Source organism: Streptomyces albipurpureus, from assembly GCF_023701525.1.
GTDB lineage: Bacteria > Actinomycetota > Actinomycetes > Streptomycetales > Streptomycetaceae > Streptomyces > Streptomyces albipurpureus.
This window is the reverse complement of the sequence record NZ_JAMQAW010000004.1, coordinates 5,193-55,191: the sequence shown is the minus strand read 5'-3', so window position 1 is coordinate 55,191 and position 49,999 is coordinate 5,193. Positions and strand designations below refer to the sequence as shown.

General features: G+C 68.9%; 37 protein-coding genes and 4 pseudogenes. 9 read left to right on the top strand and 32 right to left on the bottom strand.

The annotated features are described in order from the left end of the window. On the bottom strand, window positions 1–309 hold a 309-nt coding region (locus NBG84_RS04815; protein ID WP_250918002.1), incomplete at its 3' end, for an amidase family protein. Between the two features lie 129 nt (window positions 310–438). On the opposite strand from NBG84_RS04815, the gene NBG84_RS04810 reads away from it, so the two are divergent. Next, window positions 439–1,032, top strand: coding sequence for a TetR/AcrR family transcriptional regulator (locus NBG84_RS04810; RefSeq protein ID WP_250918001.1), 594 nt, complete (start codon window positions 439–441; stop codon window positions 1,030–1,032). 644 nt (window positions 1,033–1,676) lie between these two features. Here NBG84_RS04810 and NBG84_RS04805 read toward each other — a convergent pair. From NBG84_RS04805 to NBG84_RS04790, 4 genes are all read right to left on the bottom strand, one after another. Continuing rightward, complete coding sequence (locus NBG84_RS04805) at window positions 1,677–2,117, bottom strand: VOC family protein (RefSeq protein WP_250918000.1); 441 nt, start codon at window positions 2,115–2,117, stop codon at window positions 1,677–1,679. A gap of 428 nt (window positions 2,118–2,545) precedes the next feature. After that, window positions 2,546–3,052, bottom strand: coding sequence for a hypothetical protein (locus NBG84_RS04800; RefSeq protein ID WP_250918029.1), 507 nt, complete (start codon window positions 3,050–3,052; stop codon window positions 2,546–2,548). Window positions 3,053–3,092: 40 nt separating this feature from the next. Continuing rightward, complete coding sequence (locus NBG84_RS04795) at window positions 3,093–4,370, bottom strand: APC family permease (protein WP_250917999.1); 1,278 nt, start codon at window positions 4,368–4,370, stop codon at window positions 3,093–3,095. Window positions 4,371–4,768: 398 nt separating this feature from the next. Beyond that, window positions 4,769–6,019: a hypothetical protein gene (locus NBG84_RS04790; RefSeq protein ID WP_250917998.1), complete on the bottom strand. Its 1,251-nt coding sequence runs from the start codon at window positions 6,017–6,019 to the stop codon at window positions 4,769–4,771. A gap of 239 nt (window positions 6,020–6,258) precedes the next feature. Between NBG84_RS04790 and NBG84_RS04785 the strand changes: the two genes are divergently transcribed. Then, window positions 6,259–6,648, top strand: a complete 390-nt coding sequence (locus NBG84_RS04785) for a YybH family protein (RefSeq protein ID WP_250917997.1) — start codon at window positions 6,259–6,261, stop codon at window positions 6,646–6,648. A 373-nt stretch (window positions 6,649–7,021) separates the two neighbouring features. Here the strand turns inward: NBG84_RS04785 and NBG84_RS04780 are convergent. Further along, a pseudogene (locus NBG84_RS04780) lies at window positions 7,022–8,416 on the bottom strand (M4 family metallopeptidase); the annotation flags it as partial. A 168-nt stretch (window positions 8,417–8,584) separates the two neighbouring features. Further along, the gene (locus NBG84_RS04775; RefSeq protein ID WP_250917996.1) at window positions 8,585–9,766 is read right to left on the bottom strand and encodes a TetR/AcrR family transcriptional regulator; all 1,182 of its coding nucleotides are present in this window, start codon (window positions 9,764–9,766) and stop codon (window positions 8,585–8,587) included. 539 nt (window positions 9,767–10,305) lie between these two features. On the opposite strand from NBG84_RS04775, the gene NBG84_RS04770 reads away from it, so the two are divergent. Then, the gene (locus NBG84_RS04770) at window positions 10,306–11,631 is read left to right on the top strand and encodes an MFS transporter (protein WP_250917995.1); all 1,326 of its coding nucleotides are present in this window, start codon (window positions 10,306–10,308) and stop codon (window positions 11,629–11,631) included. Window positions 11,632–11,949: 318 nt separating this feature from the next. Beyond that, window positions 11,950–12,087: pseudogene (locus NBG84_RS04765) on the top strand (MaoC family dehydratase N-terminal domain-containing protein); the annotation flags it as partial. Window positions 12,088–12,180: 93 nt separating this feature from the next. On the opposite strand, the pseudogene NBG84_RS04760 reads toward NBG84_RS04765, so the two are convergent. Together NBG84_RS04760 and NBG84_RS04755 are read right to left on the bottom strand one after the other, a co-directional pair. Further along, a pseudogene (locus NBG84_RS04760) lies at window positions 12,181–12,501 on the bottom strand (thiolase family protein); the annotation flags it as partial. A gap of 38 nt (window positions 12,502–12,539) precedes the next feature. Continuing rightward, window positions 12,540–13,697 (bottom strand): acyl-CoA dehydrogenase family protein, encoded by a 1,158-nt coding sequence (locus NBG84_RS04755; protein ID WP_250917994.1) that lies wholly within the window; start codon window positions 13,695–13,697, stop codon window positions 12,540–12,542. Between the two features lie 325 nt (window positions 13,698–14,022). On the opposite strand from NBG84_RS04755, the gene NBG84_RS04750 reads away from it, so the two are divergent. The 4 genes and pseudogenes from NBG84_RS04750 (at window position 14,023) to NBG84_RS04735 (ending at window position 18,524) form a co-directional block, all read left to right on the top strand. Continuing rightward, the gene (locus NBG84_RS04750) at window positions 14,023–14,406 is read left to right on the top strand and encodes a zinc ribbon domain-containing protein (RefSeq protein WP_250917993.1); all 384 of its coding nucleotides are present in this window, start codon (window positions 14,023–14,025) and stop codon (window positions 14,404–14,406) included. A 54-nt stretch (window positions 14,407–14,460) separates the two neighbouring features. Further along, window positions 14,461–15,321, top strand: coding sequence for a 3-hydroxybutyryl-CoA dehydrogenase (locus NBG84_RS04745; RefSeq protein WP_250917992.1), 861 nt, complete (start codon window positions 14,461–14,463; stop codon window positions 15,319–15,321). Window positions 15,322–15,966: 645 nt separating this feature from the next. After that, window positions 15,967–17,424, top strand: coding sequence for an aldehyde dehydrogenase (locus NBG84_RS04740; RefSeq protein ID WP_250917991.1), 1,458 nt, complete (start codon window positions 15,967–15,969; stop codon window positions 17,422–17,424). Window positions 17,425–17,446: 22 nt separating this feature from the next. Next, window positions 17,447–18,524: pseudogene (locus NBG84_RS04735) on the top strand (alcohol dehydrogenase catalytic domain-containing protein). An 875-nt stretch (window positions 18,525–19,399) separates the two neighbouring features. On the opposite strand, the gene NBG84_RS04730 reads toward NBG84_RS04735, so the two are convergent. The 4 genes from NBG84_RS04730 to NBG84_RS04715 form a co-directional block, all read right to left on the bottom strand. Further along, the gene (locus NBG84_RS04730) at window positions 19,400–20,368 is read right to left on the bottom strand and encodes a TIGR01777 family oxidoreductase (RefSeq protein ID WP_250917990.1); all 969 of its coding nucleotides are present in this window, start codon (window positions 20,366–20,368) and stop codon (window positions 19,400–19,402) included. A gap of 304 nt (window positions 20,369–20,672) precedes the next feature. Further along, window positions 20,673–21,182, bottom strand: a complete 510-nt coding sequence (locus tag NBG84_RS04725; protein WP_308312005.1) for a cupin domain-containing protein — start codon at window positions 21,180–21,182, stop codon at window positions 20,673–20,675. 662 nt (window positions 21,183–21,844) lie between these two features. Next, on the bottom strand, window positions 21,845–24,127 hold the full coding sequence (locus tag NBG84_RS04720) for a N,N-dimethylformamidase beta subunit family domain-containing protein (RefSeq protein WP_250917988.1): 2,283 nt from the start codon (window positions 24,125–24,127) through the stop codon (window positions 21,845–21,847). Next, on the bottom strand, window positions 24,114–25,583 hold the full coding sequence (locus NBG84_RS04715; protein WP_250917987.1) for a sodium:solute symporter family protein: 1,470 nt from the start codon (window positions 25,581–25,583) through the stop codon (window positions 24,114–24,116). The genes NBG84_RS04720 and NBG84_RS04715 overlap by 14 nt, the downstream gene beginning before the upstream one ends. Before the next feature lie 380 nt (window positions 25,584–25,963). Between NBG84_RS04715 and NBG84_RS04710 the strand changes: the two genes are divergently transcribed. Further along, on the top strand, window positions 25,964–26,875 hold the full coding sequence (locus tag NBG84_RS04710) for a DeoR/GlpR family DNA-binding transcription regulator (protein ID WP_250917986.1): 912 nt from the start codon (window positions 25,964–25,966) through the stop codon (window positions 26,873–26,875). Between the two features lie 449 nt (window positions 26,876–27,324). On the opposite strand, the gene NBG84_RS04705 is transcribed toward NBG84_RS04710, so the two are convergent. The 19 genes from NBG84_RS04705 to NBG84_RS04615 all read right to left on the bottom strand — a co-directional run bounded on the left by NBG84_RS04705 (window position 27,325) and on the right by NBG84_RS04615 (window position 49,909). Beyond that, a complete protein-coding gene (locus NBG84_RS04705; RefSeq protein ID WP_250917985.1) occupies window positions 27,325–28,593 on the bottom strand; it encodes an NAD(P)/FAD-dependent oxidoreductase in 1,269 nt (422 codons plus the stop codon). Beyond that, entirely contained in the window at window positions 28,593–30,062 is a 1,470-nt protein-coding gene (locus NBG84_RS04700) for an NAD(P)/FAD-dependent oxidoreductase (protein ID WP_250917984.1), read from the bottom strand. Before NBG84_RS04700 ends, NBG84_RS04705 begins: the two co-directional genes overlap by 1 nt. Then, window positions 30,059–31,492, bottom strand: coding sequence for an FGGY family carbohydrate kinase (locus NBG84_RS04695; protein ID WP_250917983.1), 1,434 nt, complete (start codon window positions 31,490–31,492; stop codon window positions 30,059–30,061). Before NBG84_RS04695 ends, NBG84_RS04700 begins: the two co-directional genes overlap by 4 nt. Beyond that, entirely contained in the window at window positions 31,489–33,051 is a 1,563-nt protein-coding gene (locus NBG84_RS04690; protein ID WP_250917982.1) for an APC family permease, read from the bottom strand. The genes NBG84_RS04695 and NBG84_RS04690 overlap by 4 nt, the downstream gene beginning before the upstream one ends. Window positions 33,052–33,135: 84 nt before the next feature. Further along, complete coding sequence (locus tag NBG84_RS04685; RefSeq protein ID WP_250917981.1) at window positions 33,136–33,909, bottom strand: DeoR/GlpR family DNA-binding transcription regulator; 774 nt, start codon at window positions 33,907–33,909, stop codon at window positions 33,136–33,138. 341 nt (window positions 33,910–34,250) lie between these two features. Further along, window positions 34,251–34,556 (bottom strand): hypothetical protein, encoded by a 306-nt coding sequence (locus NBG84_RS04680; protein WP_250917980.1) that lies wholly within the window; start codon window positions 34,554–34,556, stop codon window positions 34,251–34,253. A gap of 463 nt (window positions 34,557–35,019) precedes the next feature. Continuing rightward, the gene (locus NBG84_RS04675) at window positions 35,020–35,808 is read right to left on the bottom strand and encodes a FadR/GntR family transcriptional regulator (RefSeq protein ID WP_250917979.1); all 789 of its coding nucleotides are present in this window, start codon (window positions 35,806–35,808) and stop codon (window positions 35,020–35,022) included. A 58-nt stretch (window positions 35,809–35,866) separates the two neighbouring features. After that, window positions 35,867–36,715 carry a dihydrodipicolinate synthase family protein gene (locus NBG84_RS04670; protein ID WP_250917978.1) on the bottom strand — a complete coding sequence of 283 codons (849 nt, stop codon included), beginning with the start codon at window positions 36,713–36,715 and terminating at the stop codon, window positions 35,867–35,869. Beyond that, window positions 36,715–38,460, bottom strand: a complete 1,746-nt coding sequence (locus NBG84_RS04665; RefSeq protein WP_250917977.1) for an IlvD/Edd family dehydratase — start codon at window positions 38,458–38,460, stop codon at window positions 36,715–36,717. The genes NBG84_RS04670 and NBG84_RS04665 overlap by 1 nt, the downstream gene beginning before the upstream one ends. Next, window positions 38,457–39,227 carry an aldose epimerase family protein gene (locus NBG84_RS04660; protein WP_250917976.1) on the bottom strand — a complete coding sequence of 257 codons (771 nt, stop codon included), beginning with the start codon at window positions 39,225–39,227 and terminating at the stop codon, window positions 38,457–38,459. The genes NBG84_RS04665 and NBG84_RS04660 overlap by 4 nt, the downstream gene beginning before the upstream one ends. 7 nt (window positions 39,228–39,234) lie before the next feature. After that, window positions 39,235–40,350: a zinc-dependent alcohol dehydrogenase gene (locus NBG84_RS04655; RefSeq protein WP_250917975.1), complete on the bottom strand. Its 1,116-nt coding sequence runs from the start codon at window positions 40,348–40,350 to the stop codon at window positions 39,235–39,237. Between the two features lie 483 nt (window positions 40,351–40,833). Further along, complete coding sequence (locus NBG84_RS04650) at window positions 40,834–41,658, bottom strand: SDR family NAD(P)-dependent oxidoreductase (RefSeq protein ID WP_250917974.1); 825 nt, start codon at window positions 41,656–41,658, stop codon at window positions 40,834–40,836. Beyond that, entirely contained in the window at window positions 41,655–42,788 is a 1,134-nt protein-coding gene (locus tag NBG84_RS04645; RefSeq protein ID WP_250917973.1) for a zinc-binding dehydrogenase, read from the bottom strand. The genes NBG84_RS04650 and NBG84_RS04645 overlap by 4 nt, the downstream gene beginning before the upstream one ends. Before the next feature lie 11 nt (window positions 42,789–42,799). Then, the gene (locus NBG84_RS04640) at window positions 42,800–43,831 is read right to left on the bottom strand and encodes an ABC transporter permease (RefSeq protein WP_250917972.1); all 1,032 of its coding nucleotides are present in this window, start codon (window positions 43,829–43,831) and stop codon (window positions 42,800–42,802) included. Beyond that, window positions 43,828–45,369 carry a sugar ABC transporter ATP-binding protein gene (locus tag NBG84_RS04635; protein WP_250917971.1) on the bottom strand — a complete coding sequence of 514 codons (1,542 nt, stop codon included), beginning with the start codon at window positions 45,367–45,369 and terminating at the stop codon, window positions 43,828–43,830. Before NBG84_RS04635 ends, NBG84_RS04640 begins: the two co-directional genes overlap by 4 nt. A 10-nt stretch (window positions 45,370–45,379) precedes the next feature. Continuing rightward, window positions 45,380–46,450 (bottom strand): sugar ABC transporter substrate-binding protein, encoded by a 1,071-nt coding sequence (locus NBG84_RS04630; protein ID WP_250917970.1) that lies wholly within the window; start codon window positions 46,448–46,450, stop codon window positions 45,380–45,382. Window positions 46,451–46,942: 492 nt separating this feature from the next. Then, on the bottom strand, window positions 46,943–47,110 hold the full coding sequence (locus NBG84_RS04625; RefSeq protein ID WP_250917969.1) for a hypothetical protein: 168 nt from the start codon (window positions 47,108–47,110) through the stop codon (window positions 46,943–46,945). 533 nt (window positions 47,111–47,643) lie between these two features. After that, on the bottom strand, window positions 47,644–48,321 hold the full coding sequence (locus NBG84_RS04620) for a TetR/AcrR family transcriptional regulator (protein ID WP_250917968.1): 678 nt from the start codon (window positions 48,319–48,321) through the stop codon (window positions 47,644–47,646). 508 nt (window positions 48,322–48,829) lie between these two features. After that, window positions 48,830–49,909 (bottom strand): ABC transporter substrate-binding protein, encoded by a 1,080-nt coding sequence (locus NBG84_RS04615; protein WP_250917967.1) that lies wholly within the window; start codon window positions 49,907–49,909, stop codon window positions 48,830–48,832. Between the last annotated feature and the right edge of the window lie 90 nt (window positions 49,910–49,999).

Sequence of the window (49,999 nt, the reverse complement as noted above, 5' to 3'; positions counted from 1 at the left end):
CGCCACCAGATCGCGGAAGCGCTCCGTACCGAACGTGGTCGGCACGCCTTCGATCGCGGTGCTCTCCTTCACGGTGAAAGGCACCCCCGCGAGAGGTCCCAGCATGTCACCGGCGGCCCGCCGACGGTCCATCTGTGCCGCGGCCTCACGTGCGCGCTCCGCCAGGAGTTGCGTGACCGCGTTCACCCGCGGGTTGACCTCGGCGATCCGGTCCAGGTGGCTGTCGACCAGTTCGGCAGCTGAGACTTCCGCGCCGCGCACAGCCTCCGCCTGCGCGGCGGCTGTCATCTTCCACAGGGCGTCCCGCATGACTCTTCCCTCCCCATCCCGTACCGATGCGCTTGCATCGGAACCGAACCGTACCCCTGGAACCGATACGAGCGCATCGCATAAAGTGCTGCGAAAGCGGAGCACTGTGAAACAAGGAGGGGACCGGGCATGCCCAGGCAGGTGGATCATGTGGGCCGACGCCGCCTTATCGCCGAGGCCGTCTGCCACCTCGCCGACGAACGCGGGCTGGAGGGTGTGACCCTTCGCGACGTAGCGGCCCGCGCGCAGGTGTCGATGGGTGCCGTTCAGCGGTGCTTCCGCACCAAGGAAGAGATGCTCGTGTTCGCTCTCGGGCACATCAGTGAGCGGATCATGGAGCGCGTACAGGCCCGCCTCGTCAGGAGCCCGGCCCAGTCGGCCGGCACCGCGCTGGGGCACGCGGCCACCGAGATCTCGCTGCTCCGGATGGAGCATCGCGCCGAGGCCAGGGTCTGGCTCGCCTTCGTCGCGCAGGCCGCTGTCAGCAAGGTGCTCGCCAGGACGCTGAAGGCGAACTACGCAACCTTGCAGGAGGCGTTGACCCGTCTTATCTCGGAGGCCGGCGAGGGCTCCGATCACACCCCGCCCCTCGATCCGCAACGTGAGGCCCGCGCTCTCCTGGCGCTCGCGGACGGCCTCACCACGCACGTCCTCATCGGCCACCTCACCCCGCAAGAGGCACACAACGTCCTCCACGCACACCTGGCCGGCCTCTGGGAGTAACCCGTCCGGCCTCCTCACACCACCGGGAACCTCCCGAACCGCTCGACCGCACCCTGACCCACCGTCAGGGTCGCCGACCGCACACGCCCTCCCTTCCCGGACTCGCCACAGTTCGATGATCCGTCGCGCCGGCACAGGCGTCAGCGCACCAAGGCGCAGCACGGCCTCACCCGCCGACAGCTCCTTCAGGCCCCTCCTGAGGCGGGCGACACTGCTGAACCCGGTAGCCGCCCCCTCTGGCCACCGGTGCTGGATTCCTCAAGTCGTGGGTGTGAAGCCCTTTGTCGGGGATGTCGTCGCTGGGGGTGGGTTGTGGCGGGATCGCTGCGGGCCCGCACTGCTTCGGGGCCGCAGAACTGACCCTCCCCGAGGAGGAAGGCACGCCGTGTGAGCCGTCGCGTGCGGTACTCCAGATGCCGTTGTTTCAGGGGCCTGTGCGCGAGGGTGGCGGTCGGGCGCGTTCTTCGTCGTCCACATGCCGATGCGCGACCCGTTCCAGGTGGAGGCGATCGGTACGCTGCGCGGGGTTCCGTCCCTGGCGGCGTAGGCCGGGCGGGTCACGTCATGGGCCAGCGGCTCCTGGCTGATCGGGCGGTTCAGGGCCTCGATGATCTCGTTCACCTGGCTGGTTCGGTTTCTCCTTCTCAACGCAGTTGCTCGGCCAGTCCGACGATGATGCCCTCCGGTCCGCGGAGGTAGCAGAGCAGATAGCTGTCCTCGAACCGGGCGATCTCGCCGACGAGTTCGGCGCCGTGAGGGCGCAGCCGGGCAACGGTGTCCTCGATGTCGTCGACGGCGAACATGACGCGGTGCGTGCCCAGTGTGTTGTGCGGCCGGTTGCGAGGCCCGGCGCTGATCACCGCGGGGCTGCGGTACTTCGCCAGCTCAAGCCGGCTGTGGCCGTCCGGGGTCCGCACCATGGCGATGTCACAGCGGACGCCGTCGAGTCCGGTGCACTGGTCGGCGAAGAGCCCCTCGACCTCCCCCCTGCCCTCCAGCTCCATACCGAGTTCCACGAAGAACGCGATGGCGGCATCCATGTCCTCGACGACGATGCCGACGTTGTCCATCCGCTGAATCGCCATGCTGGTCTCTCCTTCTTCCTCGTGCGGCCGGTGGCGGTCGATGATGTCCCTGGGACGGAGCCGGTGGCACGTTCTCGACATCCTCAGACCGCCGAACTCCGAACCATCCGGATCGCGCCTCAGCACCGCTACGGCGGACCCACGAGCCGGGCGCCACCACCGAGGGTGAGTGCGGCCCAGGCGGCCGCTCTCCTCAAGACGATCAGCCGCAGCAGGCGGTCCCCGCTTTCCATGCTTCCTCGACCATTCGCAGCGTGCGCTTGAGCATCGTGCCTCCCCGCGGTGGTTCCGGTCCTGTGATCGGTTCGAGTGGTTCCGACTGGGCGGGGGTGATCATCTGGTTGGCGGGCCCTGCTCGGCCACCCAGCGTCCCGGCGGGTTCCACCCGGTCCATGTGTCGCCGCCTCACCGGGTGCCACGCTGTCCACTCAGTCGTCGAAGTGGAGCTCAGGTCGGGTCCAGAGGGTGAGGTCGCTGCTGGTGGCGACCGCCAGGGTCAGGCCTGAGGGAGAGAACCCGGCTGCGCGGAGCTCCGAGTAGTCAGAGTGGAAGATGTGCCACCACCTCCCTCCCACCGGACCGTTGCGGGACCCGCCGTCGGCGGAGAGGACGACGCGTTCATGGGGCCACTCCGGGCTGACGATGTCCAGGGTCCAGCCGTCTGGTGTGGTGCTGTGCAGGCCCCCGCCGAAGAGCCCGGCAATGCGCACCGGGACGCCTGCAATCGGGCCGAGCCCGGGGCAGGCGAGGTCCGGGTGGGCGTCAGGGGTGCTCGTTTCGGGGTCAGGGTCCCGGTCGCGGGCGATCTTCTCGCCGGTGACCGCGTCGAAGAGTCCATGGCCGTCGCTGGACACCACCATGACGAGGTCGTGACCGCTGTCGGGATGGACGGCGAAGCCGATGCCGAGCAGACCCCCCACGGGTGTTGGGGTGATGGATCATGGCGCGGGCCGTTCACCCGTGGCCGGACCGCGGCTAGGACGCGGGGTGCTGGGTCAGGGCGCGGCGGAGGCCGTAGACGGCGGCTCCCAGAGCGATCACCGCGGTGCCGGTGAGGGCCGAGGACAGGGGCAGGGCGAAGGCCAGGACGAGGCATCCGGCCAGCCCGGCGGCGGGGATCAGACGGTGGGGGCGGCCCTCGCCGGGGGTGAGTGTCCAGGCGGAGGCGTTGGCTACGGCGTAGTAGACCAGGACCCCGAAGGAGGAGAACCCGATCGCTCCGCGCACGTCTGCGGTCGCGGCGACCACCGCCACCACGGCGCCGACGAGGACCTCGGCGCGATGGGGCACTGCGAAGCGGGGGTGTACGGCGGCGAGTACGTGCGGTAGGTGCCGGTCCCGGGCCATGGCCAGCGTGGTGCGGGAGACGCCCAGGATGAGAGCGAGTAGGGAGCCGAGAGCGGCTACCGCCGCGCCGACGCGGACTACGGGGACGAGCCAGTCGGCGTCCGATGCCCGGGCCGCGTCCGACAGTGGCGCAGCGGACTCCGCCAGCCCCTGCGGACCGAGGACGCTCAGCACGGAGATGGCGACGACGGCGTAGACGCCCAGGGTGATGCCCAGTGCGATCGGGATCGCCCGCGGGATCGTGCGGGCGGGGTCGAGGACTTCCTCGCCGAGCGTGGCGATGCGCGCGTACCCGGCGAAGGCGAAGAACAGCAGACCCGCGGCCTGGAGCACCCCACCGACGGTGGCGTCGGAGTCGATGTCCAGCCGAGCCGCGTCCCCTGTACCAGAGGCGAGCGCGGCGACCACCAGCGCGACGAGCACCGCCAGGACCACCGCGACGATCGCGCGGGTCAGCAGCGCGGACTTCTGCACCCCGGCGTAGTTCACGCATGTCAGCGCCACCACGGCGGCGACCGCGACCGCGTGGGCCTGTCCGGGCCACGCATAGGAGCCGACCGTGAGGGCCATGGCCGCGCAGGAGGCCGTCTTACCCACCACGAACGCCCACCCGGCGAGGTAGCCCCAGAAGTCGCCGAGCCGCTCGCGGCCGTAGACGTAGGTACCGCCCGATGCCGGGTACCGGGCGGCGAGCCGGGCGGAGGAGGTGGCGTTGCAGTAGGCGACCACGGCGGCCAGGGCCAGGCTGATCAAGAGCCCGGAGCCGGCCGCTCGCGCGGCCGGCGCGAGTGCGGCGAAGATCCCCGCGCCGATCATCGACCCCAGACCGATCACCACGGCGTCGGACACCCCGAGCCGTCGCCGCAACTCGTCCGGCATCCCGGTGGTTGTCGATGACCCGCTCATGGACTCACTCCTCGGCGGCCGGGATCGCGTCTTGCGGAATCCGATATCGGCTGACGATATACGCGCCCTCCGCACCCCCCGTCACCGGCACCTCAGGCCATGGCGGCACGCACGGCGGCGGCTCGCCTCCGTCGACGGCCCGCGCTTCGCCGTCCCCGTCAGAAGCATCGGCACCGGCCGCTCACCCCCGTACGACGCGGCCACCCGCCGGCCTTCGACCGCGACCGTCCGGCACGGGCCCGGTACGCGATCGTGCCCGGGATGAAGGGGATCGCGGTCAGGGTCGGGGCGACACGGCGTTCACCGCGTTCGGGATCGACGCTCAAGGCGGCGCTTGGACTTGACCGGCATGTCTGTTCACGGCGCCCCTCACTGTCGAGCTGTCGAGCAACGCGGCTTCAGTGCGGGCCGGTGGCGCGGGTGTGGATGCCTCCGGTGAGGGTGAACTCCCCGACGGTGCCGTGGATCTCGACGGCGGGTACGTCGTCGTTGTGGGTGGTGATGCCGCCGTCGATGCGGATGGCAGTGGCCCGGGTGCCTGGTTGGAGGCTCAGGGCGGTCGCGGCAAGGGTCTGGATCTTGCCTTTCACCAGGCTCTCGCCGGTTCCGCCGTGGGTCTCGATGCCGTGATGGACGGTCAGGGTACCGAAGGGCTTGCTGATCTGGACGCCGACGGCTGCGTCGGCGTGGGTGGTGATCCGGTCGAACTCGATGGTGTTGACGGTGCCGTCGTAGATGTTGAACCCGCGCGCTCCGGTTCCGAAGGTCTCGATCGGGGCGGTGATGGTGAGTCGGTCGATGGTGCCGAAGTTGACGAACCCGATACCGCTGGGGCCGTGTGAGGTGATCGGGGCTTTGGCGGTCCAGGTCTCGACGGCGCCCCATAGGTCGAGGACCATGTCGTTGGGGCCGTAGGTGGTGACCGGGCCGTGGTTGACGACTTCGGTGACGGTCGCGCGGACGACGAAAACGCCACCGCTGATCTGTCCCGGTGTGCCGGGCGGGATGCGACCGTCCGAGTGGACCGTGCCGGTGTGCAGACGGGTGCCGGTGACCCGTCCGCCGCCGTCGGTCCCGGAGACGAAGATCCCGCCGCCGCGTACGGGCGCGTCTTTTCTCCCGGCCGACAGCCCCGTCAGGTCGCAGGTGATCAGCACACCTGGGTCCTGCTGCCGGTTGTGGAGGGTGAACGCGCCGTGCAGGACCTCGACGCCGTAGCCGCTGGGGCGGGGCGTGCCGTCGCGGGCGTCGGCAGCCTCGATGTCGAGTCCGTCGACGACCACATGTCCGGAGCGGACCGCGTCGGAGGCGACGATCTCCACCCGCCCGACCGTCACCACATCCCGCAGGGTGAGCGTACCCAGGGCGTCGTGCCGGGTGTCGTTGCACACGGCACGTGAGGTGGCAGCGGCTTCCAGGCGCAGCCCGGCCAATAGGTTGTCCCGCGTGAGGCGGACCCCGTCCGCTTGGTCGGCGAAGATCAGCCCGGCGCCGGGGCCGGCGCCGACGAGGCTCACTCCGGGCGGCAGGCTCACCTCCGGAACCCGCTCAAGTCTGCCCTCGACCCGGACTTCCCTCGAAGCACCGGCACCTGCCAGCGCGGAGACCAGTTCCTCCACGGAGACGACTGTGATCACATCGACTGTCATGAAGGACACGTATATGTGAAGAACGGCCTGTGAGGGCGGAGGCCGCGCCAGCCTGTCACGCCCGGCGCACCGTCCGTCTCCGCCCGGGGAGCGGCGTGACGGGGGCGACTCATGGGCCGAACGTGTGTACCGTCGCCGCACCTGGCGCTCCGCACGGCCCGGGGTGCAAGGTGCGGCGAAGATCGTCCTTGTCGCCTCCGGCCACCTGGGCCGTGGCCCGAAGGAGAGGAGAGAGGCCGATGGCCGAGGACACTCAGTCTGCCGCCGTCCGTGACCTGCTCACCGTCTACGAGAGAGCGCTGAACGCCTCCGACGCGCGCCTGGCCGTCTCGCTCTACAGCCCGGAAGGGGTGTTCCTGCCCTTCGACGGTCCCACAGCCACCGGCGCGCAGGAGTTGCTGGAGGGGTACGAAGCCATTTTCGCGACTATCCGGCTGGAGGTGGCCTTCACCGTTGACGACATCAGCGTCGACGGTGCCACGGCCCATGCGCTGACCCGCTCGGAAGGCCACTCCACCGACCTCGCCACCGGAACACGTTCTCCCGAGCGCAACCGTGAACTGTTCGTCTTCGACCACGCCGACGGCTCCTGGCGGATCGCCCGCTATATGTTCAACAAACCCGTCTGACACCAGGGCAGCGCCTCCGGCCGGGCCCGGACTCTGACGGAGAAGCCCGGCCAGCCGGGGCAACCGGTGCGCGCCCAGGGCGGCTCGCCAACGTATCCGCTCCCTTTGCCCTCCCGGTGGCAGCGCGCGTTTCCGCCTGCCTTCTGGTGGCGGGCGCCCGCCCGGGTTGGCAGGAACGGGGGAAGCCGCCCGAGCCCCGGCGTAGTTCACCCGGGCCCGCTTGATCCGGCGGTCGTCCTCGACGTGGCCGGCGTACGGCTCCACGCGAATCCGGCGTCGGACTCGTGCGCGTGTCCGACGAGGGTGCGCCGGGGCGCCCGGGGGGCTTGAGGTCCTCCCGGGCGCGTGCAGGCCCGCTCGCTACGCTGTTGGCTCAGAAGGTGAGTCTGAAGCTCTGGATATGGCCGGTGTCGCCGATCGCCTGGTCCCGCACCCGCAGGTTCCATATGCCGTTGGCTACCTCGGTCGAGGCGTCGACCTGGTAGGTGACGGTGACGTTGATTCCCGCGTCGCCCGCGTTGAACGGCTTCAGCGGGTACACGGTGCCATCGGGTGCGATCAGATCGATCACCACATCGCCGCGCCATCTGTGGATGATGTTCACCCCGACCCGGAGCCCTGCCGGGGCGTTGCCCGCAACTCCGGAGACGGAGACCGGGGAGGTGACCGCGGGGCCGTTGTCCGGGATGGGGACGGTGGTGGTGCTCTCAAAGACAGGGCCCGCAGGGGTGCCGTCGTCGTGGCGCTGACCGACGCTTACCGCGGCCCAGGCATCGGTCACCGACTTCACCTCGGGGCTGGTCGCTCCGTAGAGTTCGGTTGCCACCGCGACGGTGTCGGCGCGTGCTCCGGCGTAGTCGGTGGTGGAGTTGAACTTCGTGGTCAGGGCCTTGTACCAGATGAGTGCGGCCTTGTCCCGGCCGATGCCGGTGAGGGGCAGGTCGTCGCTGGTGGGCGAGTTGTAGTTGACGCCGTTGACGGTCTTGGCGCCGCTGCCTTCGGATGCGAGGTAGAACCAGTGGTTCGCCGGGCCTGAGGAGTGGTGGACATCGATGGCCCCGATGCCCTCGTACCAGTAGTCCTCGGAGATGCGGTCCTTGCTGGGTTGGTCCATGTGACGCACGGGCTTTCCGCCGGCGTTGAGCTTCTCACCGACGAGGTAGTCGCCCACGTCCTGCGGGTTGTTGGCATGGAACTCGACGGCGGCGGCGAGGATGTCGGAGGTCGCCTCGTTGAGCCCGCCGGACTCGCCGCCGTAGACCAGGTTGGCCGTCGCGGAGGTCACGCCGTGGGTCATCTCGTGCGCTGCGACATCGATCGAGGTGAACGGTCTGGCGTTGCCTCTGCCATCGCCGCAGGTCATGCAGAAGCAGGAATCCTGCCAGAACGCGTTGGAGTAGTTGTTGCCGTGGTGGACCCGAGAGGACGCGCCGGCACCGTCGCCACGGATACCGCTGCGGCCGTGGACGTTCTTGAAGTAGTCCCAGGTGACACCGGCACCGTACGCGGCGTCCGCGCCCGCGGTCTCGTTGTTGGCCGGCAGGCCGTTGCCCCAGATGTCATCCGACCCGGAGAACAGGGTGGGCGTGCCAGGGGTCCCCTTGTTCACGTCGTACGTCTTGTGGTTGCCGCGTCCGCTGTCGGTGAGGTTGTACGAGGTGCCGGACGGGGTGCTGCCGAGGGTGACTTGGCCGCTGTACTGGGTGTGGCCGGTGCCGTTGCGGACCGCCTGCCACTCAAAGAGCTTCTCACCACTGCTGGCATCGGTGGCGAAGACCCCCTTGCCGCCCCTGCCACCGACGGTCAGGCGGACCACCGCATGGACGCTGGCGAACGTCCTGCCAGGTGGATCGGGCACGGTCTCCAGGAGTTGGGAGCCACCAGGCCAAGCCCCGCCAACCTCCGCCTGGTCGGCGAAGGCCCTCGAAGGAAGCGGCTAGTCCTGGCTCATCAGCAGCGCGACACCGATTTCGGTGAGCCGGTCCGCAAGATCCGAGCGCTGCCCCAGACGTCCCGTCCGGGAGACATTGTCGATGACGGTGAGAACCGCGCCGACGACGATCCTGGCCTCCGCCGCGTCGATACCCGGCCGAACGTCCCCGAGTAGGCGCGCCCAGAGGGCGAGGTACTCCCGCTGGTTCTGCCGAGCGGCCTTCCGTTCCTTCTCGGGGAGTTGGTCCAGCTCGCCGATGAGCAGCCCGATCAGATGGCTCTGACTGAGGGCGAAGTCCACATACGAGCGCACCAGTCGGTCCAGGACCTCGTACGGGGTGCCCGGTGCGGCCAGCGCCAGGGCGGTTCCGGCTCGACGCTGCTCGCCGCCGCGCATGACCGCGGCGACGAGTAGATCGGTCTTGGTGGGAAAGTGCTTGTAGATGCTGGGGCCGGACGCCCCGGCGGCCTCGCCGATGTCATCGGTGCTGACGGACTGGAAGCCTCGCTCGTCGAAGAGCCGGATCGCCCCGATGAGGATCTCCTCGCGGCGTGACACCGCGATTCCCCGATGCCCGGAGACCGCGGGGTCCTCGCCGTCGGTGAGCGGTGCGGTGCCGAGCTGCGCGTGTGCGGCGGAACAGGCGAGCCGGTACAGCAACTGCTCGAAACGGCGACGGGGCAACGAAGTGCGATGCCAGGAGATGGAGCCGTACACCGACAGGATGGCCCATGCCAGCAGATCCCGGTCGGACTCAGCGAGCTGGGGGCGTTCCGCATGGATCAGCGCACCGATCTGACCGGCGATATCACTCAGGGTGCGCCGAAGCGCCTCGCGCCGGTCGTCGGGCAGATGACGGGCCTCACGCTGCCAAAGGACCGCCGCTCCCCGGTGGTCCAGGCTGTGGGTGGCCGACGAGCGCAGATAGGCATCGAGTTCGGGGGTCGACTCCACGGAGTCCCGCACTCGGTCGATGGTGCGGTCCACCACATGGAGCAGCAGATCCGGCTTGCCCCGAAAGTGCCGGTACAGCGCTGGGGCGGTGATGCCGACGGCGAGTGCCACATCGGCGAGGGAGACATTGTGATAGCCGCGCTCGCAGAAGAGATCAGCTGCCGCGGCGATGATCCGCGCCTTGCGGTCAGGGGGTCTGCTTGTGGTGCGTCGCGGGACTTCCGCCGCCATCGCTGTTCGCCCCTCGCTGTAAGCCGCCTCGGGTAAAGGTACAACATACGACCGTTGTTGTGATCGGCAGCTCACACATGTTGCTCTCGGTCGGTGGCACGGGCTACGGGGCTGCAATCGCCCTTCGGCCCGCCTACCTCAGCGCTTTCGGCGCTTCTGGGTCCAAGGCGTATCGAAGGGCTAAGTAAATCCTACCTAACGTATGGGGTGACATACACCCAGCAGGGTCGCTGCCCACCTCCCGCACAGCCGTCCCTCAACACGGCAGCCTGGCAGCGCCACGTCGGATGAGCGTCAGGGAGCCCTCAGGCGGCGGGTGAGCCGGCCACGGCGACCGTTCGGGCGCGGCCATGCGGCTGCCGCGCCCCCCTTCAACACCTCAGGCAGATCGCGGACATCGCCCATCCACCTCTGCATCAGGTTAGGTGAAAGTCACTGGTTTATGCCTAGACCAGTGATATCAGTTCATTCTCTTGTGTGTACTTGTTAGGGGTGATTCACTTCCTGCTCACATCAGCCAGCTGGATCAGGGAGGCCTCGTGGCCGTCGATCAGCAAGAAGTGCCGGGCTCCACCCCATCGGGCGCGACAGCAGCTCGACGCTCCCCGACGAGACGCAGGGCGTGGGTGGTACTCGCGCTGCTCGTCTGCCTGATGCTCGTCAACTACGCCGACAAGGTGGTCGTGGGCCTGGCCGGGGTCGGCATGAAGGAAGAGCTGGACCTCGACGACTCGCAGTTCGGTGTCATCCAGTCCAGCTTCTACTGGCTCTTCGCCGTTGGTTGCGTCCTCGGCGGATGGCTCGGAGGCAAGTTGCCGGCCCGGTGGCTCCTGGCCGGCATCGCCGCGGTGTGGGCACTGAGCCTGGCCCCGATGACCGCACAGGTCGGCTTCACCACGATCGTCGCCTGTCGGGTGCTGTTGGGCTTGGCCGAGGGGCCGACCACCGCTCTCGCGATGCAGGTGGCGCACTCGTGGTTCCCCGCGCACAAGCGGGCAATCCCCAGCTCGATCGTCGTCGCGGGTGCGGGCATCGGCCCACTGATCGCGGCTCCGATACTGACCTGGGTCATCCTGACCTACTCCTGGCACGCGGCCTTCGGCGTACTGGCCGTCGTCGGCGCCGTGGTTGCGGTGTTGTGGGTGATCGGCGGCGATTCCGGCCCGGAAGCAGCGTCGGGCGGTCACGGCACGGCGGCGAACGCACCGGCCCTGCCCGACCATGTACCGCTGAGACGGCTGTTCTCCACCGGCACGCTCATCGGGATGGCCGTGTTGTTCTTCGTCGCATACGCCAACACCTCGGTCAAGGTCAGCTGGCTGCCGCTCTATCTACGGGAGGGGCTTGGCTACGACGCCACCACCGCGGGCAATCTGGTCGCGCTGCCCTACCTCGGATCGGCAGTCGCCGTGATCCTGGTCGGAGTCGTCTCCGCGGTCATGACCCGCAGAGGGATCACCAACCGCATCACCCGCGGAGTCCTGCCGGGCGCACTGGTCCTCACGTCCGGTGTGTGCACCATCGCGTTCTCCTCCATGGACCGGGGCGCGCCGCAGATGCTGCTGCTGGCTCTCGGCTCCTGTCTGAACTCCGCCGGCTACGGCGTCGCCTTCGCCGGCCTGGCCGATGTCATACCGGCGAAGCAGCGCGGGACCGTCTTCGGCATCGTGACCGGGGTGTACAGCCTCGGCGGGATCGTCGCCCCGCTCGTCATCGGCACGCTGGTCTCCTCCAGCGAATCCGTCGCGGTCGGCTACGGCGACGGGTTCCTCGTCCTCGGGGTCACCACGATGATCGGCGCGGCGGTGGCCCTGTTGGTGGTCCACCCCGACCGAGACGCCGCGAGGTTGGCGGCGAAGTCCTGAGTCCCCATCGACGCCCCGAAGGCGCGGCTGCCCGCCACCCGGAGTGATCCGTGGGGCGGGCACCGCGCCTTCCCACTCTGCCGAACACCTCACGACGTACTGGCCACCACCCCCGGCCTTACTCCACAAGAACAGAGAAACCCGGCACCCGGAAGCTTGGCACCAGGGAAAACACACAAGAAAGTGAATACACGATAACCCATCTCACTGGAGGAAAATATGGGGCGCAGAGTGCTGATCGCAGGCGTTGGGATGGTCCCGTCCGTCAAACCCGGTGCAGCGCGGACCAACGCCGAAGCAGGCGGGTTCTCCTGACCCATGGCCATCGACCGAGGCATCATCGGCAGCCGCAGCCCCGAGTTCTCCACCGTGGCCGAACCCGGCAGGCTGCGCTCCTTCGCCCTGGCAACCGGAGCGACCGAGAGCGTCTACACCGATGCCGCGACCGCCAGGGCGGCCGGCCACCGTGACCTGCCCATCCCTCCGACCTTTCTGTTCTGCCGGGATGGCGCTCATGATCTCGACGCCTCCCGCGACAGCGACGTCGTACTGGCCGGCTATCACGCCTGCCGCCGCCTGATGGACGGCCTGTTGGGACGAGCCGCACTGGCGGTCGATGGTCAGCCCTGGCACGGATTCGGGCCAGTCGGCGGCCAGGACCGCTGCGCGGCCGACGCAGCCGGCCTGCATCCCGACGCCGGAAGCGCAGCCCAAGATCACATCGTCGACGCTGGCTGGGTCCAGGCCGGTGCGCTCGGCGAGGGAGGTAAGGACATGGGCGGAGAGTGAGGCGGCATGCAACTGGGAGAGCGAGCCGCCCCTCTTGCCGACGGCGGTGCGGACGGCGTCGACAATCACTGCGTCGCGCATGGGGTCCTCCTGGGAGACATGGGGCAGGGCGGCACGGGTCAGAGCCCGAGGTCCTTGGCGATGATCGTCTTCATGACCTCGCTGGTCCCCGCGTAGATCCGTGAGACACGGGTGTCCGCGTAGAGGCGGGCGATCGGGTACTCAAGCATGTAGCCGTATCCGCCGTGCAGTTGAAGGCATCGGTCGATGACACGGCCGGCGACCTCCGTGCAGAAGAGTTTGGTCCTGGCCGCGTCGGCGGGGGTGAGCTCCCCGAGGCCGTGCGCCGCCAGGGCGCGATCCACCAGGGCTTGGGCGGCGACGACCTCGGTGGAGCATTCGGCGAGCACGAACTTGGTGTTCTGGAAGGCGGCGACCGGTTTGCCGAAGACGTGGCGCTCGCGCACATACTCCGTGGCGAAGCCGATCGCGCCGGCCGCGTTGGCACAGGCGTTGACGGCCGCCGCGAGACGCTCCACAACGAGGTTGTGGGTGAGATAGGCGAAGGCTTGGCCCTCCTCGCCGAGGAGGTTGTCCACCGGCACCTTGACATCGGTGAAGGACAGTTCGGCGGTGTCCTGTGCGCGCAGGCCGATCTTGTCCAGCCTGCGTCCGACACCGAACCCCTCGGAGGTCGTGTCCACACAGAGGATCGACAGACCGGCCCGGCGGTTGTCGGGGTCATGGGGGGAGGTTCGACAGACGACCAGGACGAGGTCGGCCTGGGCGCCACCCGTGATGAAGGTCTTGGCTCCGTTGAGGATGTAGTGGGTACCGTCATCGGCGAGGTGCGCGCGGGTGGCGATCCCGGCCAGATCAGATCCGGTGCCCGGTTCGGTCATCGCGATGGCGGTCATCAGAGCGCCGGAGAGAAACCCGGGAAGCCAGCGGGCCTTCTGCCGCGCATCGCCGAATTCCAGCAGGTAGGGGAGGACAAGACAGGTGTGCACCGTGTCCGCACCGAACCCAACGCCCGCGCGACCGCACTCCTCACGGATCACCGCCTGATACGTGAAGTCGGTGATGCCCGCGCCGCCGTACTCCTCGGGCACCTGGATGGCGAAAACGCCGAGTGCGCCGAGCTTGCGGTAGAGGCCGCGGGGAACCCGGCCCTCCCGCTCCCAGTCGGCGTAGTACGGGGTGACCTCCTTGGCGATGAACTCTCGGATGGTTGTCCGAAACGCCTCGTGGTCCTCGGTGAACACGCTGCGGCGCACGATGACACTTCCTTCCTCGGCAGACCGGTGTTCACCGGACAGTCAGTAAGTTAATTTCCATTAACCTGCCCTGTCTAGGACTTGAAGAGCAGAATTTCCTGATGGCCGCGACTACCAGGGGCCCGCGCGTGAGTGAGCCCTCTCCTGCCCATTCCACAACCAGGCCGCCTTCAGGGCTCGGCACACCAGGACGGGACCACTGAACTGACGGGCGGACCCCACACTCCAGAACTCCTGGCACTCAGTACCTTTACCCTCGGCACTCAGTGCCATAGATTGAGAGTGGTGGCGCGCCGCCCTTCAACCGACCACAGGGGGTCGAGACATGTTCCAGCCAGCCAATGGCCTCACGGACGCGGTACACGGGGAACCCGGCCTGGTCTATCAGCGCTGCCGTTGGTGCGGCACCGCCTCCTTCCGGCGACTCCTGTGCCCGGTGTGCTCATCGAACGATCTTGAGCCCCAACACACCGAGGGATACGGCGTGGTGGTGCGGACGACGGTGGTCCACCGCTACAGCAGGTTGGCGCGCAATGAGTCACTCGTGCGGTTCCCCGAGGGCTTTATGTTCCACTGCCGCGTCACGGGGACCCCGCCGCATCTGGTGTGGGCGGGCGATCGCGTACGTCCGGCAGGTGTCATCACTGCGGACTCCACCCAACTCGTCTTCGAAGTCTGCAACCCGGGCGCCCAGGAGCGGTGGCGCTGAACCGGGCCATTCCTCCGCCCCCGCTCGGCGGACACCGAGAGAGGACCCTCAGAGATGGGTAGCTTCAGCAAGGTCGGAGTCGTGGGCTGCGGCCTGATGGGCGCCGGGATAGCCGAGGTGTGCGCACGCGCCGGACTTGACGTCGTCGTCGCCGAACGCGACCCGGCCGCGATCGCCTCGGGACGATCGCGGCTGATCGACTCGCTCGACCGGGGCCTGCGCAGCGGCAAGCTGACCGAACAGGAGCGCGAAGCGGCTCTGCACCGTACCTCTTTCACCTCGGAACTCGCCGACCTCGCCGGGCGCGGTCTGGTCATCGAGGCGGTCATCGAGCGCTACGACGACAAGGCATCGGTCTTCAAGCAGCTGGACCAGGTACTGGCAGACGATGCCGTCATCGCCTCCAACACCTCCTCGATCCCCATCATCGATCTCGCCGCTGCCACCAGCCGACCCCAACGGGTCGTAGGCGTCCACTTCTTCAACCCCGTACCGGTGCAGCGTCTCGTGGAAGTCATTCCCACCCAGCTCACCTCGCCGGAGGTCACCGAGCAGATCACCACCTTCGCCGAGCGGACACTCGGCAAAACCGTGGTTCTCGCCCGGGACCGGGCCGGGTTTGTGGTGAACGCGCTCCTCGCCCCGTACCTCGTATCCGCGGTGCGCATGCTGGAGGCCGGCGTCGCGTCGGCCGAGGACATCGACAAGGGCATGGTGCTCGGCTGCGCCCACCCGATGGGGCCGTTGCGGCTGCTCGACCTGATCGGGCTGGACACCGCGCAGTCCATCGCGGAGTCGATGTACGAGGAGTACAAGGAACCCCTGTACGCGCCACCGCCACTGCTACGCCGGATGGTCGCCGCCGGCACACTCGGACGCAAGAGCGGACGCGGGTTCTACGACTACACGGTATGACGGTGCGCCGCCCTGATCAGGAGCGATTGCCCCGACGGGGTCGGATGCCAGCGGGAAGGAGTCGAACTACGCGCTGAAAAACCTAGACACAGGAGTTAGCGTGAATTAACTTCTTAGATGTCTACAACAGGTTCAGGCGTCTAGTTGCTCACGCCCTGGCTGGCTCGGAGGCACGATGCCCGCCTGCGCGTTCTGACTCTGCGGAACCCTGCCAAGGGTTCACCTCAACGGCCACCGGGAGTTCATATGCCCTCCGCTTGACACGCCGGCACACCAGCACACCAGCACCCCGCCGACACAAGCTCCCCCGGCAGCCGCTCGGCTACGTTTCAGGGAGGTCCGGATGTACCCCTCCCGCGGCCATCAGCCATCCAACCGACCCATCCACCGGTCGTGTTGTGTTTCGGCCCGCGACCGCCGTGGGAGCACCTACCGCGATCGACCGAGCAGCACTGACGGTTGTACCTCCCCCGGCTGTACCTCCGTCCCGCCGGTGATCGCGGCTGAGACTCCCGGCTGACCGAAGCGGCCGCCGTGAAGGAACAGACGGGGCTGAACTCCTGGAGGTCGCCCACCGTCAACCGCCGGTTACGGGTCCGGCGCCCCAGCGCACCACACCGTCGCAACGAAGCGAGGACTACCCCTATGACCGACATCGTGGAACACCGCACCCTCTTCATCGGCGGGAAGTGGTGCGACCCGGCGGGCCCGAACACCATCGATGTGGTCTCCCCCGTGACCGAGCAGGTGGTGGGTCGTGTTCCGCATGCGGCCCCGGCGGATGCGGACAGGGCGGTGGCAGCCGCCCGGGAGGCGTTTGACCACGGGCCATGGCCACGGATGACGCTCGCCGAGCGCATCGCGGTGGTGACCCGGATCAAGGACGGTCTGCTCTCGCGCCACCAGGAACTCGCCGAGCTGATCACCCTGCAGAACGGTTGCCCCATCACCGTCTCGCTACGGGCGCAGGCGCTGAGCGCGGTGGCCACGTTCGCCGCGACCTTGACGGTTGCCGCCGGGCTGACGGCGGAGGAGGAACGCCCCGGGCTGACCGGCCCGCTCCTGGTACGACGCGAGCCGGTCGGTGTGGTCGCCGCGGTCACCCCGTGGAACGTGCCGCAGTTGACCATCGCGGGCAAGCTCGCACCCGCCTTGCTCGCGGGTTGCACCGTCATCCTCAAGCCCTCTCCGGAAACACCACTGGACGCCTATCTCCTGGCGGAGGTGTGTGAGGCGGCCGGCCTACCGGAGGGGGTACTGAGCGTCCTCCCCGCCGGCCGGGAGACCAGCGCCCATCTGGTGGCGCACCCGGACATCGACAAGGTCGCCTTCACCGGTTCGGTCGCTGCGGGAAAGCAGATCATGGCCGCCGCCGCGGAGCATCTCACCCGCGTCACACTGGAACTCGGCGGGAAGTCAGCCGCCATCATCCTCGATGACGCGGACCTCGATGCCGCCCTGCCCAACCTCATGCTGGGCGCCTTCGCCAACAGCGGCCAGGCGTGCGTCGCCCTGACCCGCGTTCTCGCCCCGGCGAGCCGCTACGACGAGATCGCCGCCAAGCTCACCACGGCCATTGCCGCGCTCAAGGTCGGTGACCCGGCTGACCCGGCCACCATGATCGGCCCCATGGTCACCGAACAGCAGCGCCAGCGGAACCTCGACTACATCCGCGTCGGTCGGGAGGAGGGCGCCACGGTCCTCGCCGGCGGCGGCGTTCCCCAGCACCTCACCAGCGGCTGGTACATCGAGCCCACCCTCTTCGGCGACGTCGACAACTCCATGCGGATCGCACGGGAGGAGATCTTCGGACCCGTCATCTGCCTCATCCGCTACGAGGACGAGGCAGCTGCCATCCGCATCGCCAACGACTCCGACTACGGCCTGGCCGGCACGGTGTGGGCGGGCACCGACGAACACGGCACGGAGATCGCGCGGCAGATCCGCACCGGCACCTACTCCGTCAACTGCCAACGCTTCGATGTCGCTGGGCCCTTCGGCGGCTACAAGAACTCCGGTATCGGACGCGAGTTCGGCCCCGAGGGATTCGCGGCCTACCAAGAGATCAAGACGATCCACCTGCCGGCCCCGGCCCGAAGCTGACCCCCTTCACGAGGAGAGCACCATGCACGCAGCGGTACTCCACCAGACCGGCGACAAGACCCTGGATGTCGTCGATGTCGACACCGTCTCCTTCGGGCCCGGTCGGGTCCGGGTCAAGATGCACAAGGCCGGCCTGTGCCACTCCGATCTGTCCGCCATGAGCGGGGTGCTCGCGCACCCCGCGCCCTTCATCCCCGGCCACGAGGGTGCGGGCGAGGTCGTGGAGGTCGGCGAGGGCGTCACCCACGTCGGAGTGGGCGACCGTGTCATCGTCTGCTGGATGCCCCCCCTGCGATGAATGCCCCTCCTGCAAGGCGGGTGACGGCCATCTGTGCCGCAGCGGATACCGAAACCTGGGCAACCCCAACTTCCGCAGCAACGAGACAGTCCTCCCCGGCATGCTCGGTGCCGGTACGTTCGCCGAGGAGACCGTCATCGCCGCGTACGCTGCCATCCCGATCCCCGACGATGTGCCCTACGACATCGCCGCTCTGATCGGTTGCGGCGTCACCACCGGAATCGGCGCAGCGCTCAACACCGCCAAGGTACGGCCCGGATCATCGGTCGTGGTGATCGGCCTCGGGGGTGTGGGCATCAGCATCCTCCAGGGCGCGAACGTCGCCGGAGCCGCCCGGATCATCGCGGTCGACCCGACCGAAAGCCGCCGCGAAGCGGCCATGCGGTTCGGCGCGTCCGAGGCGGTCGCTCCGGACGAACTGGCGGCGACCACCAAGAGGGTCACCGGTGGATTCGGTTTCGACTACGCCTTCGAGGCGGTCGGCAAGGCGGGCACCCTGCGCGCCGCGTATGACGCCACGCGTCTCGGTGGCACCGTCTGTCTGGTCGGCGCGGGCTCCCGTACCGATCTGACCGACATCAGCATGGCGGAGTTGGTCCTCAACGAGAAGAAGATCCTCCCCTCCTTCTACGGCGGAGACGACATCCGCCGCACCTACGCCACCATCATCGACCTCTGGCGCGCGGGCCGGATAGACCTTGAGTCGATGATCACGCATCATGTCCCGCTCACGGACATCAACGAGGCGATCCGCCAGATGCACACCGGCGAGGCACTGCGCACCATCATCGACATCGCCTGAGCCGACTGACCCCACCGCCCTTCCGCAGGACGGCGGGCGGGGATCTACTTCGCGAAGGACATGGCTCGTACGCTGGCCTCGTTCTGGTCGTATGTACGTCCTGGTGGGACGCTCGCCATCACCACCATCGGCAAGCGGCTCTTCGAGCCCGTTCTGCCCGTCTTCTTCGAGGCGTGTCAGACCGAGCGGCCCGGGATGGGCACCTATCTGCCGTGGGTGCGCACCGAGGATCCGGATGTCCTGCGCGATCTGCTCGACAAGGCCGGTGTGACCGATGCGGTGATCACCGCCCAGGACACGCCCATGTCCCTGCCGACTCCCGAGTCCTGGTGGCCGATCGTGCACGCCAGCGGGCTCCGAAGGCTGGAGTCGGAGTTGGACGCGGCCGCCGAGGCACGTGTCAGGCGAACACCCGAGGACTGGATCGAACTCCATCGCTATGAACTGACACCGCAGATGAAGCAGTACGACGATTTCGACAACCGCGGGCACACCCGCTATCTGCGGTATCCGATGTACTTCAACCACGCGGACTACCGCTCGGATGTGTTGAACACCGATCGGTACGGATTCCGGTTCAGCCACGGTCCCCAAGGCCGTGCGGCGCTCGACGGAGAAGTGGCCCAAGGGCCGGTGCGCCTGTTCGTCGGCAGTTCGGTGGCACTCGGCATCGGTGCGACCAGCGACGCGACGACGATTCCGTCCTATCCTGTCGGTCCGGCTTGGTCACATGATGGTGAGGCTGGCCACGGGGAGGGGGCGTTGCACGCGTGGTGGCTGGTGCATTCGGCCAGGCGGAGGGCTCCGATGACCGGGTTGCACAGGCTGGCCAGGGCCCGACGGGGCGGCCAGCTCGGCCAGCGTCCCAGATCTGTTCACGGATGTGCTGGGGAACGGCCCCCGACCCGTTTGCGTACCCGGTGCACCAGTTCGTCGGCGGCCTGCGGCCACTTGGGGTACCGAAAGTCGAAGCCTTCCTGGGCCAGTCGGCCCGGGACGACGCGGCGGCTCTTCAGCAGCAGTTCGGTGTCGGAACGCAGAGCGTACGCGCCGACCTCGGCCATCCACTTGGTCGCGGGGAGACCCACCGGTACACCCCACGCGGAGCGCAGGGCGCGCATGAAAGCGCGCTGCGGCAGGGGATGGGGGGCCGCCAGGTTCACCGGCCCCGCGATGTCCTCCCGGTCCATCAGGAACTCCACCGCGCGCACGAAGTCGTGTTCGTGGATCCATGACACGTACTGCGCTCCCCCGGCGACCGGCCCGCCGAGACCCAGGCGGGTCAGTCCCAGCAGGACGGCGAAGACCCCGCCGGCATCCGGGCTCATCACCATGGCCGAGCGCAGGGCGACCTTGCGCGTGGCCGGCGTCTCGGCCTGCTGCTGAGCCAGTTCCCAGGCCTTGGCGATCTCGACGCTGTACGCCCAGTAGTCCGGCACGCCCGTTTCGGTGCCGCCGATCACACCGGTGGCCTCGTCGTTGGGGGCGTCGAAGCGGTGCGCGTACACCGTGGCGGTGCTCATCTGAAGCCAGACCCTGGGCGGTCGGGCAGCGCCCGCGATCGCGGCGCCCACGACAAGGGTGGAGTCGACCCGGGAGTCCATCATCTCCCGCAGATTGGCCGCCGTGTACCGGCAACTCACCGTGCGGCCGGCCAGATTGATCACGACATCGCTGCCGTCCACCGCCGCCGTCCATGGCCCCAGGGTCTTCCCGTCCCAGGGGACCTCACCCTCGCGCCCGGGACGTCTGGCGAGAATCACGACCTTGTGGCCGGCGGCTTCGAGTGCGCGCTTCAGGACCGCGCCGACCTGTCCGGTCCCACCAGGAATCACAATCTTCATCGGCGACCCTCCCTTGTCTCAGGGCGAGCCTAGACCAAAATACTTGAACGCGTTCAAAAATAGGTGTGTGATCCACCACGTGAAGCAGCCTCGCCGTGCGGCACACCGATGACCACAGGCCCGCTCTCACCCGCCCGGCGCGCAGGGAGGACGCTGACCGGGTTCGGGCCTCGTTCGACGCCTGGACAGTGAACGGCAAGTTCAGTCACTGGTGGACGAGTTCACCGGACGAGTCTTCGCCCCGGTATCACGTTGCGGATACCGGGGCTGACTGTGCAGCACCCCGGTGGTGAAGGTCTTCGCGTCAGAGGTGCGGGGCGGAGTGGTCGGTCGGGTGCGGTGTGGTCGGTCGGCAGTAGCGGTGGACGAGTTCGGCTTGGTCGGGGAAGTGGGCTGCGAGTTCCTCGGGTTGTCCGAGGGCCAGGTCGGCGTAGTCGAATCCGGGTGCGACTGCTTCGCTGATGAGGGCGTGGTCTCCGGTGGTGAGGTGGGCGGCCTTCCAGACGCCCCCGGGCACGGCAAGGGCGAGGGTGTGGCCTTGCCGGGGGTCCTGTCCCAGGACGACGGTGCTGTGACGGCCGTCGGGGTGGAGGAGGTGGTAGGTGACGGGTTCGCCGTGGTGGTGGAAGTGGATGATGTCGGACCGGTTCAGATGCCAGTGTCCGATCGGTGACCAGTGGGTGAGCAGGTAGTGGATGGAGGTCATGGTGTAGCGGTCACCGCCGGGTGTACGGGTGCGGGGGCGGTGGTCCGCTTGGAAGGTCCGACGGAAGTATCCGCCCTCCACATGGGATTCCAGGCCGAGGGCGTCGATCCAGTACTGTGCCGTGAGTACGGTGTCCTCCTGAAGTCGTGTGGCTGACCGTCGACAGCGAAGGCCGAGAGTACGATCCCCGGCCGCGTTCGATTCGCCGACATCCGACCGTACGACGCATCACCGTCGCCGGACATTCTCCATCGGGAATGATCCCCGCACCGTCGCCTGACGCTCGGACCCCTTTTCGGTCAGAGCGCCGGGGCGGGGGGTACTCGCCGTATCTCACGCGCACTTGTCGGGGCCTTCTGCCAATCCGGCGTCCAACGCCGCGACGGCGGCGGGAGCGCCGCGTGGATGGCGCACCCCGACGGCTCCTGGGCCAGGGCCGACGCGGACGGTCGCCGTCGGGCGCCGACCGTTCGCCAGGGTGGCCCAGCAGCCTGTGGGACACCCTGGACGACATCCGCGGCCGGCTCAGCAGCCGTGGCGAACTGCCGCGTACGGCCTCCAGGTCACCATCGCCCGCGACGGGACGACCGTCCCCTTCCGTGGCGGATGGTCAGCCACCCCGCTGACGTCCTCCCTGGCCGAGGCTGCCACGGGCCACCGTCGCTCCAGGAGCCTACTGGTGGCCCGGGCGGGCGTCGGCCGGCCCGCTGTCTGCCGAGGGCGTGGTCCCGTACCCCAGTAGACAGCACGGGCCGTGCGGTTCGCCACGGTTACTCGTTCTGCGTGAACTTCGCCAGCACATTGCGGGTGATCCGGGCCACGTTGTTGTCGAATCCGTTCCACGCGAGGCTGCCCGCCCAGCAGATCGATCCGGTGGAGAAGACGGCGCCGCCTCCGTCGATCTCGAAGTAGGTCAGATCTGAGCGCACCAGCTCGTTCTCCGTGCCGCCCTGGCCCGGCGCGGTCATCAGCAGCTCCTCCTGGGTGATCTGGTAGCGGTCGTCCAACCCGGTCGACGTGGCCAGGCGCAGGGCGTTCGAGGGTGTCCCCAGGTCGAAGCCGAACCGGTCGACTTCGTCGCCGGCTGCGCCGCCCAGCACATAGCCGAAGTCTCCGATCACCTCGTCCGCCGCGATGCCGTCGAAGATGAAGGCGACGGACTCGTCATGGCTGTCGTCCAGCCGTCGGTATCCTGCGGCCTCGCCCCAGCCCTGCGCGGCCATGCCCACACCCACCAGCTGCTGCGGCACGTATCCGTTGAAGCGCCACAGGCCGCCGTGGTCGCCGCTGGCACTGTGCACCAGTTCGCCGGGGGGCGAGTCCCAGCACCTGGTTCCCGAGTTGCCCCGCCGGACCTCGATGAGGTGCGGTCGGTCCTCGAAGACGCTGGTGACCCAGTAGAAGCCGTTGCCGCCCAGGTACATGAGCCGCCCGCCGTCACCCAGGTACGCGGTCAGCGAGTCCATCATGTCCCGTGTCCAGTACTCCGGGTGGGAGCCCGTCACAAGGGTGTCGTACCGCGCGAGCAGGGCGGGGCCCTCGCGGTGCAGGTCTTCGTCGAGAGCTATGTCGAAGTCGTAGTCCTCGCCCAGGGAGCGCAGCCATCCGAGGATGAACAGGTCCGCCGCGAGGTGCCGGACGTGGCCGGACAGCCAGTTGTGGTAGTGCGGGCGGAGGTTCAGCACGGGGCGGAGCCGGGATGAGTAGGCGACACCGCTGCCGTCCGTATGCGTGTCGTACAGCGACTTCCCGACCTCGTCGTGGCGCACGATGAACTCGTCCTGGGGTGCGAGTGCCATGTCGTGGACCATGAAGTCCTCTTGCAGACCGGACTCGAACAGCCGCTCGTTCGCGTATGCCTGGTAGGTGAAGCTCGGCACGAGGAAGAGGACCTTCGCGCGGCTGTTCTCCGGGCGGCGGACGAAGAACGGGACGTAGTCCACCTCCTCGCCGGCCCGCAGCCGCAGAGCGTAGGCCCCGGGAGGAGTACCGGCCGGTACCGTCCAGGTCAGCGATGGCTCCCATCCGGAGTCCTCGATGTCGTCCTCGTGGAAGTGGACCGCCGCGTAGTGCGCGGGCGCGGAGTGGAAGTCCGTGTGCCGTCCGTTCCAACCACTGCTGGTCACCCCGCGCTGCGGTGCCTGGTGCAGGGTGCCGTGCAGGTTGTTCCCCGAGAGGTCGTGCAGCCGGCCCGACGAGAAGTCCTGGCCGAGGTCGTAGTCGGCTACCAGGGATGTCGGCCGGACCTTCCCGCCGTTCCCGGCGGCTTCCACCTCGGTCAGGTCCAGCGCGCGGCCGTAGCAGCGCGGGTTCTCGATCTTGCCGTTGAAGTGGCTGTCCAGGTAAGGCCGACCGTCGATCAGGGTCGGCGCCGCGGCCAGGTACGTCCGAGCCGCCCGGACTCCGGTGAGGTCCGGTGCGGGGGACGCTTCGGCGATGTCGCGCTGGGCCCGTCGCTGCCAGCCGCTTGTCTGGGCGACGTACAGCCGCGCCCGGCCGGTCGACCCGTCGTGGTCCGCGCTCACGAAGAACCAGCAGCCGGATCGCAGTTCCACGTCGGAGACGAGACGGACTTCGCCCAACGCGCCGCGGAGGGTGAGGGTGAGCCTGCCGTCGGTGTCGATGGCCAGCTTGACCGAGTGCCCTTGACCGTCTCCGTCTCCGGACTCGCCGGAGTGGAAGAGAACCTGCTCGTGGGTGGCCTGCGGCATGGTGGGCAGGAAGCGCAGCTGAACGGTGAAGGCACCGCCGGCGAGCCAGTGTTCCGGAAGCGGCAGCGTGGCGTACGAACCGGTGTCGGTGTGCTGGACGGTGCCCGGGTGGACGCCGTCGCAGTCCGCCCCGACCTCCCGCACCGGGAGGTCGGTCGACCGCGGGTCGGTCATCCCCCCGAGTAGTTCCACGATGTCGGCCCGGTACTCGGCGCGGTTGGTGCTGATGTGGAAGGTGACCGGTTCACCGGGGCGCGTGCTCCAGCGGTCGGCGTATCCGGTGATGTTGAGGATGTCGCTGTTCTCGTTCAGCCGGAGGTAGGCCTGGTCAGGCTTCGACATGCTCCAGCTCTCCCTTCTTGCCGTGGGCGGTCGCGAAGAACCGCTCCACCCGTGGGTCGATTTCCTTCCGGCCTGCCGCCAGCGTCATGATCGTGCCGACGACGGCGCTGAGCGCGATGCCGACGGGGCTGACGAAGTGGTAGGGGAAGTCAGCCAGCAGTGCGATGACGACGTACACGACGCCGACGGTCAGCGAGCCGAGTGCCGCCTCCGTGGTGAACCGCTTCCAGTACAGGCCCGCCAGGATCGGGAAGGCGAGCAGGGCGGTGAACACGGAGACGTAGGTGAGGACGAGGAGGATGTTGCCGACGAAGGTGAGGGCGAACACCAGGGTCGAGATGCCGAGCACCAGGAAGACGATGCGGCTGGACTTCACATAGAACTGGTCGCTGCGCTCGCGGAACACATACCTTTTGAGCAGGTCGTTGACGACGATCGACACCGCGGAGTTCCAGATCGCCACCATGGTGCTGATGCCGACGAGGAGCAGCGTCACCAGCAGCAGGCCCTGCATGATGGGCGGGGTGTACTCCAGCACCAGCCTCGGCAGTGCCTCCTCGGGCTTGTCGAGATCGGGCATGACCACCCGGCTGAACATGGTGGCCGTCGCCACGAGCGCGTACAGCACGACGATCAGGACTGTGTTGACCAGCATCGCCCGGTAGGCGACGCGCTCGTTGCGCGCGGAGAAGATTCGCTGTCCGTACCACGGGGCCGCGACGTAGAGCATGATGTTCTGGAAGCACCACGTCAGGATCGCGGCGAAGCCGAAGTTCTCCAGATCCCAGATGGGTTCGAAGGACAGGAACTCGGGGTCGAAGACCTTCTTCAGCTCGCCGAAGCCGCCCGCGTTCGAGTATCCGATGTAGAAGATCACCGGTATGAAGACGAGGATCATGACGTAGGCCACGATGTCGAACGAGATGGCCGTCATGAAGCCGCCGGCCAGGGACAGGACCAGGCAGAGAGACGTGATCACGATGACCGTGGTCAGCGGCTCGACACCGAGCAGTACGGACGCGACCACCGAGAGGCCGGCGAGATAGGTCGCGGGCGCGATCCAGGTGAAGGTCAGGGTGACGACGCTCGCGAGCGCCCTGGTGGTCTCCGCTCCCCTGCCGTGGAAGCGCCGCTCGAAGAACTCGGCGATGGTCGATATCTGCAGACGCCGGTAGGGCTTGGCGACCGTCAGGGCGTAGATGCTGAAGACGAAGACGAAGATGAACGACGTGTACCAGAGCCCCACGGTGCCGTACAGATAGGCGACCGAGGCACCCCCGATCAGCGTCGCGGTGTTGAACTCGGCCGCGCCCAGGGTGGCTACGAGCGCGAAGAAGCCGGTGTTGCGCCCCGCCAGGTTGTAGTCCTGGTAGCTGTTGATGCGCCGGTAAGACCGGTAGGCGAGATAGATCAACAGCGCGGTGAACGCGATGGTCATCGCGTACTTCTCTGTCACAGCACTCCCTAGTTCATATCGTGCCTCCTCAGCGCGCGCCGCTGCCACCAAGGCGGAAGCGTCTGGAACCCGGGCATCGGGCCGCTGGGAGCGCGCGGGCCGCAAGCCCGGCGAAGACTGGTCCTGACTGAAATCGAGGTCTTCTGTGGTTTTCGATGGCCATGTTGACTGTTCTTGTGGTGATTTGACAAGGCATTGTCCGCTTCGTTATCAACTAGACCTCACTCTCCCTCATGGAAACCGCAGTTCATGGAGGCGTTGGGAGTGGTTGAGGAGGTGTCCGTGAGGGGTCTCTGGGGCGGAGCTCTTGACCGGTATGACCGCCACGGCCAATACTTTCGCCACAGAAGGCCATACTTCGCCACAGGAACGGTCTGAATATGCTCGTAGTCGAGCGGCACGCCCTTATCTCGCAAGCGATCCAGGAAGGCCGCGTGGTGTCGACTGCCGAACTGGCGGACACCTTGGACGTCTCCGCCGAAACCATCCGCCGCGACTTCGCCGAACTGGAGGCGAAGGGGCTGCTGATACGGGTCCGCGGCGGCGCCACCCGCACCGACCATCTCAGCAACGAGCCCTCGTTCAGGGAGCGTTTCGGAGCCGCCGCAGAGGCGAAGTCGGTCATCGGGAACCTCGCCGCCGAACTCGTCCGGCCTGGGCAGACGGTGGTCATCGACGTCGGCACCACGGCGATGCATGTCGCCCGCGCCCTCGCGAACAACTTCACGGGCGTGGTGCTGACGTGCTCGGTGCTGGCCGCCAACGAACTGGCCGAGGCCACCGGCATCGAGGTCCACCTCAGCGCCGGCCGCATGCGCAGAGGCGACCTCGCGCTCTCCGGTCCCCTGGCGCAGAGATTCTTCGAGGATGTCTACGCCGATGTGGCGTTCCTCGGCTCCGGGGGCGTGCACGACGAGGCCGGGCTGACCGACTTCCACCTCGACGAGTGCCATGTCCGACGGGTGATCATGCGCAACTCCGCGATGAACTACGTGCTCGCGGACAGCTCCAAGCTCCAGCGTGTCGCCCCCTATCGAGTGGCGCCGCTGGAGCAGACCGGCGGCCTGATCACCGACCAGCAGCCCCCCGAGGAACTGACCCGCTCGCTCACCGGGGCGGGTGGCCGCGTCATCTGGCCGGGACACCTACCGGACGACACAGGGGGCGGCACCGGTCGGCGGTACGAGAACACGCCACCCGGCCCCGCGGACAGAGGGGGCCACGACCGCCATCCCGGCGATCGGGCGGGGGACCTCATCAGGCACCAGGACGATCACGGGGGACGGCACTGACCCGGCCGCCGGGCCGGCACCGCGAATGCCCTCAACGCCGCGAGCACGCCCCGAACCCGTGCCGAGGAGCCGCTTTCGCCGACGGTGGATGGCGCAGGCCGCTCGAAGCCAGGTAAAGGACTGTACGGAGCGATCCGTGCGTCGCGTGCCCCTGGGGATCTCCTTCCCGAAGCAGCCCAGGTGACCGTGTGCGTTGCCATCGGGAAGAGTGCCGATGCCGCTCCACGGTCTGAACTGCTGGGGCAGCTTGATCCGCGGTCGCCGCTCGCCAGGCACTTGCGGGCGGCCGAGGGGGTGTCCTCACCCCGGGCGGCCGAGCCGGACGCCCTGCGGGCAGCCGCCTGCCGGTGGTTCGGCCCGTGCGGGGGGCGCCCCGGGGGAACCGGAGGCCCGGTAGGACCGAGACTCGCACCGGCCTCCGGGGCCCCGCTTCACACCTCGCTGGTGTATCAGCCGACCGAGAGTGTCACCGGCCCGGCGTTCGGGCTGATACCCCGGATGACGGACCACGGCACACGGAAGACCCGGCCCGGTGCGGCGGGCCAGGCGAGCTTGCGCTCGTTCACGATCCGGCCGCCCTGACGGACGGTCACCTTCGGTACGCGGACGAACTCGTCGGTCCACAGCAGTAGCCGCCCGCGCGGCGGGGCCGGGTCGCCCGGCCGCAGGATCCCGGGCGAGACCCAGCGCAGCGGTCGGTCGGCGAGCAGCCGTACGCCCGTAGCCGGGTCCTGGGCTGAACCGCCCGCGTCCAGCCAGGACTTCACCTGGTCCGCGACGTGCTTCCCGTCGAGCGCGGCGATGTCCGCGGTGTCGACGGGGTGGAGCAGATTGCCGGCGGCGAAGACGCCGGGCCTGCTGGTGCGCAGTGCGGTGTCCACGAGCGGTCCGAGCGTGCCGGGGTCAAGTTCGATGCCGCCGCTGCGGACGAGTTCGTGGTCGGGAATCCAGTCGCCGGTGAAGACCACCGTGTCGCATTCGACGGTGCGGCGCGCGCCCGTGTCGAGGTTCTCGATCTCGACGGCCTGGACCCGCGGCTTGCCGATGACCCTGACGACGCGGGTCCGGTTGGCGACCGGTACGCGCAGCAGGGCCTTGCCGCCGAGGTTGAAGGCCCCGTACGACTCGGTCCGCTCGTACTGGCTCACCATCAGGGCCACTGAGCAGCCCGCCTCGCGCAGGGTGAGGGCCGCCGACCAGCTGACGAGCTCGCCGCCGACGACGACGGCGCGGCGGCCGACCTCACGGTGGTGGAGGTGGACGGCGTTTTGGAGCGCGCCGGTGGTGTAGACGCCGGCCGGGCGGTCGCCGGGGACGCGCCGGGCGGTACGGGGCCTCTCCCGGGCGCCCGTGGCCAGGACGATGGCGCGGGGCTCGACGCGGAAGCGGCCTCGGGGGCTGGTGACGGTGACCGCGAGCCCGTCGGCCCAGTCGGTGACCATCGCGCTCGTGGTGACAACGGCTCCGGCGCTCACGGCGTCGGCGGTCAGCCGGCGGGCGTAGGCGGGTCCGGTCATCACCCGGCGCAGATCGCGCACTCCGTAGCCGGTGTGGTCGCTGTGCCGGGGGATGCCGCCGGCTTCCTTCTCGCGTTCCAGTACGAGGACTTCGCCGTCGATGCGCGGGGCGAGGTTCGCGGCCGTGGTGAGACCGGCCGGGCCGCCGCCGATGACGAGGACGTCCGGGGTGAGGGTGGTGGGGGAAGTGTTGGGGCTCATCAGTGGGTCACCTCGTGGCAGGTCCGCGCGCAGCCGCCGCCGGTCGTGCTGTGGTCGTTCATCAACTGCTCGACGGCGGAGCCGCAGAAGAAGCCCTGGCACCGTCCGTTCATGGCGCGGGTGCGGCGGCGCAGTCCTTCCGGGGTGCGGGCGGGCAGTTCGGTGTGGCAGGCGTCGCGGATCTCGCCCGCGGTCACCCGCTCGCAGAAGCAGACGATCTCGCCGTACGCGGGGTCCGCCGCGATGCGGGCGGCGTCCTGGTAGGGGCGGGTGCCCGCTTCGCCGATGTTGGGCATGCGCGGGGGGTCGGGGAGGTCCTCGCGCTCCTTCAGGACGAGTCCGGCGTCGGCGAGGACGTCCCGGACGTACTCAGCGATGGCCATACCGGCGGTCAGCCCGGTCGAGCGGATGCCGCCGACCAGCAGATAGTGCCGGTCGCGGTCCGCCTCGATGAGGTAGTCGGGGTGGTTGATGGCGGCACGCAGCCCGGCGTAGGTGGCGGTGACCTCCTCTTCGAGGAGCCTTGGCATCAGTGCGGCGCCCTTGGTGAGGAGGAAGTCGAAGCCGTCCTCGGATGTGCCGGTCGCGGTGCGGTCGGTCAGGTCCTCGGAGGTGGGGCCGAGCATCACGTTGCCGTACACGGTCGGTGAGACGAGTACTCCCTTGCCGCGTGAGGTGGGCACGGGCAGCACGATCTTGTTGACGAGGTCGCGGGCGAGCTTGTCGAAGACGAACAGTTCGCCGCGCCGGGGGGTCACGGTGAAGCGGTCGTGTCCGAACAGCCTGTCCAGGTGGTCCGCGCCGAGCCCGGCGGCGTTCACGATCCAGCGGCCCCGGACGTCGCCGCCTTCGGTGCGCAGGGTGGTGAACCCGTCACCGGAGGTGTCGGCGGTGACCTCGGTGACGGGGTGGTCGAGCAGTACGGTGACGCCTCGGCGCTCGGCGTCGGTCGCCAGGGCGAGGTTGGTCGTCCAGGTGCAGATGATCGACTCGCCGGGCACGGTCAGTCCGCCGAGGACGCCGTCGCCGAGGGCGGGCACGAGCCGGTACACCTCGTCCGCGCCGATCAGCGCCGACTCCTGGTAGCCGTTCCGCTCGGCCTTGTCCTTGAGGCCGGGCAGGGCCGCGAGTTCCTCGTCGTTCCAGGCGACGAGGATGGCTCCGGTGTGCTCGACGGGGATGCCGGTCTCGGTCGCGTACCGGGACAGCAGTTCGTACCCGCGGGCGACCATCCGGGATTCGAGGGTGCCGGGTGTGGCGTCGAAGCCGGTGTGCAGGATGGCGGTGTTCGCCTTGCTGGTGCCGTCGCCGATGTCGGAGCGGGCCTCCACCAGGGCGACGGACACCTCGTGTCCGGCGAGTTCGCGGGCGATCGCGGCGCCCACGATCCCTCCGCCGATCACGACGACGTCGTAGCCGTCGTCTGGGGTGGGCGCGGGCACGGGGTCGGGCCCCGTGGTGTTGCTCATGTCAGATCTCCCTTGCGGACGACTGTCTCGGCGACCGCCGTCCATGTACTGCGGAACGTCTGTGCCCGGTCCGCCGACCACCGGGGTTCGTACACGGCCGAGGGCTGCCAGGCGCCGACGGCGTCGCGGAGCGTCAGCCCGGGGTTCATCGCCAGGCGGGCCAGCGCGGCGGCGCCGAGCGGTGTGGCGTGCGCGGACGGGTAGATGTCCACGGGCATCTGCGCGAGGTCCGCCTGGGCCTGCATCAGGGTGCGGCTGCGGGTCAGTCCGCCGTCCGCGCGCAGCCGGGTGAGCGGGCTGCCCAGGTCGGTGGCGACCAGGTCGCACAGGGTGGCGACCTGGGCGGCGATCCCCTGGAGTACGGCGAGCACCAGGTGCCCAGGGCGGGTGGAGAGGGTCATTCCGCTGAAGGTGGCGGTCGCGTCGGGTCGCCACCAGGGCGCGGCGAGGCCCGCGAGGGCGGGCACGCACAGGGTGCCGTCCGACTCGGCGGCTGCGACCGAGTCCAGGTCGGCCGCCGACTCGATGAAGCCGAGGTCGCGGATCCAGCGGATCGCGGAGGCCGCCGTGTAGACCTGCCCGTCGACGCAGTAGGGCGTGGCGCCCCTCGCCCGCCAGGCGACGGACGAGGTGAGTCCGGAGGTGGAGCGGACGGCTGTGGCACCGGTGTTGGCGAGCAGGAAGGCTCCCGTGCCGAAGGTGCACTTGGCCTCTCCGGCGTCGATGCACCCCTCGGCGAGGAGAGCGGCCTGCTGGTCGACGATGAGTCCGGCGACCGGGATTCGTCCGCCGAAGGCGCTGGTGGTGCCGATGACCTCGTCGCAGGCGACGATGCGGGGCAGCCGCTCGTCCCCCAGCCCGAACAGGTCGAGCAGGTCGGGCGCCCAGTCGGCGGTGTCGATGTCGGTGAGCAAAGACCGGCTGGCCGTGGCGGCGTCGGTGACGAACTCTCCGGTGAGCTGGTGGAGGAGCCAGGTGTCCGAGGTGGTGACCACGCCCTCGGTGGTCACGTTTCTGCGGAGCCAGGCCATCTTGGGCGCGGAGAAGTACGAGTCGAGTACGAGTCCGGTGCGGGCGGCGATCCGGTCGGCGTGCTCGGACAGCTCCGCGCACACCGACTCGGCCCGCCGGTCCTGCCACACGACGGCGTCGGACAGGGGTGTTCCGGTGACGGGGTCCCAGGCCAGGACCGTCTCGCCCTGGTTGGCCAGGGCGACGACGTCTATGGGGCGTCCGGCGGTGGCCACGGCGCGGCGTCCGGTGTCGAGGACGGACTCCAGCAGTTGCCCAGGGTCCTGTTCCACGAGCCCTCCGTCGCCGTACCGGGGCCTGAGTTCGGCCTCGGCGATGGTGAGGACCGCGCCGCCGGAGTCCACCACCACCGCTTTGGTGCCGGATGTTCCCTGGTCGATGGCCAGGACCACGGTCATCGGTCCGTCACCTCCTGTGCGGGGGCGGCGGCCGGCTCGGCGGCCACCGCGGCGTCGTTTCGCCGGTCGGTCTTGTCGGTGTCCAGCTGCCGGTCGACGTCGGCCATGTCGGGCATGGTCAGCCCGGCGACTCCGCGCCGTGCGAGGAGGAAGGCGAAGTAGACGGCGCCGATCGCGAAGAGCACCAGGACGTACATCCAGGGGTCGCGGAAGGAGGCGTCCCGGAAGATGAGGAGCTCGTACACCAGCCAGACCGAGGCGACGACGATGACCGGGAGTTCCCAGCGGCCCAGGGAGAAGCCCTGGGTCGGCGGCAGCGACTTGCGCTTGACGATGTACATCAGGACGGTGCCCGCGTAGATGATGGCGGGCAGCAGGGTCGCGGCGGAGAAGAGCGAGAACAGCGCGTCGGTGGAGAGGGCGAAGCTCGCCAGGATGATCTGGGCGACGAAGAAGATGAAGAGGGTGGCGTTCAGCGGGGTGCCGCGCGAGGGGTGGATCTTGCGCAGCGACCGCCAGCCGGGGAAGCGCTCGTCGCGGGACATGGCCCAGACCAGTCGGGTGCCGCTCATGGTGATGACCAGGCCGCAGGAGAAGATCGAGACCACGACCAGGACCAGGAGGGCCTTGCCGACACCGGAGCCGAGGACGTCGGTGATCACGGTGGCGACGGGGGTGCCGGACTGGGCGAGCTTCACCGGGTCCTCGATGAGCGCGGTGATGGCGATCAGGAAGAGGAAGCCGAGGACGCCGAGCGAGAGCACGGCCTGGACCATGGCCTTGGGGATGACGCGGGCGGGGTCGCGGGTTTCCTCGGCGAGGTTGGCCGCGGACTCGAAGCCGACGATGGTGAACGCGCCCAGCAGGAAGGCGAGGGCGAAGGGTCCGGCGCTGCCGGTGCTGCCCAGGCTGTAGTAGCCGGCCTCGGCGACGGGCGCGGATTGGAAGAGCGTGCCGAAGTCGAGCTTCCCGGTGAAGGCGCCCACGGCGAACAGGAGCACGGTCAGCGCGATCATGCCGATGAGCTGGATGGTCACTGCGGTCTTGTTGACACTGTGGGTCAGCTGAGTAGACGCGGCGACCAGGATGGCCTGCACCAGCACGACGACCGCGGTGATCGCCCAGGCGTTCTGCTGGGTGCCCTGGTACTGGAGGAGTTCCGGCAGGATCGTGGAGGCGATGGTGTAGTCGACGGCGACCACGACCACGCCGAGGAAGGAGAAGGAGATCCAGCCCATGATCCAGCCCCACACCGGGTTCACCAGGCGGGAGACCCACTGGTAGGCATAGCCGCTGATGGGGATGCGGGCGGCGAGCGCGCCGAAGATGAGGGCGATGGAGAGCTGGCCTATGACCGCGATGGGCCAGGCGAAGATGCCGCGCGGGCCGGAGCTGTTGAGCACGGACCCGTAGGTGGTGAAGATGCCCGTGGCGATCGAGACGAAGCCGAAGGCCATGGCGAAGGACGCGTACCGCGTCAGCTCGCGCTTCATCTCCTTGCCGGTGCCGGGTGCAGGCGGTCTAGCGCCGCCGGAGTTCACTGACTCATGGGTGGCCATGGGAGTGCTTCCTTTCAAAACCCTGCTCCCCAGGAGAGAGCAGGAACCCAAGAGGTTGACCGTGCGCGGTGTGGCGGTGGCTGGTCAGGCCACCGTGACCTCGCACCCCGATTCCCTGACCTCCGCGACCATTTGGCCGTCCGCGGACGTGTCGGTAATCACCCCCGTGCAGTCGCCGGGCGCGCAGACGCGGTGTCCGGCGACCCGTCCCCACTTGCTGCCGTCAGCGACGGCGTAGGTGCGGGCGCTGTTGGCCAGGATCTGCTGCTTGGTGGCGATCTCCTCGTAGTGGAAATCGGTGACCCCGGCGGACGGGTCGATGCCGCCGGAGCCGAGGAAGGCCAGATCCGGGTAGAGCTCTGCGAAGAACCGCACGGTCTGCGATCCGGAGCAGACGAGGTCGCCGCCGCGCAGCCGCCCGCCAGGCAGCAGCACATCGGCGTGGGGAAGGGCGGAGACTATCCCCGCGACCAGGAGAGAGGGGGTGGCCACGATGCCGCGGAAGTCGAGCGGCAGCGCGCGGGCGATCTCGACCGCCGTGGTGCCGATGTCGATGACCAGGGTCATTCCGGGGCGCACCAGGCGCGACGCCGCGGCTCCGATGGCGGCCTTCGCCAGGGTCTGGGACTCGGCGCGATCGGCGTAGGACGCCTCTTCGCCGCTCACGCCCTGGACGACGGCGAGCGACGCGGCGCCGCCGCGCACCCGGCGCAGCACTCCGCGCCTCTCCATCTGCCCCAGGTCACGGCGGACCGTCTCGGCCGACACGCTCAGCTGTTCGGCCAGAGCCTCCGTGCTGATGGTGCCCACGCGGTCCACGACGGCGGAGATACGCCGGTGTCGCTCGGTGGGAAGCATGGCAACTCCTGACTAAGGACGCCCGCAAATGACCGGGCATGACTGGAAGTGTGGATTATTGACCGAAAATTCGTCAAGGCCTGGCAAGAAAGTCATCTCTACCGTGACATTCGGCCCCCGCAACGGGTCCGTACGTCCCCTCCGCCGCAGCTGACGGGGCAGGCGCGGCGATAGGAGATCTCCCGGCATTTCCCTCGGGAACGCCGCGTCCGGGCGGACGGCACGGCGGCTCCTCGGCCCTGCCGTCTCCCGCAGAGAGCCGTGCCTCCTCGAATCACCCACCGGCGGGGCGGTCGCTCACGGCACGGCCGCCAGCGGGTACGGGAGTCTCCATGGCGCCGTCAAGCCTCCCGCGTGGCCGGCCTGACCGCGGTGGAACACCCTGCCTCACGCGGCAGGGCCCACACGCTCGCTCGTCGGCGGGCCAGGGGGACGACGGACCGGACGTGTTGGCAGCCCTCGCCGCGCTGCTTGAGGTAGCGAGTGACGCGACCGCGGCCGGATGTGGTGCTGATGGGGGTACGGATGCCGTGGACGGCATCGAGGCAAGCGGCGGCTTCAAGACGCCCCTGGCGATCCACCGCCTTGAGAGCGACGAGCATCAGTACGAGGAGCCGCGCGCGGGTGCGGGGGCTTCGTTCTCCCACGGTCGCCCACTGACCGGATCGCCCGCGCGGTCCACCTGGCCGCGACCGCGGACTTCCCCGCTCTTCCCTGACCCGGTCCGCCGCCTGGTGACCGCCCGGCGTGCCCGCCGGCCTCGGCACCCGTCTCCCACTCATCGGCCGGGGGACGGAGACCTCACGGCTGATGGCGAAGGGGCTGACCCATCGGGATATCGCTGATCAGTTGGTCGTCAGCGCGGAGACCGTCACGGCGCGTGTGAGCAACGTCCTCACGACGCCGGGAAACGGGGAACGGGGAACACGGAACAGCGCACAAGAGGTCATCGCCGCGTACGAAACGGGCCTGGCCGTTCCCGGTACCGACCGCTGTCCTTCGATTCGGCTCCGCCGTGATGGACCGAGAACTCCTCAGCGGTTCGATGTCGTCGTGTACGGGGACGAGTTGCCCCCATCGGCTCCCCCGTCCACGCGCTCCGTGCGTCGGTCAGGGCGTGGACCGTGCGTCGTCGTTCGAGCGGGCGACGAGCGAGTCGATGGTCTCCGCCCCGGCGACGTCGACTATGCGGCGCGAGGCGAGTTCGGCGCGCGCGCCGTCCCGGGCCACGATGGCGTCCAGGATGGCCCGGTGCGAGTCGAGCACCTCGGTCGTGAGGACATCGGGCACGAGGTGGAGGCTGTGGCGGACACGGATGGCGGCTTCGATGGGCTCTGCGAAACGGTCGATGACCAGGCTTCCGCTCGCGTGGAGGAGCGACCGGTGAAAAGCGACGTCGGCCTCGGTGAAATCGTCCCAGTCCTGCTTGCGGACAGCGGCGGCCATATCGTCGAGCGCCGCCTCCATCGCCTGTGTGTCGGGATCGTCCACGACGCTCGCCTTGCGCGCCGCGAGCGGCTCGATCGCACCCCTGACGTCGAGGAGTTCTTCGAACTGGGACGCCGAATCGGGCCCGGCCGCCCGCCAGCGGATCACATCGGAGTCGAGGGCGTCCCAGTCGCTGCGCGGGCGCACCCGGGTGCCGGTGCGAGGCCGGGCAGCGATCAAGCCCTTGCCCTCCAGCATGCGAAGCGCGTCGCGCACCACGGTCCGGGAGACACCGAACTGCTCGGCGAGTTCCTCAGGGACCACCTGGTGGTTCGGGGGAAGGGCGCCGAGGGTGATCCGGCGCCCCAGGCTCTCCAGTACATGCCCGTGCAGGCCCCGTGCCGAAGACGCGCCCCACATGTCGCTCGCCTCGCCGGCCAGGGCACGACCGTATCCAGAGGTCTTCGTCATCGTTTCCCCACGATAGTTCGGTCAAGTTCTGTGCGGAACTCGTCCAGGAAGCGGCCGATTATAGTCTCTTCCTCCTGGTCAACGCATGAGCGAGCTCGCGGCATCGAGCACTGTCGATGGGACCTCGACGTCTTGAGATCGGCTTTTCGGCTGCGATGCCCAGCTCCACGCTCGGCGTCCAGTAGGAAAGATGGGGCAGCATCCGGTCGGGTCGTACGACCGTCGCGTCGGGGCGTCCACCGTCCCACAGTTCCCCCATACGGGGGGAGAGCTCGCCGAAGGAGCACCCGGGCTGCGCGTCCGCGGCGCCGCGCCAAAGCGCGTCGATGAGCCGCACCTCGGAGTCCCCCACGACCCAGCTGAGCTCGGGAATCCGCTCCAGCAGGGTGCTGATGCGGGCACCGAAGGGTGCCAACTCCCCCTTGGTCTGGGCCGTGGACCGGGCGGGCGTCGGCGCGTCGATGGCCGTTCCCGTCCGGGCCAGGGCGTACTGCACGATCACCACGGTCGAGGCGACGGGGTGGCGGCCGTCAGGGTGTGCCCGGGCACGGCGTCCGCGGACGGCGCCAACGGGTGTGGGGGGAGGACGTTCGTCGCGAGCGAGCCCATGGCGACCGCCTCCCCCCGACCGGGCGACAGCCTGATGAGTCGAGTGATCCGGTACCGAGATCACCGCGACGACGCCGGGCACACCCGCCGCCCTCCGTAGCAAAGGCGCCGTGAGCGCCGCGCGCTCGTCGTCGCGGAGCCTGGGGAACTCCCCCGTGCAGCCGGGGAACATGTTGCTGCGCGCACCCGCGGTCACCAGGTGGTCGACGACCTGGACGCATTCTTCGTGGTCGACCTCCCCCCTGGTGGTGAACGGTCTCTCCAGGACCGAACAACCGGCGACCACAGGCGCTCGCATCAGAAGGCTGCCCTTTCCGGGGCGTCGCCGCTCGCACCCACGAGGAAGTCGAAGTCGGCGCCGCGGTCGGCTTGCAGGACATGGTCGGCGTACAGGCGCGACCAGCCTCGAAGCGGGGGTGCCTGGGGCGCTCGCCAGGTGGACCGCCGCTCGGCCAGTTCCTCATCGGTCACCTGGAGCCCAAGGGTCCGGGCGGGCACATCGAGGCTGATCAGATCCCCGGTCCGCACCAGGGCCAGCGGCCCACCCACCGCGGCCTCCGGAGCGATGTGCAGGACACAGGCGCCGTAGGCGGTCCCGCTCATCCGCGCGTCGGACAGGCGCACCATGTCACGGATTCCCTGGTCGAGGAGGACCTTCGGGAGCGGGAGGTTGCCGATTTCCGGCATCCCCGGGTAGCCGCGCGGACCGCAGTTGCGCACGACGAGCACCGTGTCGCGGGTGACATCGAGCGCGGGGTCGTCCGTGACGGCCGAGTACTCCTCGAAGGAGTCGAACACCAGGGCCGGCCCGACATGCCGTAGCAGTCGCGGCTCCGCCGCACTTGTCTTGATGACAGCGCCGTCGGGAGCGAGGTTGCCGCGAAGCACCGCGATGCCCGCCCCCGCTGGTTGCACGGGATCGTCCCAGCGGCGGATGACGTTGTCGTCGTCCACCCGACCGGCCTCCATCGACTCCCTGAGGCTGCGCCCCGTCACGGTGACCGCGTGGAGGTTGAGGTGCGGGCCCAGACGAGTGAGCAGCCCGGGGACGCCGCCGGCGTACGCGAACTCCTCCATCAGGAACCGGCCGCTCGGCATGAGGTCGACCAGCAGCGGGATCCTCCGTCCGATGTGGTCGATGTCGTCGGGGGTCAGGGGTACGCCCACCCGTCCGGCGATGGCCAGGAGGTGGAGCACCGCGTTGGTCGAGCCGCCGATGGCGGCGTTGGCGACCACCGCGTTCTCGAACGCCGCCCGGGTCATGATCGCCGACGGTCGAAGGCCCTCCCGTGCCAGCTCGACAGCACGGGCGCCGGTGTCTTCGGCGAGGACGAGACGGCGGGAGTCGACGGCGGGCAGGGCCGCCGCCCCCGGCAGTTGCATCCCGAGGACCTCGGTGAGGCTCGCCATCGTCGAGGCGGTCCCCATCGTCATGCAGTGACCGGCCGAACGGTTCAGCGCGCTCTCGAACTCGCTGAACTCGGCTTGGTCGATCTCGCCGGCCCGCAGCGCTTCGGTCATCCGCCAGATGTCGGTTCCCGAACCGACACTCCTCCCCCGGAAGCGACCGTTCAGCATCGGGCCGCCGGTGAGCATGATCGCCGGCAGATCCACACTCGCGAGCCCCATGAGCGCCGCGGGCGTGGTCTTGTCGCAGCCGGTCAACGCGACGACCGCGTCCAGGGGGTTGGCCCGTACGGTCTCCTCAAGCTCCATCGCGGCCATATTGCGGTAGAACATCGACGAGGGGCGCATAAACGGCTCGCCCAGGGACAACATGGGGAACTCCAGGGCAACGCCGCCCGCCTGCTGGATACCTCGGCGCACCGCTTCGGCGAGCGTCCGCAGATGGGCGTTGCACGGCGTCAGTTCCGACCAGGTGTTCGCGATGCCGATCACCGGTCGCCCGTCGAACTGCTTGCCCGACAGGCCCATCTGACGCAGGTGGTGCCGTGCGATGAAGCCGTTCTTACCTCCGTCGCCGAGCCAGGCGGCGCTGCGGTTCGGCGCGTCGGTGCTGCCGGCGTCAGGCGGTGAGATCACTCATCGCTCCATTCCAGCTCCGCCGTGAGCGCAAGGCTCCCGCCCGGCTCTACGCGGTGGGGCAGGGTGCCGGGGGGCGCGTTCATCGGCTCGACGGCCACCGCGTCGGGTTGGCCGTCGTAGAGGCCGAGGTACCCGCCGTCCGAGTGCAGGCGGAGCGTGCCCATCCCGCCCCAGCGCAGTTCGATGGGGCGTGCGGTGCGGAAGCAGTCGTCCCAGGGGCCGGGCCGGGGCGCGGTCCAGCGGCCGGTGGGTGCGCCGCTGGCGTCGAGTTCGCGCTGCTCGGCGTCGCCCGGCAGTGCGAAGGACAGTTCAGCTCCGTCGACGCGGCGGCGGAACCAGGGGTGCCAGCCGATCGCCGCCGGCAACGGTGAACCCTTGGCGTCAATCCGGATCGAGACGCTCAGCCGGTCTTCACCGGCATGCGCTTCGAGCTCCACGGTACCGCCGAAGGGCCAGGTGCCGGGCATCGTGGCTCGGATGCCTCCCGGGACCGCGGTGAACTCCGCGCCCCGCGCGAGGCCGTGGAGACTGTGCTCGCCCCAGTTCGCCGGAAGGACGTGGCGCTCACCGTCGAACTCGACCGTGCGGTCCGGGAGCACACCGGCCCAGGGCACCATGAGGAATCCGCCGAACCAGACGTCCTCGCGTGGATCGCTGGAGTGCAGGAGTTCCCGGCCCCGGATGCGGAGGGAACCGAGCCGACCGCCGTCGAGGTGGAACTCGGCCCGCACGGTGTCACTCTCGGCGACGTAATGTGTTGTCATCAGAGACTCATGCCTTCCATGGATCTATCACGATTTTCCCAACCTCGACTCCGTCGAGGGTCCACCCGTTGGCCGGCTGGAGCGCGCTGACGGCGTCGCCCACGCGCTCCAGCGGGAGGACATGGGTGACGAGGTCGCGCGCCTTGTCACCGAGCCGTTCCACCAGCGTCATCGCCCGAGCGAACGAGTCGGGGGTGTAACCCGACGACGACACGAGTCGGGCGTCTCGGGAGAGGATGTGGTGGTACGGATTGATCTCGACCGGGCCGACGTCGGAGAAGTGTCCGAGTTCGACGTAGCAGCCGCCGCGTGTGAGGTAGCCGAGTCCCTCGGGGATCGTTGAGGGGACGCCCGCGCACTCGATGACGTGGTCGAAGCCCCGTCCGTTGGGCGACGCGGCCATGACCGCGGCCTTCCTCGCCTCCGGGTCGCGCATCCCGGCGATGTCCACGGTGGTGCTCGCGCCCAGTTCGCGGGCGATCTCAAGCCGGCGGGCCGGTCCGCCGATGGCGGCGACCGTGCTCGCCCCGCCGAAGGCCGCCGCCGCGATGGCGAGTAGGCCCACCGTGCCCGTGCCCTGGACGAGGACCGAGTCGCCGAAGCGGAAACCGGCTCGGATGAGCCCCTCGACGGGCGTCGAAGCCGGCTCGGCGAGGACGACGTTGACGGCGGGAGCTTCGCTGACGAAGAGGCGTGCTCGCCTGTTGACCAGCACGTACTGTCCCCAGCCCCCGCCCGCTGGGCGCGCGTCGGGGTTGGAGAACCCCACCACGTCCCAGTTCTCGCAGTCCGGGTAGCGGCTTCCGGCCTTGCACGCGGTGCAGTGGCCGCAGGGCGTCGCCGGCATCACCGCGACCCGGGCACCGGCGCTCACCGGCACTCCGCGGACATCGCCGCCGAAGTCGGCGCCTACCTCCTCGACGACCCCGCACACCTCGTGCCCGAGGGTCGAGGGGTACTCGTATCCGGGGATGTGACCGAGCATGATGTGCAGATCGGTGGCGCACACCCCGGTGTACTCCACGCGGATCAGGGCGCCGTCACGCGGCACTTCGGGCCGCTCGAACTCACGCACATCGAAGGTGCCTCCTGCGCGGTCCAGAACGCTAGCGCGGAACGTCATAAGGTCCTCTCACCAGGTGTTTGTCGGCCCCAGAGGGCCGGATGCGGCTCATGGGGCTTTACCCATGGGCGGCCCCGAGAAGTGGCCGCGCGCGGCCCTCGGGGCGCCCTCGTTGTCGATGGAGATGTGCGCACCGCCGATGGAGATGCGCGCACCGTGTGCGGTCGCTGATGACGGAGACGACCGCGGGGTGTTCCTCAGTCCGAGAGTGCTCCGTACGGGACGAGGAGGGACGGATGGACGAGCGAGCGGCCCGAGCCAGGGCCCGCGTCGACGCGGACGAGAGCGCCGCCGGACGGCCGTTGGCACAAGCCCGGTACCACCCTGTTGCCGAAGGAGGGTGACAACGATGGGTCGGCGGCCGACACACCGGCGGAACCAGGCGAACACAACGGCTGGTAAGTCAGCTCGACCCGCTCGGCCATCACGTCTTCCTCCCTCCAGCGAAAGCCATCTGAGCCGTGGAGGAGTTGGATTCCGCAATCAACTCCCGGCGTCATCGGCGAGGGGGAACGGTGTGTCCTCCATGAGCGCCGAACGGCCGCCGTCGATGGTGAGAACCGTGCCGGTGGTGAAACCCGACCTGCGGCTGTCGGCCAGGTAGTCGATGGAGTGCGCGATCTCGTCCGGCACTCCGAGCCGGCCCAGCGGGTGAAGCCGCTCTGCCGCCCGGCGGGCTTCGGCCGGGTCGGGGAAGGTCCCGAAGTAGGCGTCGTTGATCGGAGTGTCGATGTAACCGGGCTCCACGGCGTTCACCCGGATACCCCGCGGGGCCAACTCGATCGCGAGCGACTGGGTGAGGGCGTTCACACCCGCCTTGGCAACGTTGTACGGGAATATCCCGGGCATCGTCGAACGGGAGTGGTTGGAGGTGACGTTGACGATGGACCCTCCCGCGGGCAAGGTGAGGGCCGCCGCTCGCGCACAGAGCCATGGCGCCCGCAGGTCCAGGGCCAGACAGTCCTCCCACTGCTCCAGGTTCGCCTCCAGAACACCGGCGAACACATTGGCCCCGGCGTTGTTGACGAGCACATCAAGGCCGCCGAACGCCGCGGTCGCCTCTTCGACGACACGAGCGCAGGAATCGGCGTCGCGCAGGTCACCGGTCACCGTGGCGGCCTCGCCGCCCGCACGCGTCACGGACTCGTGGAACGCGGCGAGTTCCGCGCGGTCGCGGCCGTGCGCGACCACTCGCGCCCCGCGCCGCGCGAACAACTCGGCGGTGGCCCGGCCGATGCCTCGCGTGGCGCCCGTGATCAGCACTGTCCGGCCCGCCCAGGGGAGGGCCTCATCTCGTGCGGGGCTCATCCCTGTCCCTCCGCTACGGGTGCGGCCTGCGGGGAAGACGCCCTGGAGAGCCCCGGTAGCACCATGGTCTTGATCCCGTCGCCTGACATCGCGGCTTCGATGGCGGCCTCGAACTCATCGATCGCGTACTGTCCGGTCACGAGGGAGGCCACGTCGACCCGTCCCTCGGCCACCGCCTCGATCGCCTTGGGGTAGCAGTAGGGGCCGAGATGGCTGCCCCGGATGGTCAGCTCCTTCTGGTCACCGGCGAGATTCCAGTTGACGCGCACGGGGTCCTTGATGGAGCTGAACGCCACGACCGTGCCCATCTTGCGGACCATCTCCAGAGCCTGCTGCGGTCCGTCGGCGGCACCGGACGCCTCGACCACGACATCGGCGCCGTATCCGTCGGTGAGCGCGCGGACCTGCGCCACCACATCGGATTCCCGCACGTTGATCGCCACGTCGGCGCCGAGCTGCTCGGCGAGCTCCAGCCGCAGTGGCCGGGTGCCCACGGCGATCACCATGCGCGGGTTGTACTGCCGTGCCCACTGCAGCATGCAGAGCCCGATACTTCCGATTCCGGCGATGACCACCGTGTCGCCGGGCTTGATCTCCGCCCTGTCGACGGCGTGGATCGCACAGGCCAGGGGTTCGAGATAGGCGGCCTCGACAGCGCTCAGCCGCGGGTCCACCCGATGGACGATGGCGTTGGCGGGGAAGAGCGTGAACTCCGCCATTCCCCCCTCGGCCCGGCCGCGCTTGAACCCGAAGATCTCGTTCGGCTCGCACATCCAGTACGCGCCCTCCCGGCAGAAGCGACAGCGCTGGCACGGCAGGATCTGCTCCGCCACGACCTGGTCGCCGATCGAGATTCCGTGCTTCTCGCCCGCTCCGGGTCCCAGTGCCTCGACCACACCGGCGAACTCATGGCCGGTGATCACAGGTCCTTCGACGTAACCGTCGTCGCCGTTCTCACCCCAGAACAAGGAGGCCCCGGTGTAGCACTTGATGTCGCTGCCGCAGATGCCGACGGCACCGGTACGGATCAGCACCTCATCGCGGCCGGGAGTCGGCACTGGCACCTGCTCGACCCGGTAGTCACGAGGGCCGTGGGTGACGACAGCGCTCATCATGCGGTGATCAGTCATGTTTCCTGCTCTCATTTCGACGTACCCGCGGATACCGCTGCCGCGTTGGAGGACCGGCTCAGCGCCCGACGGTCTCGCAGGGTGTTGATCCATCCGATGCGCCCCTGCCTGGCCTGGTCGAAGACGCCGGCGGCCACGACGACTGCACCGAAGGTGGCCAGCTGCAGCCAGCTGGAGAGTTTGAGAATGATGTACGCGTTCTGGACCATGCCCAGCAGCACAGCGCCGAGGAAGACACCGATCATCGAGCCCCGTCCGCCGACGAGGCTGGCACCGCCGACGACGACGGCGGCGATGACGGGCAGCAGGTCGGCGGTACCGGCACTCGACTCGGCGGTGCCGAGCGAGGCGGCGCGCAGGATGCCGGCCACCCCGGCGAGCCCACCGGCGATCGCGAAGACGGCGAGCTTGGTGCCGATCACCGGCAGGCCGGCCAGGCGGGCGGCCTCCGCGTTGTCGCCCACCGCGAGCACTCGCCGTCCGAAGACCGTGAACACAAGGACGAGTTGCGCGATGATCGCCAGTACGACGAACACGATGACCGGGAAGGGAATCCCGGCTACGCGGGTGTCCGCGCCGATGTCGGAGAGCGCGAGCGGGGTCGCGATCGGCAGGCCGCCGGTCACCATGAGGGTGAGGCCCTGGACCACCGAGAGCGTACCGAGGGTCACGATGAACGAGTTGACACCGGTGCCGAGCACGATCGCCGCGTTGACCAGGCCGATCAGCGAACCGATGGCGATGGCCGCGATAACGGCGAACCACACGGGGACGCCGTCCCGCATCAGGGCTGCGGCACACGCGGCGGTGAAGGCGATCGTCGCCGCAACCGACAGATCAAGCTCACCGGCCATGATCACGAAACCCTGGCCGAGGGCGACGATACCGATCGTCACCATCGCGAGGAGCAGATTGATCAGGTTCGCGGTGCTGAGGAAGCTCGGCACCTGCACTGCCACAACGGCCGCGACGATGACGATGACGAGCACCAGCGCCACCTCGACATGGCCAAAGGCCGAGCGCAGTGACCAACGCTGGGTCATGAGGGGAGTCCACTTCTGTCTGAGGGTTCGGTTCGGGGGGTCAGGGTCTCGCCCAACGCTGCGGCAACCAGGCCGATCCCATCGGTGCCCGACGCCTCCTGCACGATGCGGCCGTCCCGGACCACAGCCACGCGATCGGCGACGCCGAGAAGTTCCTCGACCTCGCTGGAGATGAAGATCACCGCCAGGCCCTCGGCCGCGAGCCGGCCGACGAGAGCCGAGATCTCGGCCTTCGTGTTCACGTCGATGCCGTGCGTCGGTTCGTCGAGAATGACGAGCCGCGGCTTCACCGCGAGCGCGCGAGCCAGCAGTGCCTTCTGCTGGTTCCCTCCGGACAGCGAGAGAATGGGCGAGCCGGGACTACCGCGCAGCGCGAGGCGGCGCACCCAGTCCCCGGCCAGGCCCCGCTCCCGGCCCCGGGACAGGACGCCGAGACGGCTGAGCCGCTCCAGAGAGCTTCCCGCGATGTTGAAGGTGACGTCGTGACTGGCGAACACCGCGCGCCGGCGCTCTTCGCTGGTCATCACGACGCCCGCGCGAAGCGCCGCCCTCGGCGAGCGGAACCGGCGTTCGCGGCCGTCGATACTGACGCGCCCGGCGAGCACCGGCTCACCGCCGCATGCGGCCAACCCGATCTCGGTTCGGCCCGCGCCGACGAGGCCGGCGAGACCGACGACCTCACCCGCGTGGACGGTGAGATCGACACCGTGGACGGAACGGGTGTGCACCCCTTCCATCTGCAGCACCACGTCGCCACGGGCAGGCCGCTCGGCGCGCTTGACGGGCGCGCTCTGCCGTCCGGCCATGAGCTCGACAGCCCGTGGGATGGGGATCTCGGCCGCGGTCCCGGTGGCGACGAGCCGCCCGTCCCGCAGCACGGCGACCCGGTCGACCACTTGGTAGAGCTCGCTGAGACGGTGACTGACGACGATGACGGCGACACCGGAGTCCCGCAGGGCGCGTACCAGGTTCCAGAGCTGGGTGGTCTCACGGGGCGTGAGGCTTGAGTTGGGCTCGTCGAGGAACAGCACACGCGCCTCAGTCGCCATGGCCTTGGCGATCGCGACAAGCTGCCGCTGCGCCGCGCTCAGGCGGTGCACCGACGTGGTGACCGGCGGCAGGCCGTCGGCTAGGCCCAGTTTGCTGAGCAGCGTCTCTGCCCGCTGAACACGCCGCCGCAGACTCACCAGTTGAAGGCCCGTTCCTCCGGCGTAGTCGGCGAGAAAGATGTTCTCGGCGATGGAGCCCTCGTTCGTGAGCTTCGGCTCCTGGTGCACGACCTGGATTCCCAGTCGTGCGGCGTCGTGCGGACTGTTCAGCCGTGCGGGTTCACCGGAGATCTCGATCGTTCCCGAGCTCGGCGTCACCGCGCCGGAGACAAGGGAGATAAAGGTGGACTTCCCAGCTCCGTTCTCACCCAGCAGAGCGAGAACGGAGCCGGCCTCGACCTCCAGCGTGACGTCGCTCAGAGCGGTGACCGCACCGAAGGTCTTACCGAGGGATGCGACTCCCAAGGCCAGGCGTCTTTCGGTAGTCATACGATCCGCGTCACTTTCCTGAGGCGAGCGAGGCGATGTTGTCGGCGGTACCGACCAGGGCCTTCGTCGGCACGAAGTAGTCGGGCGACGGCGCCTCGCCGGTGATCAGCGCGTTGTACAGCCATGTGATGCTGTCGTAGGACTGGCCGTAGGGGTCCTGGTCGATCGCGCCGTAGAGATTGCCCGCCTTGATCTGCTCCACGTTCTCCTTGGTGAGATCGAAGCCGATCACCTTGACGGCCTTGGCCTTCCCCGCGGAGGCCACGGTCCGCGCGGCGACATGGGGGTTTCCACCCGTCACATACACGCCCACGAGGTTGGGGGTCGAGGTGAGGAAGTCCCTGGTCGCCGAGGCGACCCGGTCCGTGGAGCCCTGGTACTCGACTCCGTCGCCCACGGGGGTGACCCACGGGCAGTTCTTCTTGAGCGAGTCGAGGAAGCCCAACCGGCGCTCTTCGAGGGCCTGGAAGGCGAACGACTCGGTCTCGACGCCGACCTTTCCGGGCTTGTCCTTGCTCGCGACGCCCTTCGTGGCCTCACACATGAGCTTGGCGGCGTCCTCGCCCACCCCGCGCAAGTCCTGCCCGTGGAAGAAGACCGCGCCGGATTCCTTGGCGCAGGTGGTGTCCCCGTTGTACGCGGCGACGAGTACGCCCTGGCCGGTGGCCTGGCGGATATAGCTGCAGATGCCGTCACCGGGCATCAGCGAGGCGATGGCGTCGTAGCCGTCGACGACCGCCGCGTTGATCGCACGCCCGACGTTGTCGACATTGACCTCGGTCCCCGCGTTGATCCAGTCGACCTTGCCTCCGAGCGCCTCAATCTTGGGCTTGACGGCGTCGTAACCGGTTCGGACCTGCGCGAAGAACGGGTTGTTCTCGATCGCGATGATGGCGATCTTCAAGGGCTTTTCAGGCTTCTTGTCAGTCAAGGCAGGACGTTCACCCGGCGTCGGCGCCTTGTCGGGCGCGGACAGCTTCAGAGTGGATGCCTGTTCCTTACGGGTCTCGCTGGCTGTCGTACATCCCACCAGCAGCACCGCGGCCGCCAGAGCAGCCGAAAATCCGATAGTTCTCCGCACCGAAAAGCTCCTTCATCCATCGGAGTCCCAGGCCACTGGCCATGGGATCGAGCGCCGCCCCAGGCGAACTTCGGCATATAGTCATACTGTTCGACTATTAAGTCAATGGGTGATGGCTCTCCTCGGCGCACTTCGGGTCCAGCCCTCGCGTCGGGGCTGCCGAGAGACTTGGGAATGCCTGCTCACCAACCATGTGAGGGCCTGGCGGATCGCCCGTCTCCACCCGCCGGCGATGGAGACCTCGATGCGGACGGGCTAGCGGGGCGCTCCATGGAGGAGGGCCGCGGGCCGGTGTCCGCAGTGGTCTGTGGGGGCGCCTGCCCCGCCCGGAATCGGCTGCTCGGCCCGGGGAAGCGGAGAACCGTCGGTGCTGACAGCACGGCACGTCCCCGTCGGCTCAGTCGGCCGACGCGGACCGCTGCGTCGATGGTTCGAACCGCTCGCGGGCTGGCTCGGGCAGCGGCCACCCGGTCGGTGCGGCGGGCCAGGGACTCACCGCGCCGGGCGCACATTGACCCAGCGGGGCATGGCGGCCAGCTCCGGTACATCACGGGAGCCGAGTTCGCGCGTGGCCTCCGCGAGCGTCGGAGGCGCGCCGAGCGTCGTCAGGACCGCGCAGGCGGAGGTGCGGCTTGGGCGCCGACTCGTCCAGTGCGCCATGAAGCCAGTCCCAGGCTGCGCGGGGAGTTCCGGTGAAGCCGAAAGCGCCGTTGACCGCACCAAGAGAGAGGTGAACGGCGACGCTCAAGTCGATCCGGATGGGCACTACTCCGCGAGATGCCCCTGCTCCAGCGCCCCTTTGCGACCACTCCCCAGGCCGGTGCCAGAACCATGTCCTGGCAGGACTCGAAGGTGGAGCCGTACGCGACGATTCGGCGTGGCCGTCACCGCGCCGGTCAATGCGCGCCCCATGAGCGCGACGCCCGCCCGCCTGACGCCTGCGCCGCCGGTACATGTACCGCCTGCGAGGAATCCGGCACCAGGGCGGGTCCCTTTGACCCCATCGCGGTTGGGGCGTCGCCTTCGAGGCGGGTAGCCGGATCACGCCAAGGTGTTCCGCGGCGCGGGAGGAGGGAAGTCCGCGCCCGGTATCGACGCACTCGGTGTGCCGCTGCCGGCCGACGCGGGCTCCCGAGCGCTCGTCGTGCCCGGCGCCGCCGCCCCTATGGGGCACCGGGCGTGACGCCCCTGGGTCAGGACGGAGACGAGGACGAGGCGGCAGTGCGCCGCCGGCCTGCGCGCGGTCCTCTGGGGGCGGCCATCGCGACGACCATGGCGACGACCTGTTCCAGGTCCTGGGCCGCGCGGTCGGCTTCGGGGTCCGCGAGATGCTGGAGGATCAGCCCGTCGAACTGCGCGACGATGACCCGGGCGAGCAGGTCGAAACCGACCGCGCAGGTCTCGCCCGCGTCCTCTGCGGCTGCCCGGCACCATGCGGCGACGATCCGGAAGTACTCCTCGTACTGCCAGCGGGCCATGTCGGCCAGGTTCGGCGTGCGCAGTGCGTAGGTGAGCAGCTCGTACTGGAGCAGCTGCCGTCCCGGATCCCTCGCCGCCATACGGGCCCAGGTGCGGCGAAGCCCCTCGTCCAGGGTCTCCGCCATCCCCCTGCCGGGAGACCGAAGAACCTCAAGGTCCTGGGTGATCGCCTGGATGATGTCCTCCAGGACGGCCCGGAACAACCGCTCCTTGCTCTGGAAGACATAGTGCAGCGTGCCGAGCGGGACCTGGGCCTCCGCGGCAACCGTACGCATCGTGGTCCGCCCCACACCATCGCGGATCAGAGCCCTGCGCGCCGCTGCCACAATCTGGTCCCGGCGCTCGGCCGCCTTCACATAGGCCACCACTGACTCCTCTCGATCGGCAGTCACACCCGCAGTCGGACGTACGTCTGAGTATCCCATCCGCTCGGCTGCCACCGCGCACGACAGGATCGCCCGCGGTGGCAGCCGCTACCGAGCCGCGTGCTGGGCCGATGGCCGGCCCGCAAGCACGGTGTGCAGACCCAACGCGGTGTGCCGGCCGATTCGTTCTGTCCCGGGCAGACGTCGATCCAGGAGACGAGGTGTTGGGAGGTGGCGAACGGGAGACAGACGGGCTCAAGTCCCCGCGGTGGGCCGTCACGGAGACCGAGAACCCCGGTCGGCGTCGCCAACGGGGGTGGACCAGACGATGCTCGCACGGACAACGCGCCTGTACCAGCGGACCATCGCCTCGCCCCACGGCTCTCGCGGGCGGCGAAACAGCTGGACCTCGACCACCCCCGATGCCGGTGGTCGGCACCGCCCGAGGAACAGTGCGGCGGGAACGACAGGGGGCCGGGTTGTGCCGTTGTGGCACAACCCGGCTTCTTCGCAGGCGACTTGGGCGCTCCGGGCGTCAGTGCTTCGTCGATGCCCCGTCGAGGGACTTCACCACCTGGTCGCGGAGCTGCACATCGACCACCTTGTCGTAGGGCAGCGGGGCCTTCAGCTTGAGGGAACCCTGTTCGATGAACATGGACTGCATGCCTTCGAGTTTCGCCCTGTCCACGGCGAGGGTGTTGTCGTAGACGTACTCAGGCGTCGACTCCACCAGTGGTCTGGGGAACTTGCCCAGTTCGACGAAACGGTTCACGACCTCGGGACGCTTGCTGTAGCCGGGGGCGAGTTCCTTGCGGGCGGCTTCGATATGGGCCTTGAGGAAGGCGCAGCCGATGTCCGGCCGCTTCTTCAGCAGGTTGGGCCCCATGATGAGCCCGCCCACCTGCACGCGGACCAGCGAGCCCTGGCTGTCGAGCACCTGCGCTACCCCGCTCTTCTCGACCGCGGAGTCGAACGGCGCAGTGACCAGGGCCGCGTCGATGCTCTTGGTCTGGAAGGCGGTCATCATGTCGGCGGGTGCGAGGGTGACGTTCTTCACGTCGCCAAGCTTGAGGCCGCCCTTCTCCATGACCAGGCCGCTCATGTAGAAGGCGGCGGAGCCAGGACCTCCGGGCAGTCCGAGCCGCAGCCCCTTCAGGTCGGAGATCCTGGCGACCTTGCCGTCCTTCATCAGGTCTGACCGCACGAACATCGCGGTGCTCGGGTTCTGCGCGGTCATCTGGCCGTCGGACGACATGATGTGGACATCGACGCCCTGGTCGATCGCGCTGAAGACGTTCGCGGGGAAACCGACCATGGCCGCGTCCAGCTGGCCCCGGCCGACAAGGGCGATGACGTCCTGGCCCGTACTGAACGTGGAGGCCTTCACATCGAGCTTCGCGTTCTTGTAGTGGCCGCCGCCCTCCGCCTGTACGGAGGTTCCGAAGGCGAGGGCAGGCGAGGAGCCGAAGGTCACCTTCTCGGTCTTGGCGAGCGGCTTGCAGAAGTCACCGGCCCGGGTCCGGCCGTCGCTGTCGTCGGAGGCTCCCCCGCACGCGGTCACACCGACCAGCAGGACGGCGAGGCCCGCGGCGGACAGGACTCGGCTTCTGTTCATTGGACTTTCCTTTCACAAGGCGCGCCGTCCTCCGACGCGGTACCTGGGGACAGCGGGTGCGTGCCTATGGGCGGTGGTGCGCGGGAGGTG

What these genes read in the sequence shown, in the direction of transcription:
- NBG84_RS04810 (WP_250918001.1), top strand. Translation starts at nt 439, where the DNA reads ATGCCCAGGCAGGTGGATCATGTGGGCCGACGCCGCCTTATCGCCGAG.
- NBG84_RS04805 (WP_250918000.1), bottom strand. Translation starts at nt 2,117, where the DNA reads ATGGCGATTCAGCGGATGGACAACGTCGGCATCGTCGTCGAGGACATG.
- NBG84_RS04795 (WP_250917999.1), bottom strand. Translation starts at nt 4,370, where the DNA reads ATGAGCGGGTCATCGACAACCACCGGGATGCCGGACGAGTTGCGGCGA.
- NBG84_RS04790 (WP_250917998.1), bottom strand. Translation starts at nt 6,019, where the DNA reads ATGACAGTCGATGTGATCACAGTCGTCTCCGTGGAGGAACTGGTCTCC.
- NBG84_RS04785 (WP_250917997.1), top strand. Translation starts at nt 6,259, where the DNA reads ATGGCCGAGGACACTCAGTCTGCCGCCGTCCGTGACCTGCTCACCGTC.
- NBG84_RS04775 (WP_250917996.1), bottom strand. Translation starts at nt 9,766, where the DNA reads ATGGCGGCGGAAGTCCCGCGACGCACCACAAGCAGACCCCCTGACCGC.
- NBG84_RS04750 (WP_250917993.1), top strand. Translation starts at nt 14,023, where the DNA reads ATGTTCCAGCCAGCCAATGGCCTCACGGACGCGGTACACGGGGAACCC.
- NBG84_RS04745 (WP_250917992.1), top strand. Translation starts at nt 14,461, where the DNA reads ATGGGTAGCTTCAGCAAGGTCGGAGTCGTGGGCTGCGGCCTGATGGGC.
- NBG84_RS04740 (WP_250917991.1), top strand. Translation starts at nt 15,967, where the DNA reads ATGACCGACATCGTGGAACACCGCACCCTCTTCATCGGCGGGAAGTGG.
- NBG84_RS04730 (WP_250917990.1), bottom strand. Translation starts at nt 20,368, where the DNA reads ATGAAGATTGTGATTCCTGGTGGGACCGGACAGGTCGGCGCGGTCCTG.
- NBG84_RS04720 (WP_250917988.1), bottom strand. Translation starts at nt 24,127, where the DNA reads ATGTCGAAGCCTGACCAGGCCTACCTCCGGCTGAACGAGAACAGCGAC.
- NBG84_RS04710 (WP_250917986.1), top strand. Translation starts at nt 25,964, where the DNA reads ATGCTCGTAGTCGAGCGGCACGCCCTTATCTCGCAAGCGATCCAGGAA.
- NBG84_RS04705 (WP_250917985.1), bottom strand. Translation starts at nt 28,593, where the DNA reads ATGAGCCCCAACACTTCCCCCACCACCCTCACCCCGGACGTCCTCGTC.
- NBG84_RS04700 (WP_250917984.1), bottom strand. Translation starts at nt 30,062, where the DNA reads ATGAGCAACACCACGGGGCCCGACCCCGTGCCCGCGCCCACCCCAGAC.
- NBG84_RS04695 (WP_250917983.1), bottom strand. Translation starts at nt 31,492, where the DNA reads ATGACCGTGGTCCTGGCCATCGACCAGGGAACATCCGGCACCAAAGCG.
- NBG84_RS04690 (WP_250917982.1), bottom strand. Translation starts at nt 33,051, where the DNA reads ATGGCCACCCATGAGTCAGTGAACTCCGGCGGCGCTAGACCGCCTGCA.
- NBG84_RS04685 (WP_250917981.1), bottom strand. Translation starts at nt 33,909, where the DNA reads ATGCTTCCCACCGAGCGACACCGGCGTATCTCCGCCGTCGTGGACCGC.
- NBG84_RS04675 (WP_250917979.1), bottom strand. Translation starts at nt 35,808, where the DNA reads ATGACGAAGACCTCTGGATACGGTCGTGCCCTGGCCGGCGAGGCGAGC.
- NBG84_RS04670 (WP_250917978.1), bottom strand. Translation starts at nt 36,715, where the DNA reads ATGCGAGCGCCTGTGGTCGCCGGTTGTTCGGTCCTGGAGAGACCGTTC.
- NBG84_RS04660 (WP_250917976.1), bottom strand. Translation starts at nt 39,227, where the DNA reads ATGACAACACATTACGTCGCCGAGAGTGACACCGTGCGGGCCGAGTTC.
- NBG84_RS04655 (WP_250917975.1), bottom strand. Translation starts at nt 40,350, where the DNA reads ATGACGTTCCGCGCTAGCGTTCTGGACCGCGCAGGAGGCACCTTCGAT.
- NBG84_RS04650 (WP_250917974.1), bottom strand. Translation starts at nt 41,658, where the DNA reads ATGAGCCCCGCACGAGATGAGGCCCTCCCCTGGGCGGGCCGGACAGTG.
- NBG84_RS04645 (WP_250917973.1), bottom strand. Translation starts at nt 42,788, where the DNA reads ATGACTGATCACCGCATGATGAGCGCTGTCGTCACCCACGGCCCTCGT.
- NBG84_RS04640 (WP_250917972.1), bottom strand. Translation starts at nt 43,831, where the DNA reads ATGACCCAGCGTTGGTCACTGCGCTCGGCCTTTGGCCATGTCGAGGTG.
- NBG84_RS04635 (WP_250917971.1), bottom strand. Translation starts at nt 45,369, where the DNA reads ATGACTACCGAAAGACGCCTGGCCTTGGGAGTCGCATCCCTCGGTAAG.
- NBG84_RS04625 (WP_250917969.1), bottom strand. Translation starts at nt 47,110, where the DNA reads ATGGCGCACTGGACGAGTCGGCGCCCAAGCCGCACCTCCGCCTGCGCG.
- NBG84_RS04615 (WP_250917967.1), bottom strand. Translation starts at nt 49,909, where the DNA reads ATGAACAGAAGCCGAGTCCTGTCCGCCGCGGGCCTCGCCGTCCTGCTG.